Origin of the sequence: Mesorhizobium sp. M7A.F.Ca.US.010.02.1.1 (assembly GCF_004023085.1) — a bacterium.
Lineage (GTDB): Bacteria > Pseudomonadota > Alphaproteobacteria > Rhizobiales > Rhizobiaceae > Mesorhizobium.
Genome location: NZ_RZRV01000002.1, coordinates 287,893 through 340,467 on the forward strand (window position 1 = coordinate 287,893; position 52,575 = coordinate 340,467).

45 protein-coding genes, 2 tRNA genes and 1 pseudogene (1 of these 48 only partly in view) are annotated in these 52,575 nt (G+C 59.0%); 29 read left to right on the top strand and 19 right to left on the bottom strand.

The window, feature by feature from the left end:
- The 3 genes from EOA19_RS03235 to EOA19_RS03245 form a co-directional block, all read right to left on the bottom strand.
- A protein-coding gene (locus EOA19_RS03235; RefSeq protein WP_128302676.1) for a MurR/RpiR family transcriptional regulator crosses the window boundary here: on the bottom strand, positions 1-650 show its 5' portion. Its footprint begins 256 nt before the window's first position; only the first 650 of its 906 coding nucleotides appear in the window; the start codon lies at positions 648-650; its stop codon lies off the left edge, out of view.
- 170 nt (positions 651-820) lie between these two features.
- The gene (locus tag EOA19_RS03240; RefSeq protein WP_245486052.1) at positions 821-2,341 is read right to left on the bottom strand and encodes a DUF882 domain-containing protein; all 1,521 of its coding nucleotides are present in this window, start codon (positions 2,339-2,341) and stop codon (positions 821-823) included.
- A gap of 442 nt (positions 2,342-2,783) precedes the next feature.
- Positions 2,784-2,858, bottom strand: a tRNA-Thr gene (locus tag EOA19_RS03245).
- Positions 2,859-3,019: 161 nt separating this feature from the next.
- On the opposite strand from EOA19_RS03245, the gene EOA19_RS03250 reads away from it, so the two are divergent.
- The 9 genes from EOA19_RS03250 (at position 3,020) to yacG (ending at position 8,571) form a co-directional block, all read left to right on the top strand.
- Entirely contained in the window at positions 3,020-3,214 is a 195-nt protein-coding gene (locus tag EOA19_RS03250; protein WP_023809256.1) for a hypothetical protein, read from the top strand.
- Between the two features lie 146 nt (positions 3,215-3,360).
- Entirely contained in the window at positions 3,361-4,653 is a 1,293-nt protein-coding gene (murA, locus tag EOA19_RS03255; protein WP_023809257.1) for a UDP-N-acetylglucosamine 1-carboxyvinyltransferase, read from the top strand.
- Positions 4,654-4,744: 91 nt separating this feature from the next.
- On the top strand, positions 4,745-5,179 hold the full coding sequence (locus EOA19_RS03260) for a DUF2948 family protein (protein WP_023809258.1): 435 nt from the start codon (positions 4,745-4,747) through the stop codon (positions 5,177-5,179).
- Between the two features lie 7 nt (positions 5,180-5,186).
- Positions 5,187-6,479, top strand: a complete 1,293-nt coding sequence (hisD, locus tag EOA19_RS03265) for a histidinol dehydrogenase (protein ID WP_128302678.1) — start codon at positions 5,187-5,189, stop codon at positions 6,477-6,479.
- Positions 6,480-6,485: 6 nt separating this feature from the next.
- Positions 6,486-6,971 carry a UPF0262 family protein gene (locus tag EOA19_RS03270; protein WP_013530198.1) on the top strand — a complete coding sequence of 162 codons (486 nt, stop codon included), beginning with the start codon at positions 6,486-6,488 and terminating at the stop codon, positions 6,969-6,971.
- On the top strand, positions 6,959-7,420 hold the full coding sequence (locus tag EOA19_RS03275) for a low molecular weight phosphatase family protein (protein WP_081734750.1): 462 nt from the start codon (positions 6,959-6,961) through the stop codon (positions 7,418-7,420). The genes EOA19_RS03270 and EOA19_RS03275 overlap by 13 nt, the downstream gene beginning before the upstream one ends.
- An 87-nt stretch (positions 7,421-7,507) precedes the next feature.
- Positions 7,508-7,726 carry a translation initiation factor IF-1 gene (gene infA, locus EOA19_RS03280; RefSeq protein ID WP_006200926.1) on the top strand — a complete coding sequence of 73 codons (219 nt, stop codon included), beginning with the start codon at positions 7,508-7,510 and terminating at the stop codon, positions 7,724-7,726.
- A gap of 21 nt (positions 7,727-7,747) precedes the next feature.
- Entirely contained in the window at positions 7,748-8,377 is a 630-nt protein-coding gene (locus tag EOA19_RS03285; RefSeq protein WP_128302679.1) for a Maf-like protein, read from the top strand.
- Positions 8,374-8,571 (top strand): DNA gyrase inhibitor YacG, encoded by a 198-nt coding sequence (gene yacG / locus EOA19_RS03290; protein ID WP_128302680.1) that lies wholly within the window; start codon positions 8,374-8,376, stop codon positions 8,569-8,571. The genes EOA19_RS03285 and yacG overlap by 4 nt, the downstream gene beginning before the upstream one ends.
- Positions 8,572-8,575: 4 nt before the next feature.
- Here yacG and EOA19_RS03295 read toward each other — a convergent pair whose 3' ends face one another.
- The 6 genes from EOA19_RS03295 to EOA19_RS03320 form a co-directional block, all read right to left on the bottom strand.
- On the bottom strand, positions 8,576-9,946 hold the full coding sequence (locus EOA19_RS03295; RefSeq protein ID WP_128302681.1) for an alpha-glucosidase/alpha-galactosidase: 1,371 nt from the start codon (positions 9,944-9,946) through the stop codon (positions 8,576-8,578).
- 19 nt (positions 9,947-9,965) lie between these two features.
- The gene (locus EOA19_RS03300) at positions 9,966-11,633 is read right to left on the bottom strand and encodes an ABC transporter ATP-binding protein (protein ID WP_128302682.1); all 1,668 of its coding nucleotides are present in this window, start codon (positions 11,631-11,633) and stop codon (positions 9,966-9,968) included.
- Between the two features lie 10 nt (positions 11,634-11,643).
- Positions 11,644-12,783 (bottom strand): ABC transporter permease, encoded by a 1,140-nt coding sequence (locus EOA19_RS03305; protein ID WP_128302683.1) that lies wholly within the window; start codon positions 12,781-12,783, stop codon positions 11,644-11,646.
- Between the two features lies 1 nt (position 12,784).
- Positions 12,785-13,792 carry an ABC transporter permease gene (locus EOA19_RS03310; RefSeq protein WP_127296635.1) on the bottom strand — a complete coding sequence of 336 codons (1,008 nt, stop codon included), beginning with the start codon at positions 13,790-13,792 and terminating at the stop codon, positions 12,785-12,787.
- A gap of 111 nt (positions 13,793-13,903) precedes the next feature.
- Positions 13,904-15,982, bottom strand: coding sequence for an ABC transporter substrate-binding protein (locus tag EOA19_RS03315; protein WP_128302684.1), 2,079 nt, complete (start codon positions 15,980-15,982; stop codon positions 13,904-13,906).
- 132 nt (positions 15,983-16,114) lie between these two features.
- Complete coding sequence (locus tag EOA19_RS03320) at positions 16,115-17,581, bottom strand: alpha-glucosidase/alpha-galactosidase (RefSeq protein ID WP_128302685.1); 1,467 nt, start codon at positions 17,579-17,581, stop codon at positions 16,115-16,117.
- A 76-nt stretch (positions 17,582-17,657) separates the two neighbouring features.
- Between EOA19_RS03320 and EOA19_RS03325 the strand changes: the two genes are divergently transcribed.
- Positions 17,658-18,704: an AraC family transcriptional regulator gene (locus tag EOA19_RS03325; protein WP_206637992.1), complete on the top strand. Its 1,047-nt coding sequence runs from the start codon at positions 17,658-17,660 to the stop codon at positions 18,702-18,704.
- Between the two features lie 27 nt (positions 18,705-18,731).
- Here EOA19_RS03325 and EOA19_RS03330 read toward each other — a convergent pair whose 3' ends face one another.
- From EOA19_RS03330 to EOA19_RS03350, 5 genes are all read right to left on the bottom strand, one after another.
- Positions 18,732-20,759 carry an aldo/keto reductase gene (locus EOA19_RS03330; protein WP_128302687.1) on the bottom strand — a complete coding sequence of 676 codons (2,028 nt, stop codon included), beginning with the start codon at positions 20,757-20,759 and terminating at the stop codon, positions 18,732-18,734.
- A gap of 34 nt (positions 20,760-20,793) precedes the next feature.
- A complete protein-coding gene (gene ugpC / locus EOA19_RS03335) occupies positions 20,794-21,888 on the bottom strand; it encodes a sn-glycerol-3-phosphate ABC transporter ATP-binding protein UgpC (RefSeq protein WP_127296640.1) in 1,095 nt (364 codons plus the stop codon).
- Positions 21,889-21,899: 11 nt separating this feature from the next.
- Positions 21,900-22,736: a carbohydrate ABC transporter permease gene (locus tag EOA19_RS03340; RefSeq protein ID WP_128302688.1), complete on the bottom strand. Its 837-nt coding sequence runs from the start codon at positions 22,734-22,736 to the stop codon at positions 21,900-21,902.
- Positions 22,733-23,593 carry a sugar ABC transporter permease gene (locus tag EOA19_RS03345; RefSeq protein WP_023809272.1) on the bottom strand — a complete coding sequence of 287 codons (861 nt, stop codon included), beginning with the start codon at positions 23,591-23,593 and terminating at the stop codon, positions 22,733-22,735. The genes EOA19_RS03340 and EOA19_RS03345 overlap by 4 nt, the downstream gene beginning before the upstream one ends.
- Positions 23,594-23,745: 152 nt before the next feature.
- Positions 23,746-25,017, bottom strand: coding sequence for an extracellular solute-binding protein (locus EOA19_RS03350; RefSeq protein WP_128302689.1), 1,272 nt, complete (start codon positions 25,015-25,017; stop codon positions 23,746-23,748).
- Between the two features lie 85 nt (positions 25,018-25,102).
- On the opposite strand from EOA19_RS03350, the gene EOA19_RS03355 reads away from it, so the two are divergent.
- The 9 genes from EOA19_RS03355 to EOA19_RS03395 all read left to right on the top strand — a co-directional run bounded on the left by EOA19_RS03355 (position 25,103) and on the right by EOA19_RS03395 (position 35,259).
- On the top strand, positions 25,103-25,996 hold the full coding sequence (locus tag EOA19_RS03355) for a helix-turn-helix domain-containing protein (RefSeq protein ID WP_206516848.1): 894 nt from the start codon (positions 25,103-25,105) through the stop codon (positions 25,994-25,996).
- 321 nt (positions 25,997-26,317) lie between these two features.
- Positions 26,318-26,393, top strand: a tRNA-Phe gene (locus EOA19_RS03360).
- A gap of 98 nt (positions 26,394-26,491) precedes the next feature.
- Positions 26,492-28,213 (top strand): DUF6538 domain-containing protein, encoded by a 1,722-nt coding sequence (locus tag EOA19_RS03365; RefSeq protein ID WP_245486054.1) that lies wholly within the window; start codon positions 26,492-26,494, stop codon positions 28,211-28,213.
- A 131-nt stretch (positions 28,214-28,344) separates the two neighbouring features.
- Positions 28,345-30,609: a hypothetical protein gene (locus tag EOA19_RS03370; RefSeq protein ID WP_128302691.1), complete on the top strand. Its 2,265-nt coding sequence runs from the start codon at positions 28,345-28,347 to the stop codon at positions 30,607-30,609.
- A gap of 210 nt (positions 30,610-30,819) precedes the next feature.
- The gene (locus EOA19_RS03375) at positions 30,820-31,842 is read left to right on the top strand and encodes a hypothetical protein (RefSeq protein WP_245486055.1); all 1,023 of its coding nucleotides are present in this window, start codon (positions 30,820-30,822) and stop codon (positions 31,840-31,842) included.
- A 1-nt stretch (position 31,843) separates the two neighbouring features.
- Entirely contained in the window at positions 31,844-32,263 is a 420-nt protein-coding gene (locus EOA19_RS03380) for a hypothetical protein (RefSeq protein ID WP_128302692.1), read from the top strand.
- A 10-nt stretch (positions 32,264-32,273) separates the two neighbouring features.
- A complete protein-coding gene (locus EOA19_RS03385; RefSeq protein ID WP_128302693.1) occupies positions 32,274-33,755 on the top strand; it encodes a DEAD/DEAH box helicase in 1,482 nt (493 codons plus the stop codon).
- A complete protein-coding gene (locus EOA19_RS03390; protein WP_128302694.1) occupies positions 33,752-34,762 on the top strand; it encodes a ParB N-terminal domain-containing protein in 1,011 nt (336 codons plus the stop codon). The genes EOA19_RS03385 and EOA19_RS03390 overlap by 4 nt, the downstream gene beginning before the upstream one ends.
- Before the next feature lie 101 nt (positions 34,763-34,863).
- The gene (locus EOA19_RS03395; RefSeq protein ID WP_128302695.1) at positions 34,864-35,259 is read left to right on the top strand and encodes a nucleoside 2-deoxyribosyltransferase; all 396 of its coding nucleotides are present in this window, start codon (positions 34,864-34,866) and stop codon (positions 35,257-35,259) included.
- Here the strand turns inward: EOA19_RS03395 and EOA19_RS03400 are convergent.
- A complete protein-coding gene (locus EOA19_RS03400; protein WP_128302696.1) occupies positions 35,209-36,192 on the bottom strand; it encodes a hypothetical protein in 984 nt (327 codons plus the stop codon). The genes EOA19_RS03395 and EOA19_RS03400 overlap by 51 nt on opposite strands.
- Positions 36,193-36,489: 297 nt before the next feature.
- On the opposite strand from EOA19_RS03400, the gene EOA19_RS03405 reads away from it, so the two are divergent.
- From EOA19_RS03405 to EOA19_RS03435, 7 genes are all read left to right on the top strand, one after another.
- A complete protein-coding gene (locus tag EOA19_RS03405) occupies positions 36,490-37,518 on the top strand; it encodes a DGQHR domain-containing protein (RefSeq protein WP_128302697.1) in 1,029 nt (342 codons plus the stop codon).
- Positions 37,511-39,139: a radical SAM protein gene (locus EOA19_RS03410; protein ID WP_128302698.1), complete on the top strand. Its 1,629-nt coding sequence runs from the start codon at positions 37,511-37,513 to the stop codon at positions 39,137-39,139. Before EOA19_RS03405 ends, EOA19_RS03410 begins: the two co-directional genes overlap by 8 nt.
- Positions 39,136-40,713: an ATP-binding protein gene (locus EOA19_RS03415; RefSeq protein ID WP_128302699.1), complete on the top strand. Its 1,578-nt coding sequence runs from the start codon at positions 39,136-39,138 to the stop codon at positions 40,711-40,713. The genes EOA19_RS03410 and EOA19_RS03415 overlap by 4 nt, the downstream gene beginning before the upstream one ends.
- Before the next feature lie 511 nt (positions 40,714-41,224).
- Positions 41,225-43,054 (top strand): PIN-like domain-containing protein, encoded by a 1,830-nt coding sequence (locus tag EOA19_RS03420; RefSeq protein ID WP_128302700.1) that lies wholly within the window; start codon positions 41,225-41,227, stop codon positions 43,052-43,054.
- Positions 43,054-44,616, top strand: coding sequence for an ATP-binding protein (locus tag EOA19_RS03425; protein WP_164892827.1), 1,563 nt, complete (start codon positions 43,054-43,056; stop codon positions 44,614-44,616). Before EOA19_RS03420 ends, EOA19_RS03425 begins: the two co-directional genes overlap by 1 nt.
- Before the next feature lie 152 nt (positions 44,617-44,768).
- Positions 44,769-45,329, top strand: coding sequence for a recombinase family protein (locus tag EOA19_RS03430; RefSeq protein ID WP_128302702.1), 561 nt, complete (start codon positions 44,769-44,771; stop codon positions 45,327-45,329).
- A gap of 205 nt (positions 45,330-45,534) precedes the next feature.
- Positions 45,535-47,136, top strand: coding sequence for a recombinase family protein (locus tag EOA19_RS03435; RefSeq protein ID WP_128302703.1), 1,602 nt, complete (start codon positions 45,535-45,537; stop codon positions 47,134-47,136).
- A gap of 157 nt (positions 47,137-47,293) precedes the next feature.
- Here EOA19_RS03435 and EOA19_RS03440 read toward each other — a convergent pair whose 3' ends face one another.
- The gene (locus tag EOA19_RS03440) at positions 47,294-47,581 is read right to left on the bottom strand and encodes a helix-turn-helix transcriptional regulator (RefSeq protein ID WP_128302704.1); all 288 of its coding nucleotides are present in this window, start codon (positions 47,579-47,581) and stop codon (positions 47,294-47,296) included.
- Positions 47,582-47,772: 191 nt separating this feature from the next.
- Between EOA19_RS03440 and EOA19_RS03445 the strand changes: the two genes are divergently transcribed.
- Positions 47,773-48,297 (top strand): hypothetical protein, encoded by a 525-nt coding sequence (locus tag EOA19_RS03445; protein WP_206637994.1) that lies wholly within the window; start codon positions 47,773-47,775, stop codon positions 48,295-48,297.
- A gap of 39 nt (positions 48,298-48,336) precedes the next feature.
- Here the strand turns inward: EOA19_RS03445 and EOA19_RS03450 are convergent, their stop codons facing one another.
- The 3 genes from EOA19_RS03450 to EOA19_RS03460 all read right to left on the bottom strand — a co-directional run bounded on the left by EOA19_RS03450 (position 48,337) and on the right by EOA19_RS03460 (position 50,615).
- Positions 48,337-49,599 carry a hypothetical protein gene (locus tag EOA19_RS03450; RefSeq protein ID WP_128302706.1) on the bottom strand — a complete coding sequence of 421 codons (1,263 nt, stop codon included), beginning with the start codon at positions 49,597-49,599 and terminating at the stop codon, positions 48,337-48,339.
- A 124-nt stretch (positions 49,600-49,723) separates the two neighbouring features.
- Complete coding sequence (locus EOA19_RS35770) at positions 49,724-50,086, bottom strand: hypothetical protein (protein ID WP_128302707.1); 363 nt, start codon at positions 50,084-50,086, stop codon at positions 49,724-49,726.
- A 70-nt stretch (positions 50,087-50,156) separates the two neighbouring features.
- On the bottom strand, positions 50,157-50,615 hold the full coding sequence (locus EOA19_RS03460) for a MucR family transcriptional regulator (protein WP_128302708.1): 459 nt from the start codon (positions 50,613-50,615) through the stop codon (positions 50,157-50,159).
- A 36-nt stretch (positions 50,616-50,651) separates the two neighbouring features.
- On the opposite strand from EOA19_RS03460, the gene EOA19_RS03465 reads away from it, so the two are divergent.
- Both EOA19_RS03465 and EOA19_RS03470 read left to right on the top strand, forming a co-directional pair.
- Positions 50,652-51,227 (top strand): hypothetical protein, encoded by a 576-nt coding sequence (locus tag EOA19_RS03465; protein ID WP_128302709.1) that lies wholly within the window; start codon positions 50,652-50,654, stop codon positions 51,225-51,227.
- 196 nt (positions 51,228-51,423) lie between these two features.
- Positions 51,424-52,575, top strand: a pseudogene (locus tag EOA19_RS03470) (hypothetical protein); the annotation flags it as partial.

The following is a 52,575-nucleotide window of genomic DNA, read 5'->3' on the forward strand; positions in this document are numbered from 1 at the left end:
CAGACATCGGTGAACAGCAGGATGGAGACGCCGCGCTCCTTGGCCTGCTGGGCAAAGCTCACCACGTCCGACTGGTAACGCCGGTAGTCGAACACGACGAGGAGGTCGCGCTTGCCAAGGTCGATCAACAGGTCGAAATCGGCGGGGCTCAACGAACCGATGTCGCGCACGCCGGAGCGGAACTGCAGGAGGTAGCCGGCCAGCATGGAGGCGATATGCCGGCTGAACCGGCCGCCCAGCAGCACGACCTGGCCCTTGCTCTCCAGCAGCATGTTGACGGCGCGCGTGTAGGCCTGCACCGGCACTGCCGTGCGGGTGCGCTCCAGGCTGTCTGAAACCGAATGGAAATAGGTAAGTGCGGTGCCTTCGCTGGAGCCGCCCGGACGCTTGGCCTCCATCATCAAAAGCGGCGAATGCAGCCTGGATTCGACTTCGGTGAGCAGGCGTGCCTGGAAGTCGGCAAAGCCGACATAGCCAAGCTTGGTCATCAGCCGCGTCACGCTCGGGTCGCTGACGCCGGCGCGCCGTGCCAGCCGGGTCGCGGTGCCCAGCCCCGACATCGGATAATCGGCGAGCAGGACCTGGACGATCTTCTCTTCCGCGGAGGTGAACGCCACGGTCGTATTGGCCAGTTCTTCGCGGATCGACATTGTCATCGCCTATCGTCGACGGAAAGACAATTATCTTACAATTTCGCACATGTTTGTCAAATTTGGAACTTTTCTTACAGAACCATCGAGAGTTCGGCATGACTTGCAATCCCATGACAGCCAAGCCAGTCGTGCAACACATCCACGTCGGCTCGAACGAGGGCTTGCGTCTATCTGAAGCTGGCGATGGGCAGGAACTTGACCGCTGAACCGGTGAAGCGTCGGTGATCGGAGGTCTGTCCTCGCGGCTGGAATCCATCGAGATAGATGTGCTCCGGCGCTGTGCGGATGAGATTGGCGGCAATGACGGACGCCGCCGCAGGGCTAGCTCCGCCGGCGATGCCACGACCCGTCTCAATCAGCCGGCCGGACAACGCTGCCGGCACGATGACCGCGGTGGCTTCGGGATCGAGATTTGGCTGGACACGGTCGGCCTTCGGGCTGGTCCTGACGCGATCTTCGGGCTTCGATTGGGCAACCGAGACCCGCTGGCCGGCCAACCCATTGTGGCCGTCATCGGCGTGGTTCAAGGCCAGCAAGGCAGCGACCGCATCGCCGGCTTTGTCTGCTTCAGGCTGGCGCATCGGGCTTGTCAAGCTTTCCGGTCGCCATGTCGGCAACGGGATGTTGAGCGCCACAAGGTCCGGCGCGCCGCTCGCGGGGCCGGCATCCGACTTGCCCGAGGGAATTTCAGCATCGGTTGCCGCTGGATTGGCCAGTTCGGCCCGCGCCGTGGAAGCGTTGGCTGTTGCAAGTTGCGCGATTTGCGGGGTCGGAATGCTGGTCGTTGGCCCGGTGCGCGGGGCGAAGGCTGGCAGCGGCACTGAGCCCGGCGCCATCGCCATGACGATCGCTTCAGGCGTCTTTCCTTCCGGCCCAATCGACGATTCTTCGACCCGATCGACGGAAGCCATCTGGATGTCAGCGCGCTGGGCATCCTGCGGCGGCACGATCGCGATGCCGGCGGGCCTGGGTTCAACGGACTTGGCCGGCTTGCGTGGCGCCGGCACCGCTTCGGCGACATCATCGGTCTCGTCCGCGCCGCGCCCGCCCAAAAGCGTCGCCAGCAGGCCGCGCGGCCTGCGTTGGCCGCCGTCGGCACTTGCCAGGTCGATGTTGGGCGCGCCGGTGCCCTTGCGCGACTTGTAGGCGGCAAACGCCTGCCCATAACCGGGCAGCGGTTTGCCGTCGCTCGGCACATGCAGCGTATTGCCGTTCGGGAATACCCTTGCGAGTTCCTGGCGGCTGATGCCAGGCCAATGCCGCACATTGCCGACATCCATATGTATGAAAGGCGAGTCGGAGGTCGGGTAATAGCCTACGCCGCCGCCCTGCATCTTGAGGCCGATGTCGCGCAGCTTCTTCAGCGGCACATCCGGCAGGAAGAAGTCCATCGCGCGGCCAACCATGTGTTGGCTTTCCCGAGCCACGCCCTTCGAGCGGCTGCGCAGCATGGCGTTCGTCGCTGGCGACCGATAGGCGCTGACCACGTGAATATAGGCTGTCGAGCCGCTGGCGCGATAGGCCTGCCAGACAAGATCGAGCAGGCGCGGATCCATCTTCGTCGGTTCGTTGCGACGCCAGTCGCGCAGCATCAAATTGATCTTCTTCAATCCCGCCGGATCATAGCGCCCATTGCGCTTGAACACGATTTCAGCCTTCTCGCCCGTATGGAGATGTTGAATCTTCAAAGCACGCGTCTCCGCGAACGCGCCGGTAACGAACAGACATAAGAACGCTGCCATGATGGCCGGCAGTGTCCAAAGACGGGAAGCACCGGGGGCGTTTTGCACGTTTTCGCTCACGTTCATGCCTTGCACGTTCTTTTGTTTCGGGCGGTTTTAGGTTCCGCCCAGATCAGGAGCCTTTCGGCCCTCTTCCTGACAAGCATGGACTTGACCGACGCAGACGGGCATCCATGCCACAATACGTCATGTCGATGAACAGCATCTTGGTTAACGAATCGTGTCTTGCCGGGAATGCGCTTCGGCTGGAGTTGCCTGTGGCAGCCATTTTCTGGAGCAATGCACCGCTGATGAGGTCCGCCAGCACGACGGCCGCGCCGTTCCCGTGTAGCCGCCTCGCCCTTGCAAATGCAGAGGACGAATGTGCGGCAACAAGGATGTTGGAAACTGGTGCTGCGAGAGAGGATTGAACTCTCGACCTCTCCCTTACCAAGGGAGTGCTCTACCACTGAGCTACCGCAGCCGCTGATGGCGGGGCTTCTGCCATATCGAACCGGCAAGCGCAAGGCCAAGCGCAACGCTTCTGTGAAAGCCTTTGCCGGATAGCTTTTAATGACATGGGGGCGCCACAATGTTGGCTATCCCTGAATGGCGGGCTGGCTGCTCACGGGCCAGAGCGGGACAATGGATGACAAGGCAATTCCAGTGAAAAAGGATGGTCCACCGAATAACAGCGCAACAATCCGCAAGGATCGGCTGGCAGAGCAATTGCGCGCCAATCTGCAGAAGCGCAAGGCGCAGTCACGCTCGCGGCGCACCGGAGATGCAGATCAACGGCCGGACGGGCTCGCTGCATCGAAGGAAATACAAAAAGATTAACTCAAATCGGCCACTCTTGGCCCGGGGTGGGCGAAATCCCATTTCTTGAACCAGCGTAATTCTTGAACCAGATCGGCCAATGGTCTAGACGGGCCGCTACTCAAACGATTGAACCGGCCCTGTTTGGCCGAGAGGGACTTTCTTCCATGGATCGCATCAGAATTGTCGGGGGCAACCAGCTCTCCGGAAGCATTCCGATCTCGGGCGCGAAAAACGCGGCGTTGCCTTTGATGATCGCCTCGCTTTTGACCGACGACACGCTGACGCTGGAAAACGTGCCGCATCTGGCCGATGTCGAGCAACTGATCCGCATCCTGGGCAACCACGGCGTCGATTATTCGGTCAATGGCCGCCGCGAGAAGCAGAATGAGGGCTATTCGCGCACCATCAACTTCTCCGCCCGCAACATCGTCGACACCACAGCGCCCTACGAGCTGGTGTCGAAGATGCGCGCCTCGTTCTGGGTGATCGGCCCGCTGCTGGCCCGCATGGGCGAAGCAAAAGTGTCGCTGCCGGGCGGTTGCGCCATCGGCACGCGGCCGGTCGATCTGTTCCTCGAGGGCCTGCAGGCGCTGGGTGCCGACATCGACGTCGACACCGGCTATGTCATCGCCAAGACAAGGAATGGCCGCCTTGTCGGCAACCGCTATATCTTCCCGAAGGTCTCGGTCGGCGCCACCCATGTGCTGATGATGGCCGCGGCGCTCGCCAAGGGCGAGACGGTGCTGGAAAACGCGGCTTGCGAGCCCGAGATCGTCAACCTCGCCGAGTGCCTCAATGCCATGGGTGCGAAGATTTCCGGCGCCGGCACGCCGACAATCACCATCGACGGCGTCGAATCGCTCTCCGGTGCGCGCGTACGCGTCATTCCCGACCGCATCGAGACCGGCACCTATGCCATGGCCGTCGCCATGACCGGCGGCGACGTCGTGCTCGAAGGTGCGCGTCCGGATCTGCTGCAGACCGCACTGGACGTGATCGCCCAGACGGGTGCGGAGATCACGCCGACCAATTCCGGCATTCGTGTGAGGCGCAACGGCGCCGGCATTGCGCCGGTCGACGTGACGACGGCGCCGTTTCCGGCCTTCCCGACCGATTTGCAGGCGCAGTTCATGGGCCTGATGACGATGGCCAAGGGCAAGTCGCGGATCACCGAGACGATCTTCGAGAACCGCTTCATGCATGTGCAGGAACTGGCGCGGCTCGGCGCTCACATCACCCTTTCGGGCCAGACGGCGATCGTCGACGGCGTGCCGAAACTGAAGGGCGCGCCGGTCATGGCGACCGATCTTCGCGCCTCTGTCTCGCTGGTCATCGCCGGCCTGGCGGCGGAAGGCGAGACCACGGTCAACCGGGTCTATCATCTCGACCGTGGCTTCGAGCGGCTGGAAGAAAAGCTATCCAACTGCGGCGCGGTGATCGAGCGGATTTCCGCATAGGCCAATCGCAAGGCCTCGCGGTGCGGTTGCGCGGACGGGAAAGACCGCCTAACAGAAGGTTCAGTTATCAACCTTCAGGTGCGAAATCCGCATGACTGCCCTTAAGCTTATCGCGCTCGACGATCAGGATCTGAGCATCGTTTCGGCCCATGTCCAGGATGCCGTGATGAAGGTCAGCGACCTCGAATTCCTGCCTGCGGCCAAGCGTTTCCTGCTGACCATGAACCGTTTCGTCTGGGAGGCCAAATCCGGCCTGTTTCGCCAGCACAATGAGCGGCGGCAGGCGGTGCTGCATTTCGACCGGGTGCTCGGCGCCAAGACCAACGGCATCGCCCGCGACAAGCCCAATGAGGTCCTGTCGCTGCTGGCGATCAGCTTCATCGAGATCAGCAAGCCGGCGGGCATCGTCGAGCTGATCTTTGCCGGCGGCGGCACGATCATGCTCGACGTCGAATGCATCGAGGCGCGCCTTGCCGATATTGGCGGGGCGTGGGAAGCCACCTCGCGCCCCATCCACAAGGCCTGAGCGTCCGATGGCCATCAAGCTTCGTCAGTCCGACGCCGATTTCGAGCAGCGTTTCGCCGCCTTCCTGTTGACCAAGCGGGAAGTGTCCGCCGACGTTGATGCCGCGGTGCGCGACATCATCGCGCGCGTGCGCGCCGAAGGCGACGCGGCGCTGATCGACTATTCACAGAAATTCGATCGCGCCGATCTGACTGGATTGGGCATCGCCGTCTCGAAGGACGACATCGCCCAGGCCTACACGGCCGCCGATCCAAAGACGATCGAGGCGCTGGAATTCGCGCGCGACCGCATCCGCTCGCATCATGAGCGGCAGCGACCAAAGGATGACCGCTATACGGATGCCGCCGGCGTCGAGCTCGGCTGGCGCTGGACGGCGGTCGAGGCGGTCGGGCTCTATGTGCCGGGCGGCACGGCGAGCTATCCAAGCTCGGTGCTGATGAACGCCGTGCCGGCCAAGGTGGCCGGCGTCGAGCGCATCGTCATGGTCGTACCGGCGCCGGGCGGCATCATCAATCCGCTGGTGCTGGTGGCGGCCGACATATCAGGCGTGTCGGAAATCTACCGAGTCGGCGGCGCGCAGGCGATCGCCGCCCTTGCCTACGGCACCCGGACTATAAAGCCGGTCGCCAAGATCGTCGGCCCGGGCAATGCCTATGTCGCGGCGGCCAAGCGCCAGGTATTCGGCACCGTCGGCATCGACATGATCGCCGGTCCCTCGGAAGTGCTCGTCGTGGCCGACGGCAGCAATGATCCGGACTGGATCGCTGCCGACCTGCTCGCCCAGGCCGAGCACGACACATCGGCGCAGTCGATCCTGGTCACCGACGATCCGGCCTTCGGCATCGCTGTCGAACAAGCGGTCGAGCGCCAGTTGCAGAGCCTGCCGCGGGCCGAAACGGCTGCGGCGAGCTGGCGCGATTTTGGCGCCGTGATCCTGGTTCCAACCATTGAATCCGCGCTGCCGCTGGTCGACCGCATCGCCGCCGAACATGTCGAACTGGCCATCGACGATGCCGAGGGTTTCCTGGCGCGGATGCGCAATGCCGGTGCCGTCTTTCTCGGCCGCCACACGCCGGAAGCCATCGGCGACTATGTCGGTGGTTCCAATCATGTGCTGCCGACGGCCAGATCGGCGCGTTTCTCGTCGGGCCTTTCCGTGCTCGATTTCGTCAAGCGCACGTCGATCCTCAAGCTTGGACCGGAGCAGTTGCGTATCTTGGCGCCGGCGGCGATTGCGCTCGCCAAGGCGGAAGGCCTTGAGGCGCATGGACGCTCCGTCGCCATACGGTTGAACATGTAGGCGGCGATGTCTGGCCCCGATCAAACCCGCGCCAGGCTGATCGATGTCGAACTCGATGAATCGATCGGCCGGTCGACACCCGATGTCGAGCATGAACGCGCGGTGGCGATCTTCGACCTGATCGAGGAGAACAGTTTTCAGCCCGTCAATGACAGCGGCGACGGCCCTTACCGGCTGAAACTGTCGCTGGCCGAGCAGCGCCTGGTGTTTGCCGTGGCGCGCGAGGATGGCACCGCCGTCGTCACTCATATCCTGTCGCTGACGCCGCTCAGGCGCATCGTCAAGGATTACTATATGATCTGCGAAAGCTACTACGACGCCATCCGTTCCTCGACGCCGAGCCACATCGAGGCGATCGACATGGGCCGCCGCGGCCTGCACAATGAAGGTTCGCAGACGCTGATGGACCGGCTATCCGGCAAGATCGACATAGACTTCGATACGGCGCGCCGGCTGTTCACGCTGGTCTGCGTACTGCACTGGCGGGGCTAGCCCTGGCACCCGGCGCCCTGCCCCGTTCGATCCTGTTCCTGTGCGGCATGAATGCCGTGCGCTCGCCAATGGCAGAGCAGCTGGCGCGCCGCATGCTGCCCGCCGCCATCTTTGTCGCTTCGGCCGGCGTTCGCGCCGGCGAGCGCGATCCGTTCGTCGATGCGGTGCTTGCCGAGGAAGGCCTGTCGTTGGGCGAGCGTCACCCACGGACCATGGACGATCTCGAGGACGATTATTTCGACCTCATCGTCACGCTGGCGCCGGAAGCGCACCACGCCGCACTTGAACTCACCCGCTCGCTCGCTGTCGAGGTCGAATACTGGCCGACGCCGGACCCGACCGACGCCGCCGGCACGCGCGAACAGATCATGGCGGCCTACCGGGACGTGCGCGAGCGCCTGAAAGCGCGGATCGGGCGTCGATTCACACCTCCGGAGGCCGCCGATTAAGCGTGTTCACAAGCGGACGATTATCATATAGGTTCCGCCGAAATTCCGGCCAGGGCGCTGGAACTACCATCCAAGCAAAGGTATCGAATGCCGAAGGAAGAAGTCCTCGAGTTTCCGGGTGTCGTGACGGAATTGTTGCCGAACGCGATGTTCCGGGTAAAGCTCGAAAACGAACACGAAATCATCGCCCATACGGCCGGCCGCATGCGCAAGAACCGCATCCGCGTGCTGACCGGCGACAAGGTTCTGGTCGAGATGACGCCATACGACCTGACCAAGGGCCGCATCACCTATCGTTTCAAGTAAGCAAAGCCCGACTGGTCCGCGATGAGCATTTTGCAGAAGCTGGTGCTTGCCTCGGGTTCGCCGCGCCGAATCGAGCTCTTGCAGCAGGCCGGCATCGAGCCGGACCGCGTGCTGCCGGCCGATGTCGACGAAACGCCGCTGCGTGCAGAGCATCCGCGCTCGCTGGCCAAGCGGCTGTCGAAGGAAAAGGCCGAGAAGGCGTTCGCGTCGCTGAAAACCGAAGCCGACTACGCGCCGGGCTTCGTGCTGGCCGCGGATACGGTCGTCGCCGTCGGGCGGCGCATCCTGCCCAAGGCAGAAACCCTCGACGACGCCGCCAACTGCCTCGGGCTGTTGTCGGGCCGTTCGCACCGGGTCTATTCCGGCATCTGCCTGATCACCCCGGGCGGCAAGCTGCGTCAGCGGCTGGTCGAGACGCGGGTGCGCTTCAAGCGGCTGCCGCGCGAGGAGATCGACGCCTATGTCGCGTCGGGCGAATGGCGCGGCAAAGCGGGTGGTTACGCCGTCCAGGGCCTCGCTGGTGCCTTCGTCGTCAAGCTGGTCGGTTCCTACACCAATATCGTCGGGCTGCCGCTCTATGAGACCGTGGCGCTGTTGAGCGGCGAGGGCTTCAAGGTGCATGGCGGCTGGCTGGCGGGACCCCGGCTGTGAATTCCGACTCCAAGGTCACACCCTTGCGCCCGAAGCGCCCCTGCCCCGAATGCGGCAAGCCCTCGGCGCGCGACACCTTTCCGTTCTGCTCGACGCGCTGCAAGGACATCGACCTCAACCGCTGGCTGAAGGGCGCCTATGTCATCAAGGCCCGCGACGACGAGGAAGAAACGGACCCCGACGATCCGAAATAGGTCGTCAGGCGGCTTCGATCTTGCGCCTCACACGCGCCCAGGCTGGCAGCCAGTCGCCGTGGGCGGCGAGGAGATCGTCGACCAGTGACCAGATCTGATCGAGATCGAGTTCGGCCGCAGTATGCGGATCCATCATCGCCGCATGGTAGATGTGCTCGCGGTTCTCCGTCATCAGCGCCCGCACCGTCAGTTCCTGCACGTTGATGTTGGTGCGGATCAGCGCGGTCAATTGCGGCGGCAGCTCGCCGATATAGGTCGGCTGGATGCCGGAGGCATCGACTAGGCACGGCACTTCGGCGGCACAGTCCCTGGGCAGCGAGGTGATGCAGCCATTGTTGCGGACGTTGCCGTAGATCACCGAAGGTTCGCCGGTCCAGACAGAATTCATGATCGAGGAGGCATATTCCCGGGACTGCTCGACCTCGATGCGGTCGGCCGAGCGATAGGCTTCCGCCTGCCCCTTCCAGCGCTCGATCTGCTCGATGCAGCGCTTGGGATATTCGTCCAGCGGGATGCCGTACTTCTCGATCAGGTCCGGGCGGCCTTCCTTGATGAAATAGGGCGTGTATTCGGCGAAATGTTCCGAGCTCTCGGTGACGAAATAGCCGAGCCGGGTCAGCATCTCGTAGCGCACCTTGTTGGGACAGCGCGGATTCCAGCCGGGCTTGGGCGCGCGGCCTTCGCGATAGGCGCGCACGAGATCGGGATAAAGGTCGCGGTAGGAACCGTCCGGCTGGCGATGCTCGAACTTCAGATAGAACGCCATGTGGTTGATGCCGGCCGAGCGATAGCGGATCTCTTCGTACGGAAGGTCGAGATCGTGCGCCAGCTCCATTGCCGTACCCTGCACCGAATGGCAGAGACCGACCTGCCTGATGTCAGGGTATTTCTCCGCTATCGCCCAGGTGTTGATCGCCATCGGGTTGACATATTGCAGCATGATCGCCTGCGGGCAGACGGCGAGCATATCTTCGCAGACCTTCCAAAGATGTGGCACGGTTCTCAAACCGCGCATGATGCCGCCGACGCCCAGCGTGTCGGCGATCGTCTGGCGCAGGCCGTATTTCTTCGGCACCTCGAAGTCGGTGACCGTGCAGGGCTCATAGCCGCCGATCTGGAAGGCGACGACGACGAAATCGGCGTCGGCCAGCGCCTTGCGCTGGTCCGAATGGGTCTCGGTCTTCGCCTTGACGCCCAACGTCGCGATCAGCTTGTTGACGACAATGGCGCTCTCTTCCAGCCGTTGCGGATTGATGTCCATCAGCGCGATCGTCGCGCCGGAAAGCGACGGGCGCTGCAGCACGTCGCCGACAATGTTCTTCATGAACACCGTCGAGCCGGCGCCGATGAACGTGATCTTGGGACTTCTTGCCATGCTAACCTCCGGCATATGTTCAGGCCACGTCGAAAGCGGCCCTGACGAGCCGTTCGGTGTAGGCGGTCTTGGGATTGGACAGGACGTCGTCGACGGGGCCCTGCTCGACGATCTTGCCGTTCTGCATGACGATGACGCGGTGGCACAGTGCGCGCACCACCTTGAGGTCGTGCGAGATGAAGAGGTAGCTGAGGCCGCGCTCGTCCTGCAGCTTGCGCAGGAGGTCGACAATCTGCGCCTGGACGGAGAGGTCGAGCGCCGATGTCGGCTCGTCGAGCAGGATGAATTCGGGTTCGAGCGCTATGGCGCGAGCGATGGCGATGCGCTGCCGCTGGCCGCCGGAGAATTCATGCGGAAACCGCGACAGTATATCGCCCGGCATGCCGGCGCTGACCAGCGCGTCGCGCACCCGTTCGACCCGCTCGCGCCGCGTCGCCCCTATGCTGTTGACGATCAGCCCTTCCTCGATGATCTGGCCGATCGTCATGCGCGGGTTGAGCGAGGAGAACGGATCCTGGAAGACGATCTGCATGCGCGAGCGCAGCGGCCGCATCTCGGCACGCGATAGGCCATGGATCGGCTTGCCGTCGAAATGGATCTCGCCGCGCTTGGCGTCGATCAACCGGAGCAAGGCCTGGCCGAAGGTGGTCTTGCCGGAGCCGGATTCGCCGACCAGCCCCAGCGTCTCATGGCGACAGAGTTTCAGGCCGAGATCGTCGACGGCGACCAGCTCTCGCCAGTCCGGTTTCAGGAAGGTGCCGTGGCGCAGCATGAATGAGACGCGCACGCCGCTGGCTTCGAGAATGATGCCGCAGCCCTCCGGCAGCGGCTTCGGCTGCCCATGCGGCTCGGAAGCCAGCAGCCGTCTCGTATAGGGGTGCTGTGGATTGGCGAACAGCCGTTCGGTGACGTTGTGCTCGCACATTTCGCCATGCTGCATGACATAAACGTAGTCGGAGAACTGGCGCACCACGGTCAGGTCGTGGGTGATCAGGATCACCGCCATGCGCAGCTCTTTTTGCAGGCTGCGGATCAGGTTCAGGATCTGCGCCTGGACGGTGACATCGAGCGCTGTGGTCGGCTCATCGGCGATCAGCACATCGGGATTGTTGGCCAGCGCCATGGCGATCATCACCCGCTGGCGTTGCCCGCCCGATAGCTGGTGCGGGTATTGCTTGAGCCGCGCGGCGGGATCGGGAATCTGCACATGCTGCAGAAGTTCCAGTGCGCGCGCCCAGGCCTGCTTGCGGCTGACTTTGCGATGCACCCGGATCGCCTCGACGATCTGGCTGCCGACCGTATAGATCGGGTTGAGCGAGCTCATCGGCTCCTGGAAGATCATCGAGATGCGGTTGCCGCGCAGCTTGCGCCGGGCGCTCTCGGGAAATTTCAGGATGTTTTGCCCGTCATAGCAGACGCTCGATCCGGGGGACACGGTGGCGCGCCGCGACAGAAGGCCCATGACGGTGCGCGCCGTCACCGACTTGCCCGAACCGGATTCGCCAACGATGGCGATCGTCTCGCCGCGATAGAGCTGAAACGAGATGTCCTTGACCGCGTCGACGACGCCATGCTCGACCTTGAAGGCCACGGCGACGTTGCGGGCGTCGATGATCGGCTGGCCCCGGCGTCCGTCATGGTCGTGACGGACGGTTGGTGCGAAGGATTCGGCGAGCGCGACGGACATCTCAGGCACCTCAATAAGGGTCGACGGCGTCGCGCAGGCCATCGCCCAGCGCGTTGAAGGCAAAGACGGTGACGAGCACGAAACCGACCGGCGACAGGATCCAGGGATAGGTGCCGATGACGGAATAGGTCGCGGTGTCCTGCAGCATCAGACCCCACGAGATCAGCGGCGGCTTGACGGCGAAGCCGAGGAAACCGAGGAAGGATTCGAGCAGCACCACCGTCGGGATCGCCAGCGTCACGGCGACAATCACATGGCTCATCACATTGGGAAAGATGTGCTGCATGATGATGCGACGGTCGGTGGCGCCGACCGCCATGGCGGCGCGCACATACTCGATCCGCGCCAGCGCCAAAGTCTTGCCGCGCACCTCGCGAGACATCTGCGCCCAACCCAAGGCCGACATGACGATGATGACGAAAGCGAGGAAGACGTTGGTGGGAGCGGTGACCGGGATCAGCGTCGTCAGCGCCAGATAGAGCGGCAGCTGCGGGAAGGCGAGCACCAGTTCGACGAAGCGCTGCATCCAGACATCGAACCTGCCGCCAAAATAGCCGGAGACCATGCCGACGGTGGTGCCGATGACGGTGATGATGAAGACGACCGTCAGCGCGATCATTAGCGAGACGCGCGAGCCATGGATGGCACGCGACAGCACGTCGCGGCCGAACTTGTCGGTGCCCAGGAAATGCACCGGCTGGCCGTCCAGCGAGCCGAACAGATGCCGGTCCGCCGGCAACAGCCCGAAGAGCTTGTAAGGCGCGCCATGCACGAAGAAACCAAGCAGCCTTGGATGATCGTAGTCGGGACCGACGACGGGCTGGAAAGTGACCGGATCGAGGTCCGCCGAATCGGCCAGCGCATAGACCCTCGGCCGCGCGACGAAACCGCCATCTCTGTCATGGAAAACAGGCACCTGCGGAGGCGCGAAGCCGACATCCGTCACCTTCGGGTCCATTGGCGCGATGAACTCGGCGAACACGGCCATCACCAGCAGCAGCACGACGAGCCAGAGCCCGGCCATGCCGGTCCAGGAGCGCTTCAGCCGGCGCCAGACAAGGGCGAGGTAGCTTTCGTTACCGCGCGCCGGTTTGGCTACGATGCGACCTTCGGCCGGCAGCGGTGGAGGGGATGGATCGCGCGCCAGCATCTCAGCGCTCCCCGAACTGGCGCACGCGCGGATCGAGCAGCACGAGCAGCATGTCGGCGATGATGTTGCCGACGATCAGCGTCGCCGACAGCACCATCATGAAGGTGGCGGTGACATAGACATCGCCGACAGCCATGGAGCCGACGATCGCCGGGCCGACAGTCGGCAGCGCGAAGATGATCGCCGTCTCGATTTCGCCGGTCAACATGTAAGGCAGCACCACACCCTGATACATGATGAGCGGGTGCAGTGCGTTAGGCACGGCGTGGCGCATGACGACGGCGGCGCCGGTCAGCCCCTTGGCCCTTGCCGTCTCGACATATTGCGCGTTCAGCGTATCGAGCAGATTGCCGCGCATGACGCGCATATTGTAGGCGAGCCCGCCGAAAGTCGCGATCGCCACCACCGGCCAGACATGCTTGACCAGATCGACGAATTTGGCCCACGACCACGGCGCGCCCCCATATTGCGGCGAGAAGAATGAGCCGATCTCCGACACGTTGAATTGGAAGACCAGGAGATAGACGATGATCAACGCCATCAGGAAGCGCGGCACCGTCATGCCGAGGAAGGAGATGGCCGACAGCGCCGAGTCGATCCAGGTGTATTGCCGGGTCGCCGCCCATATGCCGAATGTTATGCCCAGCACCGAAGCCAGCAGATGGCAGACCAGCGCCAGGAGAAGCGTGCGCGGCAGGCGCTCGCCGACCACGTCGGCGACCGGTTTGTTGTAATAGAGGCTGTAGCCGAAATCGCCTCGGGTGACGATGCCGCCGATCCAGTTGAGATACTGGAGGGGAAGCGGCTTATCGAGACCATGCTCGATGCGGTAGGCCTTTGCCTGCGCGTCGGCCTCGGCGAAGGAGGCTCCACCCTGGTTGATCGCCTGCGAGCGGATGTAGTCGGCATAATCGCCCGGCGGCGCCTGGATGATGGCAAATGTGGCCAGGCTCAAAATGGCGAGGACCGGGATTGCCGACGCTATTCGCGTGAGCAGGAATCGCAGCATGGACGGTTCGTTTCCTCGTCTCGCCGATCGCGCCCTTGGTTGCGTCCGGAGGTTGGTTTGTCCGGCCGCGCCAGCGGCGCGGCCGGAGGTCTCTCAGTCAGGGAGGTAAACCTAATTCATCGGCCCCTTCTCTCCGGGTTTGCCGGGCAGTTCTTGCGGGAACAATTCGTATTTCGCCTGCTTGTCGGCCGCGACAAAGACCCGTTCGCGGATGATCGAATCCTCGGCCCAGTTGAACATGAAGATCGGCGTGCCCTGTGGGATGTTCGAGAAACGCTTGTTGACGATCAGCGCGCCGGGATACTCCGTCAGGCCGACATTGTAGACGTGCTCCGTCGAGATCTTCTGGAATTGTTTCATCAGGCTGGCGCGCTGGTCATTGTCCTGGGTGGAGACGAACTTGTTGACGATGTCGACGAGGTCCTTTTCGAACGGCATCACATCGACCTCGCCGTTCTCCGGCGCACGATGGTCCCAGCTGGTGCGCGGACCGACCGGGGCAAGCTGCACGGTGTTCTGCACCACCGACGTCAGTTCCTGTTCGTTGCGACGGACCAGCCAATCGAAGCGGCCGGAATATTGCGAAGCGTCGCGTTGGGTCCCGTTGAGGCCGTTGAGCACGACCCGAAGCCCGAGCTTTTCCATCTGGGCGACGACGCCTTCGGCAAGGCTCTTGTCGGTCGTGTAGTCGTTGTTGACCAGCATCACGATCTCGACATTCTTGCCGCCGGCGGTGCCGGAAGGGAAATTCACGAAGCCGTCGCCGTCCGTATCCGTGAGGCCGGCCTTGGCGAGTTCGGCCTTGGCGCCCTCGAGGTCGAAGGGGTAGTAGACCGTCGAAGCGCGGTCGTAGAAGCTGGTTCCTGACGACAGGCCGCCGGGATAGATGGCGGTGAACGGTCCCTTGACCAGCGAGTCGCCGAGCGCCTTGCGGTCGAGCGCCATGGTGACGGCCTTGCGGAAATCCTCGTTGCGGTTCAACTCGCGGATCGCCTGGCCGCGTTCGTCCGGATTGCCCCAGCCATTGGCGGAAAAATTAAAGCGCAGATTGTAGCCGATGAGCCGCGGGCCGAAAGCAAGACGGGCCGGCGCGTTCGCCTCTGCCGCACGCTTCAGCGAGGCGACGAAGTTTTCCGGCTGCTCCAAATTGGAAAAATCGGCCGCGCCGGCCACCGCCTGGACATCGCGGTCGGCCCAGGTCGACAGCTTGTAGTGCAGTTCGTTGAGATAGGGCAGTTGATTGCCCTTTTCGTCGACCTTCCAGTAATAGGGATTGCGGCGCATGACGATGATGTCGTCCGGCCGGTATTCGACCGGCACCCAGCCACCCATCACCGGCATGTTCATGAATTCCGGCGGGAAGGCATTTTTGAACTGATCATAGGTATTCTTCGAGTATTTCGGATGCTGCGGCTTCAGGATGTGCGCGGGGCCCGGACAGAAGGTGCCGTAGGCCATGGCGTACAGGTACTGCTTCGGGAAGGCATCCTTGAAGGTCCATTCGACGGTGTAGTCGTCGATCTTCTTCAGCGTCGTGCCGACGCCGAAGGTTTCCGGCGTCGCACCGTTCAGCGGCGAGACGTTAGGATCGACCACCTCGTCGTCCCAGTAGAACATGACGTCGTCGGCATTGAAGGGCACGCCGTCCGACCACTTCGCTCCTTCGATGAGGTGCATGGTCAGCCTGTGGCCATCGCTCGACCAATCCCAGCTCCTGGCCAGGTTCGGCAGCGGCTCGGTGTCCTTGGCCTCGACCTGGAACAGCGGGGCGGTGCGCGTCAGGCATTCGGAGAGGCCGATGTCGATGCCGCCCCAGCCTTGCGTCTGACCGGCGCCGTAGTTCCAGCCTTCCGGCCGCCCGCCGATGACGTGGCGCATCGTATCGCCATAGACGCCGATGCCGTCCTGCATGTTGCCTGTCTTGAAGACCAGCGGATCTTTCGGCAGCCTGTCTTTCACCGGCGGCAGCTTGCCGGTCTTGACGTATTTCTCGGTGACCCAGTCGGGCTCGTGATATTCGGGGAGCGGCTTGAACTCCAGGATCGAGTCTCGCGCGACATAGTTGATCTTGCCTTCGGCGGGAAACGGTGTCGGCGCCGGCGGAACCGTCGGCTCGGAAGCGTAAGCACTGAGTGCCGAGACGCTCAGCGTCAGTCCGGCAGCAAGGCCGATATTGCGTAAATTCCTCACGGTCTCTCTCCCTCGTGTTTGTCCGGAGCGTTTGCACCCGCTCCGCCTCTTCTCGAATTCAAACGGCTTCGTGGCAGTGGATCCGCCTCCCATGGATCCACCATCACCGCATGAATTTCCAGCCGGCCCGTCTCAGCCGGCTTGCTTCAGCGCGGCTTTTTCGGCGCGCAATTCCTCGATCGAGCGAACGCTGCGCCGTGCGGCGCCCGCCCACTCGCGGGTCTTCACCTGAGATGTCGACAGCCGCTCCCTTGCGGCCGGAACCGCATGGGCATATTGCGGCAGCCAAGCCGCCTGGGCGACGACCATTTCGTCGACCATCTGCCAGACTTCCTCCGGCGTCGAAACCGCGCCGACCAACGGGTCATGCAGCACGGCGAGCTTCAGAAGATCGATGTCGCCCGATATCGCGGCATGCACCGACATGCGCTGGACGTTGATCGAAGCGATGCAGGTGGCGGCGCAGGCTTCCGGCAACGTGATGCCGGCGGCCATGTTGATGCCAAAACGGTCGACGAAGCCCGGCGACTCGATGATGGCATCCTGCGGCAGGTTGGTGATCACGCCATTGTTTCTGACGTTGAAGTGGCCGCGATAGACGCGGTTGGTCTCCAGCGCCTCCAATATGTGGCTGGCATGCTCGTTGGAGCGCTTCTCCCGGTCGATCGGCTTTGACGCCGCTTCGAGGAACTGCGGATATTCCGTCTCGAACCAGTTTCGGGTTTCGGTGGAATAGCGGAGATAGCCGCCCGTCTCGCCGTGAATCCAGTCGGACATATCGATCCAGCGCGTGATCTCGTCGGGACGTTTGCGGTACCAGGGCAGATATTCGGAAAGATGGCCGTTGCTCTCGGTCGAATAGACGCCGAAGCGCTTCAGGACGTCGATGCGCAGCTTCTCCTGCCTGGAATAGACCGGATGCGCCTCGAAGGCGGCCACCAGTTCGTCCTTGCCGATGGGGCGGCCGTTCAGGCGCAGGTCGATGAACCAGGTCTGGTGGTTGATGCCGGAACAGACATAGTCGAGTTCCTTCACGGACTTCGCGCCAAGCACCTCGGCGATCTGTTCGGCGCCGTGCTGGACGCCGTGGCAGAGCCCGACAGTGTCGACCTTGCCGTATTCGATCGCTGCCCAGGTGTTCATCGCCATCGGGTTGGCGTAGTTCAGGAATTTGACGTTGGTCTCGGCAACCTCGCGGATGTCCTTGCAGAAATCCAGGATCACCGGGATGTTGCGCTGTCCATAGAGAATGCCGCCGGCGCAAATCGTATCGCCGACGCACTGGTCGATGCCATATTTCAGGGGAATGCGGATGTCGTCGGCATAGGCTTCGAGACCGCCGACCCGCACGCAGCTGATGACGTAGCGAGCGCCTTCGAGCGCCTTGCGGCGGTCGGTCGTCGCCGTCACCCTGGTCGGCAATCTGTTTGCCTCGACGATCCTGTCGAGGATCGCCTTGATCATCTGAAGGTTGTGCTCGCTGACATCGGTCAGCGCGAATTCGATATCCTTGAATTCGGGCACGCACAGGATGTCGGTGAACAATTTCTTGGTGAAGCCGACGCTGCCGGCACCGATGATAGCTATTTTGAAACTCATCAGCCGCACCTCACTCCACTTCGAATTGCAGGCAAGGAATGACAATGGGAAGCTGTAGCCACATGCCGCGACATGTATGCACGACAAGCCGGAATCCGGCTCGCCAACCTCCCTGTCCGCTCCTCGACTGCGGATCTCTCTCGCTTTTCGACGGGGATTATGCGCTTATTCGCGAGTACGACCAGAGAAGGATTATGCTTTCAGGGGTAATTTTGTGCTGCAAGATTTGATAGAAAACGGACAGTCCATGCGCACGATCTCGCTGCCGCGCGGCCGCCAGCGCCTGCATGCCATGCCGACGAGCACGGGCTATGAAGTGCGCGAGGACGAGATCTACGACTGGGATGGGCGAAAGCGCGGCCAGACGCCGTTCACCGTGCTCCAGCACACGATCAGCGGGACTGGCCGGCTGCGCTACGAGAACCGCAACTACCGCCTGCAGAAGAACGACACATTGCTGGTGCTGGTGCCGCACAACCACCGCTACTGGCTGGCTGGAGACGAGCGCTGGGAGTATTTCTGGATTTCGATGAACGGCGAGGAAGCGCTGCGCATCCACAAGTCGATCCTCAGCGTCTCGGGTCCGGTGTTTCGGCTGCAGCCGGCGACAATCGATCATCTTGCCGATTGCAGCCTGCGCCTGATCAAAGGGGCCGCTTCGCCGGGTGCTGCTTCGGCGGTCGCCTACGAGGCTGCGATGGCGCTCTATGACGATGTCTTCGGCTCCCACGCCTTTGCCGAAAAACAGAGTGTCATGCAGCCGGTCATCGATCACATCGGTGCCAATCTCGACAAGTCGCTGCCGGTGGCGGATCTGGTCCAGATCAGCGGCCTCAGCCGGGCCCATTTCTCACGCTGTTTCGCCGAGAGCGAAGGCCTGCCGCCTGCCGAGTTCGTGCTGCAGCAGCGCCTGCAACGCGCGGCGAAGCTGCTGACCAAGGCGGATTTCCTGCCGGTGAAGGAGGTCGCCATCCTGTGCGGCTTCGAGGACGCGAACTATTTTTCGAAGGTCTTCCGCCGCTGCTACGGCATCACGCCGAGCCAATTCCGCACCACAGGCATGTACGCCAATTTGCGGACTCCGGCCAGGCGTGGCGTCAGGGCGCCTGATGACGAGACCTGACGCCGCGACCGTTAAGCCGGCAGTCAGCTAGGCAGCGCGCAGACTGCCGCCATCCAGCCATTCGAGATCGGCTTGCGAAAGCGTGATGTCGAGAGCGCGCAGGCTGTCGTCCAACTCATCCAGCGTGCGTGGCCCGATCAGCGGGATGGATGGGAAGGGCTGAGCGAGCACATAGGCCAGCGCAATATGGATCGGGCTCTTGCCCAGTCTCGCGGCAAGTTCGATCGCCCGGTCGCGGCGGCCGAAATTCCGCTCGGAGTACCAGACCCGCACCAGCTCCTCATTGTCTTGCTTGTCCCGACCTGCGCGATCGGTGAAGAAGCCGCGCCCCTGGCTCGACCAGGCGAAATTCGGCATCTGCCTGGATGTCAGCCAGGCCTTCCATGCATCCGTGGAGGACGTCACGCAGCCTGCCCAGATCGGCTCCAGCATTTCAGCCAGCGAGAAATTGTTGGACAGCGCGCCGGGCTTTTGCTTGCCGGTGCGTTCGGCATAGGCAATCGCCTCATCCATGCGTTCCATCGTCCAGTTCGAGCCGCCGAACGGGCCGCGGATGCGGCTTGCCTTCACCTCACGATCCATCGCATCGACGAATTCGCCGACCGGCACATCCGGATTGTCGCGGTGCATGAAGTAGACATCGACATGGTCGGTCTGCAGGCGTTCGAGCGACTGGTCGAGCTGCTTGCCGATCACATCGGGATAGCACAGCGGCGAGTGCGCGCCCTTGGCGATGACCACCGATTGCGCGCGTACGCCACGGTTTTTCAACCACTCGCCAAGCAGCTTCTCGGTATAGCCGCCGCCATAGACATAGCCGGTATCGAAAAGATTGCCGCCGGCCTCGAAAAAGGCATCGAGCAGGATCGAGCCTGAGGAAAAGGTACGGAAATCCTCGAAGCCGAGCGCCACCACCGATGCCGGCTTCGACAGGCCAGGAATGGTGCGCTTGGCGATCGCCGTGCCGCCGGACCGCAAAGGCCGGCCGGAGATGGTATTGATGCGTTGCTGGGCCTTCTCGATCCCGTATTCGAGGCCGGCGGCCGCCCGCCATTTGTCCAGTACACGCAAGGTGCCGAGGCTTTCCGCCCATGCCATGCCGGGCCAGGCGAATTCTTGGCCGCCGGCGCGGATGGCCTCACCGGCTGCGTCGACCTCGAAGGAATAGACATGACGCTTCTCGTTGACGCTGATGGTCTCGCGCGTGCCATCGGATGCGATGACGTCGATCCGGCCGAGACCAACGTCGCGGTTGCCGCCGGCGAACCAGAAGTCCGGCACCTCGATGCGGCCTTTGGTGCCGAGGATGCGCAGAACATTGTCCTGGTTAAGCGAGATGCTGCAGGAGACTTCGGCGACAATGCCACCCGGGAAATGCAGCAGCGCCGAGGCCCATTCGTCGACGCCGGACTGGCCAAGATGGGCAGTACCGACCACCTTGTCAGGCTCGGCGAAGGGTTTTCCGGCCGCGGCGCCGGCAATCAACCGCACCATCGAGACGGGATAGCCGCCGACGTCAAGAATGCCGCCGCCGGCGAGATCGTTGGCGTAGAGCCGGTGCTCCGGCATGAAGCGCGGCATCGCAAAACCAAAGCTCGACTTGATCATTCTGATCTCGCCGATGACGCCCGATCTGATCAGTTCCACCAGCTTCAGCGTCTGCGGATGCAGCCGGTACATGAAGGCTTCGCCGAGAAACGTGCCGGCCTTGCGCGCGGCATGCATCATGGCGTCGGCCTCGAAGGCGGTCAGCGCCAGCGGCTTTTCGCACAGCACATGCTTTCCTGCCTCGGCGGCCTTGATCGCCCATTGCGCATGGCCGGGATGCGGTATCGAAATGTAGACGGCATCGATTTCGGGATCGGCAAGCAGCGCATCGTAGCCATCGAGGATGCGGGCGCCGGGGAAACTCTCGGCGAGGCCAGGCTTGGCGGGATTGCGGGCACCGATGGCGACCAGCTTTCCGGTGCGCGAATCGGCCACGCCACCGGCAAAGGACTGGGCGATGCTGCCCGGTCCGAGGATGCCCCAGCGAATGGGCGTGGTTGCGGTCATTGTCATTCTCCTTGAAGGCTGAAACGGCGGCCGGTCAGCGCAGCCGCAGTCCTTTTTCGTCGAACAGGTAGGATTTGCGGATTGAAACGGTGATCTCTGATGTGTCGGGGACCTTTGTCGCGTCGCGCTGGATCACCACGTCGTCACCATTGGCCGTTCTTGCGTAGAGGAAACTTGTGCCGCCCAGGTGCTCGACCACGTCGATGGCAACCACAAGGTCGGCGTCGCCCTCTCCGGCATTGCCGAAATGTTCGGGCCGCACGCCGACAATGACCTTGCTGCCGATTTTTGGGCTGCCCATTTCGGGTGCAGCGCCGGTCAGCGGTTGCGTGATGCGGGTCTTCTCCTGACCCGCCAGATCGACCACGACGCCACCCGCATCGTGCCCGACAACCCGGCCCTTGATGAAGTTCATCTTCGGCGACCCGACAAAGCCCGCAACGAACTGATTGTCGGGGTTGTCATAGAGATCGAGCGGCCGGCCGATCTGCTCGATATGGCCGGCGCGCATCACGACGATCCTGTCGGCGAGCGTCATCGCCTCGGTCTGGTCGTGCGTGACATAGATCATTGTCGTGCCGAGTTCCTTGTGCAGCCGGGAGATCTCGACGCGCATCTGGACGCGCAATTCGGCGTCGAGGTTGGAGAGCGGCTCGTCGAACAGGAACACCTGCGGTTCGCGCACGATGGCGCGGCCGATGGCGACGCGCTGGCGCTGTCCGCCGGAGAGTTTTTTCGGGCGCCTGTCCATCAATTCGCTGATGCGCAGGATCTCGGCCGCCCGCTTCACCCGCCGTTCGGTGTCGGCCTTTGGATTGCCGGTCATGCGCAAGCCGAAAGAGAGGTTCTGTTCGACGCTCATATGCGGATAGAGCGCGTAGGACTGGAAGACCATGGCGATGCCGCGGTCGGCCGGCTCGACATCGTTGACCACCTTGCCGCCGATGGCGATCTCGCCGCCGCTGATGTCCTCGAGCCCGGCGATCATCCTGAGCAGCGTCGATTTTCCGCAGCCGGAGGGGCCGACGAAGACGACGAACTCGCCGTCCTTGATGTCGATGCTGGCGCCATGAACGACCTCGAAGACGCCGAAGCGCTTGACGACATTGTTAAGCGTGACCGTTGCCATGCTGATCCTGTCTATTTGACCGCGCCGGCGGCGATGCCGGCGATGAAATGGCGCTGCAGCAGCACGAAGACGACGAGCATCGGCACCGTCAGCATCACCGCACCCGCCATGATGCCGCCCCATGACACCTTGGTGAGGCCGATCAGCGTGCCGAGCGCTACGGGTGCTGTCATCGAACCCGGCTGGCTGTTGATCAAAAGCGGCCACAGATAATTGTTCCAGGAGGCGAGGAACAGGATGATGGCGAGTGCGGCCAGCATCGGCCGCGCCAAAGGCAGCGCGACGAAGAGGAAGATGCGCCATTCCTTGACGCCCTCGACGCGCGCCGCATCGAAGAGATCGTCCGGCATCATCGAAAAACTCTGCCGCATGAACAGCACGCCGAGCGAATTGAACAGCGGCGGGACGATCAGCGCCACCCAGGTGTTGGCGAGCTTGAAGTCGCGCGCCACCATGATGAATTGCGGGATCAGCACGACCGCATAGGGCAGCGTTATGGTGCCGAGGATGATGGCGACAACCGCGCCCTTGCCGAAGAACTGGTAGCGGGCCAGCGCCCAGCCGGCCATCGACGTCAGCAGCACCGACAGGAATGTGTAGGTCACCGCCACCGAGACCGAAATGCCTATGGCGCCGACGAAGTTCGTGTCACGCTGCAGATTGTTGAAATTGTCGATGAAATTGCCGTGCGGCAAAAGCTCGATGCCGGGGCTGAAGATGCCGTTATCCGGCATGGTCGAGAACACGACCATCATCCACAACGGAAACAACCAGATCAGCGCCAGCGGCGTCAGGAACAGATGCAGAGCGATGCTGCGTCCCGTTCTGGCTGCGGAGCGCGAACTCATTTCGGTTCCCTCGTCAACCACAGCTGCGCCAGCGTGATGGCGATCGCCAGCCCGGCCATGGTGTAGGCGACGGCCGACGCATAGCCGAAATTGAGCGACCGAAAACCCTGGCGGTAAAGCAGCAGGCCAAGCGTCTCCGTGCCGCCGCCAGGCCCGCCGCGCTCGGTGATCAGGAAGGGCTCGGTGAACAGCTGCATGGTGCCGATGATCGACAGCACGAGGCAAAATACGATGACCGGCTTCAGCAGCGGCAGGGTGATGTAGAAGAACTGCTTGAGCTTGCTGACGCGGTCGAGCGTCGCCGCCTCGTAGACATCTTCGGGAATGGACTGCATGCCGGCGAGCAGGATGATGGCGTTGTAACCGGCCCAGCGCCAGGTCACCGCGATCATGATCAGCGCCATCGCCGGAGTGACGTTGGAAAACCAGTCGATCTTGGGCAGGCCGATGCTGTTCAGGAGCTTATTGATGATGCCGAAATCGAGGTTGAACATCAGCCGGAACACCGCCGAATAGGCAACCTCGCCGACCACCACCGGGGCGAAGAAGGCAAAGCGGTAGAGGCCGCGCGCCTTCAAGAGCGGCGAGTTCAAAAGCACCGCCATGACCAGCGCCAGCGAGATCATCACCGGCACCTGGATGACAAGGATGAGCAGCGTGTTCTTCAGGGCGTTGAAGAAGGCCGGATCGCCGATCAACCGGCCCCAGTTGAAGCCGGGCGCGAACCGCCACGGCACGGTACGCGTCGCCTGGAAGGAAATCATGAAGGAGCTGATGATCGGCCATACCCAGAAGATCGCGAAGATCAGCAGATAGGGCGTGAGGAAGCGATAGGCCGTGGCGTTGCGATTGCGCATCTTCCTCCTCCTTCATTTCGTTGCCGCTTCGGCCAGGGCCCTCGCAGCAGCGGAGCCGGTTTGCCAGCAAATACAGGTCCCGTGGGAGAACCCCACAGGCCGCGACCAGGTCCGGGCGGCGCAAACGCCTGTCCCGGACCCGGCTTGGGAGGTTATGACTTGACGGGCAGTCCGGTTGCCGCCGCGATCTGGCTTGCGGCATCGTCGAGTGCCGTCTTGGCGTCGGGGTAGCCGCCGGCCAGATACTTGGTCTGCACGGCGCGGACGATGATTTCGGCGTCGCTCTGGAACTGCGTGCCGCGGCTCGGAACAACCTTCGGCAAGGTGCCGAGAATGTCCTTCCACACCGCCTGGCCGCCCCAATAAGGCAGGCCTTGCGAGACATAGGGATCGTCGAGCGCCGAGATCAGGGACGGCACCAGGCCGAACTCCTTCAGCATCGTGATCTGGCCTTCATTGGTTCCGAGCGTGTATTTCAGATAGGCGTAGGCGGCCTCCTTGTTCTTCGACGCCGAGGTGATAGCCAGCGAGGAACCGCCGAGATTGGCGGCGCGCGGCCCGTCGGCGGTGAGGCTCGGCATCAGATAGACGCCCCATTTGCCGTTTTCACCGGCAGATTCGGTGCGAATGGTGCCCTCATACCATCCGCCATAGACCTGGGTGGCGACGGTGCCGGCGGTGTTGTTGGTGATCTTGGTGCCCCAGTCGGCCGACGAGATGATGCCGGCGTCCTTCATCTCCTTGACCTTGGTCATGGCATCGACGCATTTGGGCTGGTTGACCGTGATCGATTGTCCGTCCTCGGAGAAATAGGCGCAGCCCTGTTCGTTGGAGATCATGCGGAAGAATTCCGAGTCACCGTTGAAATCGGCATTGGTCATCGAGACGCCTGGGTTGGCGGCCTGGATTTTCTTGCCGGCGGCGACGAAATCATCCCAGGTCTTGATCGAAGCCGGATCGACGCCGGCCTTTTCGTAGAAATCGCGGCGATAGAACGCGGCAACCGGGCCGGAATCCCACGGCATTGCGTAGGCCTTGTCGCCCACTTCCAGCTCGGTGCGCTTGAAATCGGGGAACTTTTTCTGGTCGTCGGCTGTGTAGCCCAGCGTATGCAAGTCGACGAAGCAGTCGGGGAACTGGCTCCAGTAATTCTCGGCCTCACCGTTCTCGACGGTGACGATGTCGGGCAGCCCGACGCCGCCGGCGGCGCAGCCGGCGATCGACTTGTCGTAGGTTGGCTGGTTGCCGAGATCCTGGACCGTGACCTTGACGTCGGGAAATTGCTTGTTGAAGCCGGCAATGGTCGCCTTCAGCGATGAAGCCGCGACATTCCAGCTCCAGATGGTGATTTCGCCGGATTGCGCGAAGGCCGGGGCTGAGCCCAGGGCAAGCGCGAGCGCGGCGCAGGTCATTGTGATGCGCATTGAAATCCTCCCATTTCATTTGCTCTCTCACTGTGAGCGTGGCTAGACTATGCAGTGGGCAAGGCCTGTCGCCGTCAAAGGGAATATGAAATTGGCAGAAAGTAAGATGCCTGAACGGCCGTTCTACCAGCCTGGGGCCAGCAGCGTGGAAGGCCTGCCGCTGCTCCTGCAGATGTTTCACACCAATCCGCTGGTGATGCTCAAGCCGCACTGGCACGCCCAGGTCGAGGTTAATTTCATCGTGCGCGGCAGCGTGCATTACCGCATGAACGACCACGAGATTTCGCTTTCGGCCGGCGAGATGTGCCTGTTCTGGGGTGGCCTGCCGCACCAGATGGACGATTTGTCCGACGACGCCATCTATGCCGGGGCGCATCTGCCACTGGTGCACTTCTTCCGGCTGCACCTGCCCACCGATATAAGGCACCGGCTGATGACCGGCGCGACACTGGTGACATCAGCCACCGACCAGTCCGACAACCATAATTTCGAGCGCTGGAACCGCTACGCCCGGTCCGGCGACCAGGCCAAGGCCGAACATGCCGTCAACGAATTGCTGCTGCGGCTGGAGCGGGTGCGGTTCGAGCCCTACCGGCTGGTATCCGCAACTCCGACCGACCAGGAAACAGGCAGCCCCTTCGACCAGCAATCGTCGCGCAATGTCGGACGCATGTGCGATTTCATCGCCGAAAACTTCCTCTACGACATCGATTGCGTGAACATCGCGGCGGCCGCCGACATCCATCCCAAATATGCCATGAGCCTGTTCAAGAAATCCACCGGCATGACGCTCAACGAGTATGTGAATCTGTTGCGGCTGAGCTATGCGCAGGCGCTTTTGATGCATCAGGACGCCAATGTGCTGCGCGTCGCCATGGATTCAGGCTTCGGCTCGCTCAGCGCCTTCAACAAGTCGTTCCGCAAGCTCGCCGGCATGTCGCCCTCCGATTTTCGCCGCGGCGTGACCGGCGTCAGATAGGCGGCGGCGACCAGTGGCGCGTCTGAGCCGCAAATGCATTGGTGCGCCTCGATCGCCGGCTAAAGGCAGTGCCACGGCATGTCAGCCGGCAATAGCGGCACGGACAGGGATGGCGAAGGCCGCATCGTGCCATGCCGTGCCCGATTCCGGCCTGCAAGCGGCATGGAAACCGGGGCACCGCACGGCATCGCTTTTCCTGCCCGAAATCGCCCACTAGGCGCTGGACAGGCCGAATTCCCGTGCTATAACCCACGCGCTTTCAAGGGGCGCCCACGGCGCCTCGATGAAATCCGGTCAACGCGTTTTCGTTTGCCGGAACAGGCCCAGATAGCTCAGTTGGTAGAGCAGCGGACTGAAAATCCGCGTGTCGGTGGTTCGAATCCGCCTCTGGGCACCATCACCTTCCTAAGGTGTTGATAAAGCTGAAAAACCAACAAAATTAAATGCTTAGGGCTACCCGAGTGCTACACACAGGTGTTACACATGGTCCTAGCTATGAGCCGTCCTGTCAAACATCGTAAGACCGGCGTTTACTGGTTCCGAAAGCGGGTGCCAGCCGACATTGCCGTGCTGACCGGCCGCAAAGAAGTCAACAGGACGCTCGGAACGAAGGACCCCGAAGAGGCAAAGCGAAAATTCGCAGAAGTCCTTGCTGAATACGAACGTGAGTGGGCGCAGCTTCGGCTCGGGGAAAGCTCAGTCAATGGTACCGACTCGGGTCGTTCTTCAGCCGCCGGTGAAGATGAGCGCCCAACTCGCCTCATCACAGACCGGGAGGCCTACCTTTTCGCCACAGCCGTTCACGATGAGTGGATTGCAAAGTTTCAGGAGAATCCCAGCGAACAGCTTCACTGGCACACGGACCTGCACGAGGGCATGTGGAAAAGGTACCCGTTGCCATCAACCGATCCAGTTGCTGGAGTGGAAGGCATCGCCGATCCCATCGCGGGTACAATGCCAATCGAGAATGTCCTTTGGAAGTCGATGCGGGCCGGATGCATCAGCAGGGCCAAGGATATCCTGACTGACAATGGCTTCAGCGATGACGCCTGGAGCGTTCACAAGACTGCACGTGCAGTGGGAGCCGCCCTGCAGAGAGCCAGCTTGACGCTGGAAAGGCTTGAACGCGATGGCTTTGAAGCGGGCAAAGACTCTGTTGAGGGAATTCACCGCACTACAACATTCCAACCAAATGACAGTCGGTCCCCTGAACTGGCTGCCGCGAAGCCGCCCGTCGCGTCCGTCACGCTAACGGGCTTGGTCGAGAGCTGGTGGAAAGAAAGCAAGGCTGCGGGAAGAAAGCCAAGCACATACGGAAGCTACAGGAATACCGTCGCCTATCTGGTCATGTTTCTCGACCATGATGACGCAGCGAAGGTGACCGCCAAGAATGTCATCGCCTTCAAAGATCACCGGCTGAGCACACCTTCGCCGAAAACCGGGAAGATGATCTCCGCCAAAACGGTCAAGGACAGCAATCTCTCGGCTCTGAAAGTCGTCTTCGGCTGGGGGGTCGCCAACGGGCTCGTCGCCCATAACCCAGCCGTCGGTGTGACCTTAAAGGTCGGAAAACCTGCTCGCCATAGATCTAAGGGCTTTTCTGATGAAGAGGCCAAAACGATCCTTGCTGGCGCGCTATCTCATCAGCAAGGGCAGGAAAACCCGAAGACATTTGCGGCCAAGCGTTGGATACCGTGGTTGTGCGCGTTTACCGGGGCTCGCGTCGGGGAACTGGCGCAGCTGCGAAAGCAGGACGTATCCTTGCGCGGCGAAGTCTGGGTCATTCGCATTACCCCTGATGCCGGAACAGTTAAGACCAATGAAGCTCGCGAGGTTCCCCTCCATCAGCAGGTAATCGACCTTGGATTCCCCGATTTTGTGCAAGGTGCTCCAAGCGGCCACCTCTTCCTGAATATTGATCCGTCCGAGAACATCCGAGGCGCGTTGCGCGGCTTGAAAAACCGGCTCGCCGAGTTCGGGCGCACCTTTGTGTCAGATCCGAATGTCGCACCCAACCACGGCTGGCGTCACCGCTTCAAAACAATCGGCATGGAAGCTGGAATCCCTCCCCGCATCCTAGATGCAATCCAAGGTCAGGCCGCTAGGACAGTCGCTGACACCTATGGCGAAGTAACGCTGAAGACCATGACTGGAGAGATTGCGAAATTGAGCACCTATTCGCTCAAAGCTCTCAACGACACCGCAAGCCGGGCGTAGCAGTTCAACGAGGCATCCCGAACAGACGTAGCTGGCGGGACAGGCTGAGGCGATGTTCCGGTATGTTCCAAGTTGTGCTTGACCGATATCATCCCGAGGTATAGGAACATCCTGGAACATCGGAGATTGGAATGGCTCAGTTTTATCTAGCAGCTGCGAAGCGCAATCCCGGAAGGAAGGCTTGGCTCGTTGAGTTCCGCCATCCTCTCAGAAACGACTCTAACAACAAGCCTGGCAGGAAGACCCGAAAGGGTCTCGGAACTGAAGACGAGACTGAGGCGCAGCGGCTCGTTGAGCAACTTAATACGCTGCTCGGCGACGAGAGCCTCTGGTCCCTCGGGGCAAAGCTCGAGGCGGCGAAACGTTATGATGCAAGAGTCGTAGAGATTTTCTTTAGCGAGATTGAGCCGCGCGGCGGGTCCGCCCGACAACTTCGGGACCGGTTCCTTCCCCTACCCTCGCGTGACGAGGGATACGCTCGCGTGTTGCTCATGGGCGTTCCCGGAGCTGGCAAGACCACGCTTGTACGTCAATTGATTGGCACTAACCCGAAGACGGAAAGGTTCCCGTCGACGTCCGTGAACCGCACCACCACTTTCCCAACCGAAGTGGCACTCCGTGACGGTCCATACGAGGGTGCGGTTACGTTCATGTCGGAACACGAGACGCGTTTCGAAATTGAGGAGTCGCTCTCAGCGGCATTTATCGAAGCCATAGGGGGGAACACTAAACAGGTCGCTCGGGCCTTTTTGGAAAAAAGCGATATGCGGTTTCGCCTGAAATATTTGCTTGGAGAGCATGGCGCAGAACAAGCCGAAGCGGACCCATACGACGACGATCCGCCGACGGAATTCACCTTAGACGGTGATAATATGCGAGTTTCCGCCCCAGAAGAGCAGACGAAGCTTCACCAGACCCTGGATGCGTACATCGAACGCATAAACCGGATGGCAACAGACGCAAGAACGGCGTTCGAAGCCGAAGAAGGCAGCCTTCTTGCGGAAATGTCCCCTGAGGACCGAAATGCCGCGCTTGACCTCATTGAAGAGGTCGCTGTTGCGTCTGACCCATTTCTCGAACTTGTGTCTGATGTGCTCGACGAACTGCGGACCAAGTTCGATCTTGTTACAGATGGGCACTTTGAAAGAACGACGACTGGGTGGCCCAAGGCTTGGTATATAAAAAGCGCACCAAATGAACGTGACTCCTTTCTCAACGCGATCCGATTCTTTTCGGACAATCATTACCAATATTGGGGACGGCTACTTACGCCGCTAGTCAATAGCATGCGTGTCGTTGGCCCCTTCAGACCCAACTGGGCCGATGAACCTGCGCGTCTTGTGCTCGTGGACACTGAGGGACTTGGGCACAAGGCAGACGCAACGGCCGACCTTCCCGAACAGACACTTCCACTTTTGCATGAAGCAGACGTGATTCTTTTGGTAGAGAGCGCAAAGAATGGAATGACCAATTTCGCCTCTGGCAAAGCCCTAGAAGCAGTCGTAAACACCGGCCATACGCGTAAGCTAGCGGTCGTCTTTACGAATATGGACTTAGTCAAAGGAGACAACCTGAAGGGGCATGCAAAGTTTGATCATGTCTTCGGAGGCCTACGTAATATTGTTGATAATCAGCTTGCTAAGAACGTATCGGTAGATGCGGCACGAAATCTACTGAATCACCTTGAGGTTAGCACGTTCTATGTGGGTAGAATCAATGATCTCGACCCAATCCCGGCGAAGCCTGAGCTGAACAAGCTATTGAATTACTTAGCGGAAGCTCAGCCGCTGCTGTTTGAGCCAGTTGCCTTGCCAGAATATCGCGACGACAAGCTTGGATTTGCCATCCAAGATGCGGCTAGGGAGTTTAGGCAACAGTGGAAGGGAATGTTGGGCTTCTCCACCGTGAGAGCGAAACCCTGGCAGACCATCAAGGCTCTAAGTCGCCGCTATGCGGAAGGCTGGGATGACGGCTTCGTGCTGCGGCCGACATCCAATTTGGTCGCCGCTCTGTCGGCCGCAATTTCTCGATTTCTTGAGACCCCAATCGGATGGAGCGGGAACCCGACCCCGGAGCAAAAGCGGGAGACTATCGACCGAATCAAAAGCAAAATTACCCAAGATTTGCCCCTCCTAAGTACTAGTCGACTACGGGAGCAACCGCAGCCACAGTGGCATGAAGCATACTCTCTTCGCGGCAACGGGACCACGCGGGTACGGGCAAGCCGGATCGAAGGCATCTTTGAAAGGTATGTGCCAGTGCCAGATGCCATGTCGGCGGACCGGCAGGTATGGGAGTTCTTAGACGAGGTGAAAGCTTTGGTCAGCAAGGCTGTCGGCGAAATCAAACAAGAAATCTCCGACGCTCGAGCCACCGATCCGGGAACCACGACTTAGGGGGCTTCGCTTGGTGAGCGCCAAGTCATTGCTCACGACCTAGCGGAGATTTCAAATCCTCGATCTGGAGAACATCACCCCGCGACTTGCTCATAGGGGACCGGCACACCACGCCAGAGCGGAAAGGGGCGAATGGAACGGAATTGTCCCTTTACTTTGTAGAATGAGGGTGCTGAATCCAATCAAGGGACTATGGCTCAGGGGGGATTGTTGTTGGTCAGCACTGGAACTCATTCGTCGGTACTTGTCGAAGAAATTGAACTTGATCGATCCAATCCGAGGATTCGAAAGTTTCTCGAAATGTACCCTCAGGATCCCACGCCTGAGCAAATATTCCTGGCACTTGGCGCTGGCAATGACGAGGATGTAGGAAGTTCTACCAGCACAACGTTCGAAAAACTTAAGCAATCAATCATCTCCAATGGAGGCATCATTCAACCTATTATTCTGAATAGGCGGAAGGATGGCTCATTGGTCTGCGTCGAAGGCAACACTCGCGTGGCCTTATATAAGCATTTCACAAGAACTGGTGTGAAAGGCGCTTGGACCCACATTCCGTCTCTCGTCCACGACGAGATTGACGAGGCGTCGGTGCATGCGATCCGTCTGCAGGTACACTTAGTCGGACCCCGCCCTTGGGATCCGTATTCCAAGGCAAAGTATCTATTTGAGCTCCGCAATCAGGAGCACCTGCCGTTCGCCACCATTGTCGACTATTGCGGGGGTAGGCAGACCGAGGTAGTCGAAACCATCAACGCCTATTCTGATATGGAAGAGTTTTATCGACCGGTCCTTGGCGAAGATGGCGATTTCGACACGACCCGCTTCAGCGGCTTCGTCGAATTGCAGAAGTCCGGCATCAAACAGGCAATTACAGCCGCTGGCTTTGACCTGACCGACTTCGCGCAGTGGATCCATGAGAACAAGCTTTACCCGCTGCAAAAGGTTCGCGTGCTTCCGCGCATCCTTCGGAACGACAAGGCCCGTGAGATATTCCTCAAGCACGGCGCGCGGAAAGCTGAAGCAGTGCTCGAGAAGCCAGACCTGAATCGCACGCTCCAGGAAGCCGAAATCGGGCAACTGGCGCGAGCGCTCGTTAACCGCATCGCGTCTCTTCCTTATGAAGAGCAGCAGCGAATACGAGCGGATCCCGGTGGCGATACAGCGCAGGCCCTCGTTGACGCTCAGTCCGAGCTGATCAAACTGCTCGAATGGCTGAGGCTTTCGTCCTGACATGCCTGAGTCGGCGACCCACGCGAGCCTAGTCCAGGCCGTTATCGCTTATGTCGAGCGCGAGTTCGGCGATCTCGCCGACATCGCTGTTCGGGAGGACGCTGTGCGCCCACTACGGGGGGAGCGACCTCCTCGCGTTGAAGGCTACGTTCCCGACGTCTATGCCACGGACGTCCCGACCACGACGACAATAATAGGCGAGGCTAAGACCAAGCGGGATCTCGAGACCGAACACTCGCGAAGGCAAATTTCCGCCTTCCTGAGCTACTTGTCGAACACGCCGCGTGGCGTGTTCGTTCTAAGTGTGCCCTGGACAGCGGGCGCGATTGCCCGGCGGCTGGTGGCCGAAATCAATTACCCCTTCAAGGGCGCTGCCACCCGGACCGTAGTCCTCGACGGGACTGGTGCGAGCAAGCAGTGAGAGGATCGCAATGCTAAAGGTTCAGAAAGCGGCGAACCTTCACGCTAAGCGGTCGGCATTCCCGCATCAATTGGAGGCCTTGGAGGCTATCAAAGATCTGCCTTTCGCAGCCGTTTTTCACGAGCAAGGGCTAGGAAAGACGAAGATTGGCCTTGATTTGGCGCTGTCCTGGCTAGCCCGTGACATAGTCGACTCGGTCCTGATAATTACCAAGAAGGGGCTGATAAAGAATTGGCGGACGGAGGTGGCGAGCCACAGCCATTTAGCCCCGCGCGTGCTTGGTCAGGACCGCAAACGGAATTTCTTTGCTTTTAATAGCCCTGCGCGTCTTTACCTCGCGCACTATGAGGTGGTGTTGTCGGAACACAAGCGCCTGGAGCTGTTCCTTCAGACCCGCCGAGTGGGCGTGCTCTTGGATGAGGCACACAAAATCAAGAATCCCGAGGCCGAGGTCAGTGAGGCGCTCCACTCGCTATCCGACGGATTCGCGAGGCGAGTCATTATGACCGGCACTCCGGTCGCCAACCGCCCCTACGATCTCTGGTCACAAGTTCGGTTTCTGGACGGAGGTGAAGCGCTCGGCCACGATTTCGCTGCTTTCAAGCGCGCGCTCGACCTTACGAACGATCTTGGCCAGGACAAGGGCAGGGCATCGGTATTCGCCGACGAGTTGGAGCAACTTTTCCAAAAGATAAGGCCGTTTTCGGTCCGTGAGACTAAGAAGACAGCGGATTTGAACCTGCCCGATAAAACGATCCGCAACTTGGAATGTGTGCTCGAGCCGCGTCAGGCCGAGATATATGCCCAATTTCGCGACGAGCTGGCGGCGGTAGTAGTCCGAGAAGGTCGGCCTGTCCTCGACGATGCTGAAGGTATGCTGAAACGCCTGCTTCGCCTCGTACAGGTCGCGTCGAACCCGACGATGGTCGATCAATCATATCGGGCTGCTCCGGGCAAGCTACCGGCACTCGATACACTAGTTCATTCAGCGGTCGATGCTGGTGAGAAGATATTGGTCTGGACGTCGTTCACGGAGAATGCAGACTTTCTTGGCCGCCACCTGGATGAGTTTGGGGTTGGTGTGGTGCATGGCGGCCTCAGCATGGCAAAGCGCGAGGAGGCGCTGCACGCCTTTAAGACCGATCCAGAATGCCGGGTGCTCGTTGCGACACCCGGCGCCGCAAAAGAGGGTCTGACGCTGACGGTGGCAAACCATGCTGTCTTCTTCGACCGCACCTTCAGCCTAGACGATTATTTGCAGGCGCAGGATCGCATCCACCGAATCTCACAGGAGAAGCCCTGCTTTGTGACAAACCTTGTTGCTACCGACACTGTGGACACCTGGGTAGACGCTCTCCTCGCAGCTAAGCACCTAGCTGCCCAACTCGGCCAAGGCGATATTAGCCGTGGGGACTACGACGCCCGCGCCGATTACGCATTCGGGGAAATGGTGCGTGACGTGCTTCGGCTAAGTGGAGGAGACGAACGATGACTGCCAAGACAGCCAAAGCCAAAGCCAAAGAAACGCTGCTTATCCGTGGAATGGAGGTTCCGGTCCAAAGCACGACCTTGCCACAGATTGAGCTGCGCTTTTTCGTAGATAACCCTAGGGTTTATTCGATACTAAGAGCCGATGGCGAGGAGCCGAGTCAAGCCACCATCGAACGCAAATTGCTCGAGATGGACCACGTCAAGGCGCTTATCCAAGATATCAAACGAAACGGCGGTTTAACCGATCCGGTTATAGTCCGTGCCGGAAAACTAGAGGTTCTAGAAGGTAACAGTCGGCTCGCCGCTTACCGCGCGCTAGCCAAACTCGACCCCATTAAGTGGGGTCAGATGAAATGCCGATTGCTGCCAGCGGATATTGACGAAGGGCTGGTCTTCGCTCTTCTTGGTCAGTACCACATCAAGGGCAAGAAGGACTGGGCGCCCTTCGAGCAGGCAGGGTTCCTTTACCGACGATTCAAGGTTCATGACGTTGACGTGGCCCAGCTCGCGCAGGAAATCGGCCTGTCGAAGCGCAAAGTGGAGCATCTCATAGACACCTACCAGTTCATGTACGACCACGGAGAGGCCGACACCGCACGCTGGAGTTACTATGACGAGTACTTGAAGTCGTCCCAGATTCGGAAGGCTCGCCTCAGCCAACCCGGGTTCGACGACCTTGTAGTCAATAAGATAAAATCGGGTGAGATCCCGCGTGCTGTCGACGTCCGCGACAGGCTGCCTGTCATCTGCTCCGCGCCGAAGGCGCTGCAGAAGTTTGCCACCAAGATTTATGACTTCGAGGAGTCGCACGAACAGGCTGTCGAAGCAGGCGCTGATAGCGCGCCCTATAAGAGGTTAGCGAAATTTCGCCTGTGGCTAGTCAAACCCGACGTGGAAGCCGCCCTTGGCAAAGCTCAGGGTGAGACGCGCAAGAAAATTCAGTTCGAGCTCGACAAGCTCGCGGGCCGGATCGATGTCGTGCGGGGTAAGCTAAAGTCCAAGGGATGATGGGTTTTCAGCGCCGTCGAGGCCCCGATTTGGATGCCTTCCGGCCGCGCAGCCATTCATGTACCCTGAGGATGATTTTGAGTTGGAGGCGCTGACGTCACGTGAAATCCTTTCTGATCAGCCCTGTTCGCGGCGTGGCAGAAGATCGATGGAGCTCGGTCGTGGAAAGGCTGATGGCTGACGGATACGCCGTCTACTGGCCGCAGCGAGACACCGACCAGACAGATCCAATTGGTTTCGCTATTTGTGCGCAGAATGCAGCAGCTATCGCTGCTGCCGATGTGGTGCACGTCATATGGGATGGTTTAAGTCAGGGAGCCCTATTCGACCTTGGTGTCGCGTTTGCTCTCGGGAAGAAGGTGGTCGCTTTGGATTTGCCACCTGGCACGAGCGGAAAGTCCTTCCAGAATATGGTTCATTTCTGGGAAGAGAATGGACCAGCAGTGCTAGGAACAGACCCGAATCCAGAGAGGCAGATCGTAAAGCTCCGTCAATAGAAACATGACGGACACAGCCGCCGCCAGAAAAAGATAGCCGACCACTAGTGGAAGGCTGACGCTTAATCCGAAAATGCGCGGCGGTGCGTAGTCAACCAGTTTCTGCAGTGGTTTCCAGTACAACTGCTGTCCATTAGCACCCTGTGGCTTTACGGGGAAAAACACATTCCACATCGGCAAAAAGTCGAAAGCGTTACGCGCCACCGCGAGAGCGAAAAATACCATCATGAAAAAGAGAGCCCCGCTCTGATGTGGCATTAGCGGGCAGCTACGGACCGTGGTGTAGCTGCCCGAGGCCAGAAAAAAGCTCGACGCCATGATGAACAGATAAATGCTGTTCATCATGAACCAGTAGCGCTGAACGCCGTGGGCGACCGCGACAAACTCTGGGCTGATGTTGTGGTCGCCGAATATAGTATGCCGCAGTTGCCCAATAATGAGCATGGCGAGGCCGAACAGGATCAAGATCTCATGTGCAACGAAGAACCAGAAGAAGCCCGCGACGTCTGTGACTTCTTGCTCTAGCGCTTTGCCCATCAGCGCAAAAGGTCCCATCGTCAGCACGATGACAAGGTAGTCAAAAAGGAATCCTAAACGATGGGGAACAACGTTCGCATTTTGCGCATATCGCAGATCAAGGCCACGTGAAGCTTGATGGAAAAAAATTGCTGCCGTAGTTCCCAGAATGACTAGTGCGGCGCCATTGAACGCAACGACTTCCCAGTCGACGACCTTTGGGCCAGCAGTGATGACGAATGCCGTTACCTTGTGCAGGATCGATGCGGCCGCGACCGAGAATACAATCGAAAACAACATCGCGAACAAACGATTGAGGTTGTCGATTGTGCGTTCCTGCTGGCGAATTTGGAGTTTGTCTTCGTCTGACGTTGCGCCCACAGTCACCATCGATACAGTCTTAGCGGTTATTGACATGTTGCCCCCAAACCCAGGTTTGCAAGACCTTTACCAGCTTTGCACCGAGCCTGAACATGTGATTTTTTCTCGAAGCGCTTGATTTCGCGTTGATGCGGTCGGATTGATATTCAAGGCGCTTACCACAAAACTCCGCGGAGAGAGTTGCGACGCAGCCCTCCGCGGCTTGACTTGCAGCGCTCCGGGATGCCCGATGGCGTTTTTTTGTTGGGACGGCTCGGCAATGCTCCTTGACCTGCAGGCTTAGGCTGCACAAAATGCAGTGTGAGACTGCACTTTTGAGAATTGATTCGCGCCGTGTCCCCTCCCATAGTGATCGACTGCCTTAAAGGCCGCTCCTCGCATCGGCAGGTTCTGCTTGGGTTCGCGCCTGCGGACCTGCTCTACAAACTAAGCTTCCCCGACATCCTTGATGAGGACGCCGGTCGCGGCTATCAGCGCCCTTTCAATGAGCGACACAGTCAGGACTTCCGACGCTACATCAAGAAGCCTGACAGCTCGACCATACCTCTGACGCTGAACTTGCGACCGTCCGCGAAAGGCGATTGGTGCATAGTCGAACTGCCGGATGGCAGAGTGCAACTGGAAATTTCGGCCAATGCGGGGAAGATCATGGCCCAGGTCGATTGCCAGCATCGACTGGGCCATTTGAGCGACCTTCCGATCCCGCTGCCATTCATGTGCTTCATCGGCCTCTCTGAGCGAGAGGAAATGGAAGTATTCAGCATCATCAACAGCAAGGCCAAGGGACTGTGCACGAGCCTCCTCGATTATCACGAGGCGCAGCTCGCCGAGTCTCTGGCCGATGACCGACCCGAGCTGTTCATTGCGCTGCAGCTCAACAATATCGAGGAGTCTCCCTGGCTCCGCCGCCTGAATCTCGGCGGTAAGACGACGTCTGGTCTGAAGCGGATCGCTTCGCTGCGTATGATGCAGCAGGCAGTGAATGACTTCCTGAAGGCCAGCAAGATCCTGTCAAGTCACTCGGTTGACGACGCCGCCAGGACTGTTCTCGACTTCTGGAGGGCCGTAGTCGCGGTCATGCCCACGGAATGGGCGGATCCGCGACGACACATGCTGACCAAAGGGATAGGGGTCTATGCGCTGATGCGTATAGCCGCCGACATCTTCATCGAGTGCAGGGAAATGGGCCGGGCCTGCGACAAACGTGCCTTCACAACGGCGTTGGCTGACTTTACGGGCTCTGTCGATTGGTCAACCTCTGGTCCGCTCAAGGGCTTTGGCGGTCAGGGCGGGGTTAAAGCCGCCATCGAATACATCCGCGATGCACGCAAGCGCACACGCTACAAGGTGGTCAATGGCTGACAAAAATATTCTTCTTATCGAACCGGGGTACAAGAACAAATATCCACCGCTCGGTCTGATGAAAATCGCGCAATACCACGGGCCGCGCGGCAAAAAGGATCGCGTACGGTTCATCAAGGGCCAGGACCGCTCGGTCCTTTCTCAGGGGTGGGATCGCATTTACGTCACCACGCTGTTCTCATTTGAATACCCCAAGATAGCAGAGACCGTCGACTTCGCCCTCGAGGTCGCCAACGGACAGGCAGACAAGGTGTTTGTGGGCGGCATCGCTGCCTCGCTGATGCACGGACGGTTCCAACAAGAACGTCGCTGGCAGGGGGTCCGCTTTATCAAGGGCCTGCTCGCAAGCCCGCCCGCAGTAGCACTCCAACTGGACGAGTTTTCTGAAGAGCTTTATAGCGACGACGTTCTTGGACGGCCAATTGAAGACTTGGTGCCAGACTACGGTATTCTCGATCAGATCGAATATAAATATCCCGTCCGAGACGCCTACTTTGCCTATACCTCTCGAGGCTGTATCCGGAAATGCCACTTCTGTGGCGTTCCGAAACTTGAAGGTGCGCAGCGGGACACTGAGTCGCTGACTGCACTCGTTCGTGCCATCGATGACCTTTATGGGCCGAAGAAAGATCTCACTTTGATGGACAATAACGTGGTGGCTTCACCCCGCTTCAAGGACATCATCGCCGAGATCCGGGATCTCGGGTTCACCCCAGGCGCTAAGCTGCATCGGCCCGGTCGCGCACCTGTCCAGCGTCGAGTTGACTTCAATCAAGGCGTGGACGCTCGCATCCTATGCAAAGACCCGATGTACCTTCGGGAGTTGGCAACGATTTGCCTTAAGCCGCTACGGATCGCTTTCGATCATCTCGGCGTGAAGAAGCCATACGAGCAGGCGGTTCGATATGCCGCAGAATATGGCCTGACTGAGCTGTCGAATTACATGCTCTATAATTTTCACGACGGACCTGCGGACCTGTTCGAACGCATGCGTTTGAACGTGGCTTTGAATGAAGAATTGAATGTTCGCATCTGGTCGTTCCCCATGCGCTATCAGCCGACCGACCGGCCTGATCGCGGGCATGTGGGCGAGAAGTGGTCGCGCTATCAGCTTCGTTCGATGCAGATCATCTTGCAAGCAACCCACGGCATCGTTAGCGGTGCCCCGAATTTCTTCAGGCGAGCGTTCGGCGACACGTTTGAAGACTACCAACGGATCCTGCTGCTCCCGCACGACTTCATTTTCAATCGCGATTGGTTTGAGAGGGTTGATCCTCATGAACGGCTTGCCTCCTACCAGGCAGAGTTCGACAAGCTTGATAGCTATGAGCGTGCTGAACTCATAGAATTGCTGTCATCCTGCGATCCCCGGGAGATCGCCGGTTTGTCGGATAAGGCAACCACGTCGGCACTAAAGAGGGTACTCCGCTTCTACGTTCCCCTGCCAAAGGAGGAACTGTCCGAGATTTGGGCGAGGCAAAGGCACCTTCCTCCCAATGAAATCGCTGTAGAAATGGATATTGCCGAGGACGAGCGGGTCGAAGACGCTGGGCTCGACCACGAGGATGAGCCGAATCCACCAAGCCGCAAGAACAAGCCTCGTGAAAGGATTGCGGCATGAGCTCGATAGGTACAGCCAAACTCGCTCGCGCCCCATCCGATCTTCGTGAACGGTCGGCTGAAAGGCATGAGCTACCCGAAGTCGTAATCGGGAAAGATGTGCTCGAGTTGGTATCGAGCGGCATGTATGTCGACCCGATGACGATATATCGCGAATACATCCAGAATTCCGCCGATGCCGTCGACGCCGCGCGCGACTCGGGCGTGCTTGCGGCGGACGAGCTAGGGCGGGTCGACATCTCCGTCGACTCAGAATCGCGTACCGTGAGAATTCGCGATAATGGATGCGGCATTGCTTTCCCAAAATTCGCGCAAAAGCTTACGGCGCTTGGCGGAAGCGCAAAACGCGGAACGCTTGCCCGGGGCTTTCGAGGCGTAGGTCGGCTGGCCGGTCTTGGATATGCTCAGGAGCTTATCTTCCGTTCCCGGGTTGCAGGGGAGACAAAGGTCTCGCAACTTCGCTGGGATTGCCGCCGCCTGAAGTCGGCACTGCGTGAAGTAGGGGACGACCGAGGAGTGGCAGACCTCATCCGCAGCGCGACGACTTTTGAGCGAGTGGGCATTAACGACGCCCCCGAGCGCTTTTTCGAAGTGGAGATGCGCGGTATCGTTCGCCTGCAGAATGACCGATTGATGAGCCCTTCGGCAATATCTGAATACCTCAGTCAAGTTGCTCCTGTCCCGTTCTCGGCGAAATTCGCACTGGGCGCCGAGTTAACGGATTTGCTCTCTCGTCACATCGATTTGGGTTCGCTCGACATACGTATTGACGATGCTGAGGAGCCCGTCACCAGGCCGCATCGCGACAACTTCAGTCTCGGCGACAAGCAAATCGTCAACTTCGAGGGCATCAGTGTCGTTGAAGTTCCGGGTATCGACGGTAACGTCGCGGCTGTCGCGTGGATTCTGCACCACGAATATGAAGGTGCGTTGTCGGCTGGCACGTTGGTTCGGGGCCTCCGGCTCCGCACGGGTAACGTTCAGGTAGGCGATAATTTCTTGTTAGAGGACCTGTTCCCGGAGGCGCGTTTTAACGCTTGGTCGGTAGGGGAAGTTCACGTGATCGACCGGCGGATCGTTCCCAATGGGCGGCGCGACCACTTTGAACAAAACGCGCATTTCAACAACCTAGTCAATCATCTTGCGCCCGCCGCACGTGACATCGCGCGCCGCTGCCGTACGAGCTCGGTTCGTCGCAGGTGGCAACGAGAGTTTGAACTGCACGCGCAATCCGTCGAGCAGTGCCTGGGAGTCATAACTCAGGGTAGCGTAAGTCGACCGGAAAGAGAGCGGTTGGCTTTGTCCGCAGAACAGACATTGCTACAAATGAGCAAGGTCGCCGGTAAGGAATTGCTTGCTGACTCCGTAGGAGAACGCATCAACAAGATCGATTCGTTACGAGCACAGCTTGGGGACGCGATGAATGACGATGTGCCGGTGTCCTCCCCTCTGATGCGACTGCCCGACGCACAGCGGCAGACCTACGAGCACTTTTTCGAGCTGGTATACGAGTGCTCAACCAACCGGGTCGCAGCAAAAGCACTGATAGATCGCATACTATTGCGGATCGAATGAATTTGCTGGCCATTGGACGTCAACACGGATCGGCGTTAATTTCCGATTGCTCGCTATCTAAGGAAATCGCACCGTGGAGATCAACCACGTACACGACAATTCTTTTGCAAGCAGCACAACAGCATCGAGCGCATGCTTGCCCGTCTCCAGATCAGCCGCGCCATGGCACCCGCTAGGATCAACGCGCCGACAGCTTCTTCGATATGTTCCATCTCGCCATGGCCTGATACTGGCTCAAATCGGTCAGGTGGCGCACCAAAATTCGCACTTAGACATTACTGTTGTGTACCGGACGATACTGGTTTAGCTCTTGCCGGGGGAAACGCGCCATAGACTAGCGCAGAGGTAAGGGCGTGCTACGCTCTGGGGGGCCGGTCTGAAAGATAACAAGAAAGTACGTGCTTTCGGAAGCATGCTTCGTCGTGCCAGCGCAAACCTGCGACGTCCCTCCGACCGCCAGCGGCAGGGCAATCGAGACGCGTCGCTAAGGCTTCCGATCGACTGCGAGGACATGGCCACTTTCATCGAGCGGGTGGACGCGGCGCTTCGCTCTCCAGGTAGTTTTGTCTACATAGATACGTCGTTCTTGATGTGGCTTATCAAGATTGGTCCCACATCTCGCGCCGAATTCTTCAAGTGGCTTGACGGTGCATGCCCCGGCCGAGTTGCCGTACCCACATGGTCACTTCACGAATTTTTCCGTCATCACGTTGAGAACAGGCTCGTCGCCGATGTCGACGAGCAAATCAAGAAACTGAACAAGTTGATTGGAGAAAGCTTCTCAACGGTATGGACGCTATTCGACGAACCGCTGAACGGCGCATCGAGTTCGGCCCAACAACGCGAACAGGCCCGCGACGCATATCGCGAAGTGAGAACGGTAACGGACAGGGCGGCGGCTTGGAAGGGTGGCTACGAACGCAACGCCCGTGAGGTGATCGAATTTGCGAACGGGCGGGCGATAAAGGGTGGCGAAATCTTTGACCGATTCTCAACTATTGAGACGCTTGCCGATGCGCGCTTTACGGGGCGAATTCCACCTGGCTTTCAGGACAAGCGTAAAAGAGAAATTGATACCGAGAATGACAACGGCGACGATGTTCTAGTCGGAAGTAACCGCTGGGGCGATCTCGTCTTCTGGCAGGAGATTTTGGAGCATGCCCGCGTGCATCGGGTTCGAATTGTGGCGGTTCTAACAAAGGATCTGAAGAACGATTGGCGAATGGCTGGAAAGCTGCCAGTCCGTGGCGATCTTGAAGGCAGTGCTGTTGGGGCCCAGCCTCCCCACCCTATGCTGAGCTTCGAAGCGGCCCGAACCGGACATGCCAATGAAGTTGTGCTGTTGGATCAAGTTCGCGTGGCTGAATTGATGAAGCGAACGTCTGACAACGTTGCAGGGTTTGTCTCCGCGGCACAGCCGCCTTCACTACCCCCTCCTAAGACGGAAACGGAATTGAGAAACGAAGCACGAGAGCGCCAGCAGCACGAGGAGAGAAGGATTGCGGAACACGCGGCGCGCGCGAGTAGTTTTCGGTTCTTAGATCCTAGAGGTCTGAAGGCGAGTGATGCAGTAATCCAGCGGGCTCTGTACGACACACGTGACGACTCCACCCTAATCCCGGGACTCACCGAATTTGAGACGGCATTTCAAAATGCCCCGAACTCGCGAGATGCGATCGACTTGATCACAAGTGACGTAGTTTGCAACCTTGGGGGAGCGGGGCTGGTTGCATTCGGTAGACGGCTGCTTGCTTCCGTGGCCGACGATGCGCAGAGGGCCGCAGGCGTGACCGATTTAGCGTCGGCGATCGATACCTTTCCAGAAGAGACAGCATCTTTCCTCTATATGGGGCTGCTCGCAGGGACTTATCTCGACGGCAGAAATAGTCTCTTAACGGCAGCAAATGGTCTCGTCGCACAAAAACTGTTCTTAATGCTCGATAGACAATTTGCCCGCAGGCCGATTGAGCAAATTTACAAAAAATCAATTGTGGCCGAGCGACAGCCTCTTTACCTGCCCTCAGACCCCCTGCCTATTTTCGCAGAGTTTAAGATCGATACGGAGCTAGATCGCAACAGAGCGCTTCGGGCCATCTGGATCAACGACCACAATCTTCTCATCGACGTGCAGTCGGACCGTGAGCTCCAGCTTGTAACGCGGTTCGGGAGGATTCAAGTCACACCTGAGCTATTGCTAGACCACATCGCCGAGCTCTACGTCCTGCCGCGTCGTCAGCTCGGGTCCACCGGTACCGCAATTGATGGATATAGTTTCGATGAGCACATGGGATTGCGCGCACCGACTGAGGTATGGCGTCAACGTCCCAAGGAGAAAAACTGATGACAGGTTTCCGCGACGTCCAGGTTGATCCCTACTTCGGTGGATTTGTCCTCGAGACACTCACCATTGGGATGTATGAGGAAACTCGGAATGCAATTCGAGAATACGTTCAAAATGGGTTCGACTCTATTCAACGCGCGGTTACCAAGCTTCACCAGCTTGACCCGAACGAGGGACTAATCAGGATCATTTTTGACATTGACGGTGACGGGGTTCGAATCCGCGACAACGGCGCGGGTCTTTCCGCGCAGATAGCGGTAAGGACGCTGACGTCGATTGGGGCCTCGGCGAAAGACTTCTCAACCGACGCCGGTTTCCGTGGCATCGGGCGCTTAGCCGGTGTTGCATTCTGCGATACATTGACCTTCACCACAAAGGCCATCAGCGAACCTATTCTGACTGAGGTAATTTTCGACGCGAAAAAGATGCGCGAAATGATGTCGCCTGAACATGGAAGTAAATATTCTGCGCTGCAACTCCTCAAGGATTGTGTTGTGGGGCGGCAAAGCGACATATCCCCTGATGAGCCGCCTTTCTTCGAAGTAAGCATGCGCTCGTTCGCTGAGCCACCAACCGAGCTGACTTCGCCCGAGCAGATGGAGTTATTTATCGCGCAGATATCGCCGGTCGGTTATAGGGAAGATTTTGCGTTCGCCAGCGCTATTCAAAAATACGCACAAACCGCTCCAGTCCCAATCGACACAGTTAAAATCGTAATCGAAGAAACGAACGAGGAGCCAAAGCCAATCCTTAAACCATACGGCGCGAAGTATGAGATTCAGGATGCGGAGGCGAAGGTCACGTTGTCCGATATCAAATTCTACACTTCCCCAACTGCTCAATGGTGGGCATGGGTCGCAAAGAAGGACGCGCCAGGTTCCTATACCGAAGAGGAGGTGCGAGGAATTCGCGTAAGAACCAAGAATCTACAGATCGATGGAACTGCTCTTGTACGCGAGATATTTCAGCGTCAAAATAAGTCGAATGGTCGTTACCAGGATTGGTTCATTGGCGAGATATTCGTCGACCCCAAGCGCGTTGTGCCTAATGCTCGGCGCGATGGTTTTGAGGACAATAAGGCTTGGAGGGCTATTAGAAATGAAATCGGAGGCACTGTTTGTAAGGACGCCGGTACCTGGGCCCAAGAAGTTTCCAACCAGGGGCAGCTCACTCTTGAGAAACTAACCCAAAAGACAGAGCGAATAGCCGACGAATTTGAAACCCTTCGTCGCAGCGAATTCAAAGACGGCGATCGAACGATCGGTGTATCTGCCGCGATGACAAAACTTCAGACGGAGGTTGGTCGAGCGGCGCGTAACGCGAACGCGGCCACGCTTAGTTCACTTCAAGCGCTCGGGTCAAAACTCCTTGACATGAAGGCCGAGGCGATGGGCAAGCTCGCCCCTGGGACACCGAAAATCGACTCCGATCGAATTGAGAACGAGGCCCGGGACGTTCTCCTGGGAGAGCTGATGGCCCAGTTCGAGCAGCATCTGGAACTTCCCTGCCTTGCTAGCGTAAGGACCGTAGTGAAAAGGGAGTTTGGTTGGCCGCGCTCATGACCAGATAGGGCGGGCCACAGTGTGTATAAGCGCACGTCAGGGTATGCCCTGAAGTGACGTAACATGGTCCGCATTGGGCGATGTAACATCGGAGTTGACATCGACTATTTGTGACAGTGTAGCCTCGGGCTTAAACCTTGAGGTGACACACCATGAGCCGGATTGGCTACGCCCGCGTCAGCACGATCGACCAGGACCTCGACACACAAATCGCCAAGCTGAAGGCCGAGGGGTGCGGCATCATCCGCTCAGAGAAGGTCTCTGGCGCCAGCCGCGACGGTAGAGCTGAACTTGCCACCATCATTGACTTTCTGCGGCCGGGGGATGAGCTGGTCGTCACCCGCCTCGATCGGCTCGGCCGCGACACGCGCGACGTTCTGAATCTGATCCACGAGTGCGAGCAGAGAGAAGCCTTCGTCACCGTCCTGGACCCGCATGTCTCGACCCGTGGCGAGATGGGCCACGTTGTGCTGACGGTCCTGGGGATGGTGGCTCAAATGGAGCGCCGGTTCATCAAGGATCGCCAGCGCGAGGGAATTGAGAGAGCAAAGACTGTGGGTGCCTACAAAGGTGGCAGACAGCGGCTTGACAGGAACAAGGTGATGGCCCTTCGCGATGACGGCCAGAGCCCGACGCAGATCGCGAAAATAGTCGGCTGCTCAAGGATGCAAGTTTATCGTATCCTCAATGCGCCTGCGGTGGCACCGCCATAAGCGGGTGCATCGAGGCCCTGCCAGGGCTTACGTCTGCGGCGCTGGCATCGCCTCCCGTCAGGGTGCGCTATCCTTGGCTATGGCAAGGCACCTGAATTGACCGATCAAGACGTTTTGCTCAAGGCACGTTGTGGAGTAATATACGGTTGTAGTCATCAGCGTCGTTCCTGCCACATTAGAAATCGGCTCGCGCGGAGGCACTATAGTGACCGAGCTTACAAGCGATCTTCGTGTTCCGGCTGCGCAATACATTCGCATGTCGACCGAGAACCAGCGGTATTCTTTAGAGAACCAGATTGCCGCCATCGCGGAGTATGCCGAAAAACGAGGGTTCGCTATTGTTGATACCTACGCCGATGCCGGTAAAAGTGGCTTAACTTTGAAGGGAAGAGATGGCCTGAAGCAGTTGTTGGCTGACGTTGTGACCGGCCAACACTCCTATTCTGCCATTCTCGTTTTAGACGTCAGCCGATGGGGCCGCTTTCAGGATACCGACCAATCCGCGCATTACGAGTTCATCTGTCGTGACGCCGGGGTCGCGGTCGAGTATTGCGGCGAACCATTCGAGAACGACGGCAGCATGGTCTCGATGATCGTTAAGAACCTGAAGCGGGTGATGGCCGGTGAGTACAGCCGCGAACTGTCTACAAAAGTCTCAAGGGCGCAAACCCAGCAAGCACGTCTTGGGTTTAGACAGGGCGGTGGGGTGCTCTACGGCGTAAGACGCCTGCTGGTCAGCGAAGATGGAGAGCATCGATTTCTCCTGGGTCTAGGCGAGCAAAAAGGCCTAAGCACAGATCGCGTCGTCTTTGTGCCCGGTCCACCGGATGAAATCACAACCGTGCGCCGCATTTTCCGGATGTTCGTTAGCCAGCATCGAACAATGACAACCATCGCCTGGAAACTGAACCTTGAACGTGTCCCTTCAACACACGGTCAGGCTTGGACCCAGAGGCGCGTCAGAACCCTGCTCACAAGCGAGTTGATGATAGGACACTACGTCTACAACGTACGAACGCGGCGGATGAAAGGACCGTCCAGACCAAATCCTCCCGACCTGTGGATCAGAACGCGGGTAATGGATCCGATTGTTGACCCAAAACAATTCGCGAAGGTCCAACAGGAGATGAGACGCAAAGTCGGCAATGCCTATGCGAAGACGGACATGATCGATAGGTTGAGGAGGCTTTTCAGAGAGAAGGGAAAGCTCTCTCAGGGAATAATTGATGCCTGTCCATACACGACTTCTTCGAGTTCGTATATTAACCACTTTGGTAGTCTCGTATCATCTTATGAAATTGTCGGGTATAAATGGCCTTGGCAGCAAGGTCTCAGATATACGGATGAATATCTAATTGATGGGATCCGAAGACTTCATACCAAGTTCGGATATGTCACAGCTAAAATGATCAATGCAGACCCCGACCTTCCAGTGGCTCGTGTGCTCACGTTCCGATTTGGTTCGTTAATGCGGGCCTATGCGCGGGCAGGCTTTCCTTCAACTATATCTGAGTCCGTTCGTGCGGGGATGAAAAGGGCGACGGCACATCCTCACTGCAAGTTTAAGTGGGGACTAACGAATGATCAACTTCTCGATGGACTCCGACGGCTACACGCAAATTTCGGATATATCACCTCCGCTCTCATCAATGCGGACCCAGACCTTCCTGCAGCTGGTGTGTTCAGATCGCGATTCGGCTCGATGCTCCAGGCCTATGGGTTGGCAGGGTTCCCAACCACCCGATCACAGTCACGCTCAGAGGCGCGGAAAAGAGCGAGGGTGCTTTTAGAGGCGGCTGAGAGCTAAAGCATGTGAACTTGGTTTTGTGGTAACCATTCTGATCGCTGGATATCTATACCTATGTCGAGGAGTACTATAGAGACTGAGCTCTCATCTGTGCTTCGGGTTCCGGCCGCGCAGTACATTCGCCGGATAGACACTACTCGGATGTCGGGGTTGATGTCTATTTGTCCTCCGCGTCGACCTTTCCAGCCCGATTGAGCGATTCGAGACAGCGGACAAGGCGGTCGATCGAGAACTTCCCCGTGCGACCGGTGACAATGTCGGAGAGGTCGGGCTGTTTCATCCCAAGGATCTCAGCCGCCTTCGCCTGAGTCAGGCGGCGGCGTTTGATAATGGCGCGGATCTCGCGGGCCAGCTTGGCCTTGAGCAATTCCTCTTCGGGATTGTCAAAGCCTAGGTCCGCAAACACGTTGCCGCTGCTCATTTCTGCGGTGATCTCTTCATTCATGACTTTGGTCCGTTTCCATAGTTTTCGCGGTAGTGTCCTCGGCCGCCTTCAATCGCGCCCTCACTAGTCTAGACACGAGGACGCGTTACGTCGCTTTCGCAAATGTCCGCACTGGGTACAGATGGCTATCTGCGCAAAGCTTGCCCATAGGCACTTGCTGGTAAGTGTCGCCTGCTATTATCTGTTCCCGAATGGATACCGAAACGACCGCTATCCCTGCTGTCAGCAACGATCAGTGGCTTCATGCTCTGACCTCTGCAAACGCATGGTGTGGACGTTGCCTCGATATATTTGCGCGGAGCGAGGCGGCCGTTAGCGAGACACTTCTGATGCTGGCGAATATGTCGAGGCAGGGCGCTATAGTCAAACTGCCTCATCTGGTGGGGCAGCGCTTCGAAGAATTGGCGGCCTTGATTGGACCGACCGGGGCTTTTGCGTCGGAAGGGAAGGCAACTGCAGCAGCCTTGTCGGCTTTCCGTCAACACGAGCACCTGCGCTCGTCGCTGGCCCACGGCGTCGGCAAGGTTGTGCTTGACCGACAAGGAAACTGGTTGCTCGTGCTGCGGACACTTGCGTTCCGATCAAAACAGCCGCAGCGCATGGTTCTTGTTGTTGAACAGAGCGAAGCTGACCAAACAGTGAAGTCGCTCCAAACCACTGGCGGGCGGCTCGTTTCAGAGCTTGGGAATCTCCGCCGTGCGCTAGGCTCGACGTGAATGTTCGGGCGAGCAGATAGGGACGTCACCGGGCAGGCGCTAACCGCCATTTAGTGTGGCTTCAGGTATCGACGCGATCATTTCCGCGAAAGCCGCAAGGAAATTCGACAGGTTTTCGGCGTCGCCTTCCCTGCCGCTATGGTCCCGCTGGTTTTCAAAAGGATAATAGATCATCGCAGCTTCTGATGCTCCGATCTCGGCTGCCGAGATATCTGTCACGCCCCAGCGTAAATTCTTGTTCTCTCGCCTCCGACCACGCCACCCCAGTTCGTAGAAGCGCTTCATGTATGCGTTCACGAAGGCCAGATTGCCGGTATGATTCAAAACTGCCTTGAACCGCGGATTGATCTTGAGCGTCTGGCCACCGTCTATTTTGGTATGACGCTCTAGTGCCTTTGCGTCCAGTTCAGATGTTCCGACGACCAACAGAGGAAGCGACCTTCCACCAACCGGAATTATAACGTCGAACGCGCTGCGCTTGGCGACGTGCCGCTCGTCCCATCCAAGCTCGTGAAGACGAGGATAAATGAGGGTGTCGAGCAGATAGCGACAGGCCGGAGATACAAGCGAGCGAAGCCGCGCCGGTGTAACTAGCGGCATTTTTTCCGGCAGGAAATCGCTCGTGACATATGCTCCCGTCACCGAACTCTGATCGACCTCCGGCCGAAAGTATTTTACGTGCCAATGGAAACCGGTCGGATCCGGATTGATAACTGCATATGCCACCGGTCCGCTATGCACCGAGTCCGCAAAGGACTTAGCTGCGGCAAGATCTGATGCGTTGAAGTAATCCGACACCAGCATAATTCCAAAATTCCCAGAACGCAGCCTCTCAGCCATGTTTGACACAATCGAGACGCCCGAGACCGCGTCAGCTTGAACCGCGACCAGCCACTCGACGATGCATTCATCAAGGCTGACTGCATCCCTGCGAAGCAATAGCTGAGGTTTGGTTTGTTCGAAGCCTGTGAGGAACCGATGCGTGTAGCGCACGATCTCCTGCCAGCTCATTGTCATCAACGCTTTGCGATACCGCGCGAGCTGGCCGTGCCAAACTTGTGTTCCAGATTCGAGCGAGAAATTGAACTTTACCTCGATGAGCCATACCATCCCGATCTCATCTACGGTCAACAAGTCCGCGCTTCCATTCCCCCCACCGCGACCGGCATCATGCAGTGTAAGCTCATGAGCCCAGAACAATGTGTGAGCCGCCGGTGTGCCCCGGAACAGCGCAGGGAAGGCGTCGGGATTATCGATAAGGCGCTGGTGGAAATCGGCCTCGTTTGCGAAATGCCGAGACATTAGATTCGCCCAGCTGCACGACGACGCATTCCCCGATGGTCAAACGGATAGGATGGCCAAAGGCCAAGCTTGGTGCCCTCAGGGGGGATCGTCACTATTTCGCCGCGCCGCATAGCCATCGTCTTCATACCTTGGCCTTTCGCCACCCAGCCCACCATGCTTCCCATTCGGAGCAGAACCGTCTCTCGCCTCGAGCCGAATTAATGCGTGTCGCCGAGTAATATTCTTGACCGGGCACATGATAGATATGCTCGCCACGTTCGCTGATGTTCCCCTTGATGTCACAGCCCACCTTGGGCACGGTGAGGTTGCTCGACGAACTGCCCGAAGAATGAACACGTGGAAGCGGGTGCTGATCGCCGGTCGCAACGTAGGCCACGGACGTGAACCCAAGTAGTGCAAGCACCACCACAAGGCGAGTAGCGCGATGCGCGCGCCACCATGACCTTCGCCGTCTTGTCAATTTGGGATGAACTGCTTCGCCCATCGCCCTCTCCCAAGAGGGAGAATGCGTCCGTCAGAAGCGAAAGTCTATAACTGCATTTCGCGGCCCGTAGTTACGCCCTAGCTTTACGCTTCGCCGGTGCCTTATTTGACGCAGTTTTGGTGGGCGTCGCCTTGCGGCCGAGTCCAATGGATTTCGCAAGGACGGACCGTTGAGCCGCGTAGCTCGGCGCCACCATCGGATAGTCCTTTGCGAGGCCCCACTTGGCTCTGTACTCATCAGGCGTCATGCCCAGCAAACCAAGGTGGCGCTTCATAGACTTGAACTTGCGTCCATCCTCTAGGCTGACGATGTAGTCAGGAAACACCGACTTCTTCGGATTAACCGCGGGTGTGAGCGCGGGTGGTGGTGCTTCGACGGGTAGCACTAGTCGAGACAGTGCAGAATTGACGCTGGCGATTAAATCCGGGAGCCCGGCCACAGGCGTCGCGTTGTTCTGGACGTAGGCGGCAACAATGTCAGCAGTCAGCGCTAACAATTCGGAGTCCTTCGCCTCAGTGTCAGTCTGCATAGTTCGATGCTCCCGTTTGGTTTGGCCTATGTCCCTATGCAGAAAATCTACAACATGCAACGTGCTGCTCATATCGCCATGGGGTATTTAGCGAAGAAATGGATCACAAGGCGGGAGGCGATGGCAAAGGCAACTGTTCACGGATCGGGATTGACGGCCTACGGAATCTATCTGTTGGCGCAATCCTACCATGTCGCCGGTGACAGGCTGGCTGATTTTCAAGATCAATACTCAAGGTTCTCCGATCATCCGCGCCGTCTTCTATATTTTCAAGCACTTGAAAATTACCTTCGCAGCTTCCTTAGGTTGCATGGAAAGGAGCCCGAGGAGATTAGGCGCTACGATCACAATTTCTCTGCCATGCTGGACGACAGTCGGATTTTCGGATTGCACATAAAAGGTCGGACAGAGAAGTTCATCAGAGAAAGCGGAGACAGACGCGACTACGTGAGAGTCCGCTATGACTATGACCTGCGCGTTCTAGATGATCCCGCCCTTCGTCGTCCGCCCGCCTTAGCGCAACTCGCTAACGCGGTTATCAACCTGGAGTTGCCTGTTCGTATGGCGCTCGCGGCCACAGGCATCGAAATCGTGCCGACGGCGGAACGATGAGCAGCTGTGTGCTTGTCGCGGGACAAGGCGTTCGTTGGAGTTGCGATATGCAGAGGCGCCTCACCGGAGCAACCGGTGGCAGCATCTCGGTCATTTACCGTTCCGGAACATACTGCGAATACTTTCATCGAAATGCTTGCGCAAGCAGCTCCCCTCAGCCCATTATAGACTTTGGGTTCGGGTAGGCGGGAAATAAATGCGTATGAGTTCAATGGGCTTCGTCGTAGCCCTTTTGTCAGCTTCTTGTTTAGATGCGGCTGCAAATCCCCTCAATACTTTTCCATTGTGGACCTCACCGGGGCATCAGACCCGCTCAAACGCTCTTCTGGTCTCGCTGCGTACGCCTCGACCAGACGTCCTGTGGCTGGTGGTGTCCAGTCGAGGCACCGAAGGAGAAGCTATCGCCTTAGCTCAATCTTATGCACCGACACTTGGGCCTACTTTGGTGGTGGAAGGCCGGAACGGATACTTTGCGGTCATCGCGGGCACACTAAACATCGACAAAGCGAAGCCGAACCTTAAGACGCTGAAAGAACTACACATAATTCCGCAGGATGCTTTTTTGTCCCGCGGGGAGAGCCTGGATCGTGTTGCTTGGCTGTCGTTTCAGAGAGGCGAGTCTTTGGATTTCATGGAGCAAACGGCATATCTCAAACTGGTTCAACGTCTTCAAGCTGCAATGACGCGGCTCTCATTTTACCACGGTTCGATTGACGGTTTGATCGGCCCGTCGACTGTCTCGTCTTTTAACAACTACACGGCCAATTTTGGAGTTCCGGCAGGCGATCTGCTCACTGAATACAGCCTTGCCGAGATCGAACGTGGCGCTGGCGATGGATTCAGGAACGATCAAGAGAGGAACCTTGCGCAGTCACTTGGCTTCACCGATGCCACTTCGTACCGAGCGGCAATGGCTGGAGGATTTCCCTCGGCCAGCATCTTCTTGCAGGCCAAGAGCTTGGGATTCAGCACTCAAAAAGAATTTGATGCCGCCGTGTTAGGAGGCTTCAGGAGCAGAGACGAATATCAACGCGCGCAGGCTGCTGGCTTCATGTCCGCCGACGATTTCCGCGCGGCGCAACAATTCGGAATTCAATCAAAAACTGAACTCGTGGCATTTCGAGCCTCCGGTTTCACAGACCCGGTCGAATTTAGGAATGCAAGTCAAAAAGGCTTCGCTGATAAGGCTTCGTTCGACAAGTCGGAGGCACGTAGGCTCAAGGCATCGAAGGCCGCCGCGAACATCTTGCTGACAGATGCGCAAACGTTTCTGAAGCTGAACCCGCAGACGTCGAATCTGGTCGAGATCGCCGACAAAGCTGCGGCTCTTAACGCGCAAGTTCAGACA

Coding starts and splice junctions, on each gene's coding strand:
- EOA19_RS03250 (WP_023809256.1), top strand. CDS start 3,020: ATGGATGACAAGGCAATTCCAGTGAAAAAGGATGGTCCACCGAATAAC.
- murA (WP_023809257.1), top strand. CDS start 3,361: ATGGATCGCATCAGAATTGTCGGGGGCAACCAGCTCTCCGGAAGCATT.
- EOA19_RS03260 (WP_023809258.1), top strand. CDS start 4,745: ATGACTGCCCTTAAGCTTATCGCGCTCGACGATCAGGATCTGAGCATC.
- hisD (WP_128302678.1), top strand. CDS start 5,187: ATGGCCATCAAGCTTCGTCAGTCCGACGCCGATTTCGAGCAGCGTTTC.
- EOA19_RS03270 (WP_013530198.1), top strand. CDS start 6,486: ATGTCTGGCCCCGATCAAACCCGCGCCAGGCTGATCGATGTCGAACTC.
- infA (WP_006200926.1), top strand. CDS start 7,508: ATGCCGAAGGAAGAAGTCCTCGAGTTTCCGGGTGTCGTGACGGAATTG.
- EOA19_RS03285 (WP_128302679.1), top strand. CDS start 7,748: ATGAGCATTTTGCAGAAGCTGGTGCTTGCCTCGGGTTCGCCGCGCCGA.
- EOA19_RS03295 (WP_128302681.1), bottom strand. CDS start 9,946: ATGGCAAGAAGTCCCAAGATCACGTTCATCGGCGCCGGCTCGACGGTG.
- EOA19_RS03300 (WP_128302682.1), bottom strand. CDS start 11,633: ATGTCCGTCGCGCTCGCCGAATCCTTCGCACCAACCGTCCGTCACGAC.
- EOA19_RS03305 (WP_128302683.1), bottom strand. CDS start 12,783: ATGCTGGCGCGCGATCCATCCCCTCCACCGCTGCCGGCCGAAGGTCGC.
- EOA19_RS03310 (WP_127296635.1), bottom strand. CDS start 13,792: ATGCTGCGATTCCTGCTCACGCGAATAGCGTCGGCAATCCCGGTCCTC.
- EOA19_RS03320 (WP_128302685.1), bottom strand. CDS start 17,581: ATGAGTTTCAAAATAGCTATCATCGGTGCCGGCAGCGTCGGCTTCACC.
- EOA19_RS03325 (WP_206637992.1), top strand. CDS start 17,658: ATGCACGACAAGCCGGAATCCGGCTCGCCAACCTCCCTGTCCGCTCCT.
- EOA19_RS03330 (WP_128302687.1), bottom strand. CDS start 20,759: ATGACCGCAACCACGCCCATTCGCTGGGGCATCCTCGGACCGGGCAGC.
- ugpC (WP_127296640.1), bottom strand. CDS start 21,888: ATGGCAACGGTCACGCTTAACAATGTCGTCAAGCGCTTCGGCGTCTTC.
- EOA19_RS03340 (WP_128302688.1), bottom strand. CDS start 22,736: ATGAGTTCGCGCTCCGCAGCCAGAACGGGACGCAGCATCGCTCTGCAT.
- EOA19_RS03345 (WP_023809272.1), bottom strand. CDS start 23,593: ATGCGCAATCGCAACGCCACGGCCTATCGCTTCCTCACGCCCTATCTG.
- EOA19_RS03350 (WP_128302689.1), bottom strand. CDS start 25,017: ATGCGCATCACAATGACCTGCGCCGCGCTCGCGCTTGCCCTGGGCTCA.
- EOA19_RS03355 (WP_206516848.1), top strand. CDS start 25,103: ATGAAATTGGCAGAAAGTAAGATGCCTGAACGGCCGTTCTACCAGCCT.
- EOA19_RS03365 (WP_245486054.1), top strand. CDS start 26,492: ATGAGCCGTCCTGTCAAACATCGTAAGACCGGCGTTTACTGGTTCCGA.
- EOA19_RS03370 (WP_128302691.1), top strand. CDS start 28,345: ATGGCTCAGTTTTATCTAGCAGCTGCGAAGCGCAATCCCGGAAGGAAG.
- EOA19_RS03380 (WP_128302692.1), top strand. CDS start 31,844: ATGCCTGAGTCGGCGACCCACGCGAGCCTAGTCCAGGCCGTTATCGCT.
- EOA19_RS03385 (WP_128302693.1), top strand. CDS start 32,274: ATGCTAAAGGTTCAGAAAGCGGCGAACCTTCACGCTAAGCGGTCGGCA.
- EOA19_RS03390 (WP_128302694.1), top strand. CDS start 33,752: ATGACTGCCAAGACAGCCAAAGCCAAAGCCAAAGAAACGCTGCTTATC.
- EOA19_RS03400 (WP_128302696.1), bottom strand. CDS start 36,192: ATGTCAATAACCGCTAAGACTGTATCGATGGTGACTGTGGGCGCAACG.
- EOA19_RS03410 (WP_128302698.1), top strand. CDS start 37,511: ATGGCTGACAAAAATATTCTTCTTATCGAACCGGGGTACAAGAACAAA.
- EOA19_RS03415 (WP_128302699.1), top strand. CDS start 39,136: ATGAGCTCGATAGGTACAGCCAAACTCGCTCGCGCCCCATCCGATCTT.
- EOA19_RS03420 (WP_128302700.1), top strand. CDS start 41,225: ATGGCCACTTTCATCGAGCGGGTGGACGCGGCGCTTCGCTCTCCAGGT.
- EOA19_RS03425 (WP_164892827.1), top strand. CDS start 43,054: ATGACAGGTTTCCGCGACGTCCAGGTTGATCCCTACTTCGGTGGATTT.
- EOA19_RS03430 (WP_128302702.1), top strand. CDS start 44,769: ATGAGCCGGATTGGCTACGCCCGCGTCAGCACGATCGACCAGGACCTC.
- EOA19_RS03440 (WP_128302704.1), bottom strand. CDS start 47,581: ATGAATGAAGAGATCACCGCAGAAATGAGCAGCGGCAACGTGTTTGCG.
- EOA19_RS03445 (WP_206637994.1), top strand. CDS start 47,773: ATGGATACCGAAACGACCGCTATCCCTGCTGTCAGCAACGATCAGTGG.
- EOA19_RS03450 (WP_128302706.1), bottom strand. CDS start 49,599: ATGTCTCGGCATTTCGCAAACGAGGCCGATTTCCACCAGCGCCTTATC.
- EOA19_RS35770 (WP_128302707.1), bottom strand. CDS start 50,086: ATGGGCGAAGCAGTTCATCCCAAATTGACAAGACGGCGAAGGTCATGG.
- EOA19_RS03460 (WP_128302708.1), bottom strand. CDS start 50,615: ATGCAGACTGACACTGAGGCGAAGGACTCCGAATTGTTAGCGCTGACT.
- EOA19_RS03465 (WP_128302709.1), top strand. CDS start 50,652: ATGCAGAAAATCTACAACATGCAACGTGCTGCTCATATCGCCATGGGG.